44 protein-coding genes, 1 tRNA gene and 2 pseudogenes (2 of these 47 only partly in view) are annotated in these 57671 nt (G+C 64.8%); 20 read left to right on the top strand and 27 right to left on the bottom strand.

Annotated features, from left to right (window positions below):
- Positions 1-881, bottom strand: partial view of a UDP-glucose dehydrogenase family protein gene (locus ATK06_RS04585; RefSeq protein ID WP_048381046.1) — the 5' portion only. Its footprint begins 400 nt before the window's first position; the window shows 881 of its 1281 coding nt (coding positions 1-881); it begins with the start codon at positions 879-881; its stop codon lies beyond the left edge, outside the window.
- A gap of 61 nt (positions 882-942) precedes the next feature.
- A complete protein-coding gene (gene dcd / locus ATK06_RS04580; protein WP_098389397.1) occupies positions 943-1506 on the bottom strand; it encodes a dCTP deaminase in 564 nt (187 codons plus the stop codon).
- A gap of 82 nt (positions 1507-1588) precedes the next feature.
- On the opposite strand from dcd, the gene ATK06_RS04575 reads away from it, so the two are divergent.
- Both ATK06_RS04575 and ATK06_RS04570 read left to right on the top strand, forming a co-directional pair.
- A tRNA-Gly gene (locus ATK06_RS04575) sits at positions 1589-1659 on the top strand.
- A 26-nt stretch (positions 1660-1685) separates the two neighbouring features.
- Complete coding sequence (locus ATK06_RS04570) at positions 1686-2291, top strand: CadD family cadmium resistance transporter (protein WP_098388917.1); 606 nt, start codon at positions 1686-1688, stop codon at positions 2289-2291.
- Positions 2292-2353: 62 nt separating this feature from the next.
- Here the strand turns inward: ATK06_RS04570 and ATK06_RS04565 are convergent, their stop codons facing one another.
- The 4 genes from ATK06_RS04565 to ATK06_RS04545 all read right to left on the bottom strand — a co-directional run bounded on the left by ATK06_RS04565 (position 2354) and on the right by ATK06_RS04545 (position 7773).
- The gene (locus ATK06_RS04565; RefSeq protein ID WP_048381048.1) at positions 2354-4081 is read right to left on the bottom strand and encodes a choice-of-anchor I family protein; all 1728 of its coding nucleotides are present in this window, start codon (positions 4079-4081) and stop codon (positions 2354-2356) included.
- A gap of 65 nt (positions 4082-4146) precedes the next feature.
- Complete coding sequence (locus ATK06_RS04560) at positions 4147-4992, bottom strand: J domain-containing protein (protein ID WP_053072857.1); 846 nt, start codon at positions 4990-4992, stop codon at positions 4147-4149.
- 11 nt (positions 4993-5003) lie between these two features.
- Positions 5004-6668, bottom strand: a complete 1665-nt coding sequence (locus ATK06_RS04555) for a VanW family protein (RefSeq protein ID WP_231913556.1) — start codon at positions 6666-6668, stop codon at positions 5004-5006.
- A gap of 10 nt (positions 6669-6678) precedes the next feature.
- Positions 6679-7773 carry a glycoside hydrolase family 3 N-terminal domain-containing protein gene (locus tag ATK06_RS04545; RefSeq protein WP_098388916.1) on the bottom strand — a complete coding sequence of 365 codons (1095 nt, stop codon included), beginning with the start codon at positions 7771-7773 and terminating at the stop codon, positions 6679-6681.
- A 24-nt stretch (positions 7774-7797) separates the two neighbouring features.
- Between ATK06_RS04545 and ATK06_RS04540 the strand changes: the two genes are divergently transcribed.
- The 3 genes and pseudogenes from ATK06_RS04540 to ATK06_RS11430 all read left to right on the top strand — a co-directional run.
- Positions 7798-8277: a universal stress protein gene (locus tag ATK06_RS04540; RefSeq protein WP_098388915.1), complete on the top strand. Its 480-nt coding sequence runs from the start codon at positions 7798-7800 to the stop codon at positions 8275-8277.
- Positions 8278-8294: 17 nt separating this feature from the next.
- On the top strand, positions 8295-8495 hold the full coding sequence (locus ATK06_RS04535; RefSeq protein WP_048381052.1) for a DUF2613 domain-containing protein: 201 nt from the start codon (positions 8295-8297) through the stop codon (positions 8493-8495).
- Positions 8496-9932, top strand: a pseudogene (locus ATK06_RS11430) (alpha-(1->3)-arabinofuranosyltransferase domain-containing protein); the annotation flags it as partial.
- A 1342-nt stretch (positions 9933-11274) separates the two neighbouring features.
- On the opposite strand, the gene ATK06_RS04525 reads toward ATK06_RS11430, so the two are convergent.
- Entirely contained in the window at positions 11275-12315 is a 1041-nt protein-coding gene (locus ATK06_RS04525; RefSeq protein WP_197712610.1) for an acyltransferase family protein, read from the bottom strand.
- A gap of 59 nt (positions 12316-12374) precedes the next feature.
- On the opposite strand from ATK06_RS04525, the gene ATK06_RS04520 reads away from it, so the two are divergent.
- From ATK06_RS04520 to ATK06_RS04505, 3 genes are all read left to right on the top strand, one after another.
- Positions 12375-13571 carry a porin PorA family protein gene (locus ATK06_RS04520; RefSeq protein WP_098388913.1) on the top strand — a complete coding sequence of 399 codons (1197 nt, stop codon included), beginning with the start codon at positions 12375-12377 and terminating at the stop codon, positions 13569-13571.
- A complete protein-coding gene (locus ATK06_RS11210; protein ID WP_098388912.1) occupies positions 13572-14996 on the top strand; it encodes an MmpA family trehalose lipid delivery protein in 1425 nt (474 codons plus the stop codon).
- A gap of 245 nt (positions 14997-15241) precedes the next feature.
- Positions 15242-16093 carry a cytochrome b/b6 domain-containing protein gene (locus tag ATK06_RS04505; protein WP_083986146.1) on the top strand — a complete coding sequence of 284 codons (852 nt, stop codon included), beginning with the start codon at positions 15242-15244 and terminating at the stop codon, positions 16091-16093.
- On the opposite strand, the gene ATK06_RS04500 is transcribed toward ATK06_RS04505, so the two are convergent.
- Both ATK06_RS04500 and ATK06_RS04495 read right to left on the bottom strand, forming a co-directional pair.
- Entirely contained in the window at positions 16090-18066 is a 1977-nt protein-coding gene (locus tag ATK06_RS04500) for a bifunctional metallophosphatase/5'-nucleotidase (protein ID WP_098388911.1), read from the bottom strand. The genes ATK06_RS04505 and ATK06_RS04500 overlap by 4 nt on opposite strands.
- Before the next feature lie 67 nt (positions 18067-18133).
- The gene (locus tag ATK06_RS04495) at positions 18134-19207 is read right to left on the bottom strand and encodes a glycosyltransferase family 4 protein (RefSeq protein ID WP_048381257.1); all 1074 of its coding nucleotides are present in this window, start codon (positions 19205-19207) and stop codon (positions 18134-18136) included.
- A gap of 28 nt (positions 19208-19235) precedes the next feature.
- On the opposite strand from ATK06_RS04495, the gene ATK06_RS04490 reads away from it, so the two are divergent.
- Both ATK06_RS04490 and ATK06_RS04485 read left to right on the top strand, forming a co-directional pair.
- Complete coding sequence (locus ATK06_RS04490; protein ID WP_048381255.1) at positions 19236-19979, top strand: class I SAM-dependent methyltransferase; 744 nt, start codon at positions 19236-19238, stop codon at positions 19977-19979.
- Positions 19980-19984: 5 nt separating this feature from the next.
- A complete protein-coding gene (locus ATK06_RS04485; RefSeq protein WP_098388910.1) occupies positions 19985-20740 on the top strand; it encodes a YwiC-like family protein in 756 nt (251 codons plus the stop codon).
- Here the strand turns inward: ATK06_RS04485 and ATK06_RS04480 are convergent.
- On the bottom strand, positions 20723-21931 hold the full coding sequence (locus ATK06_RS04480; RefSeq protein ID WP_048381250.1) for a M20 metallopeptidase family protein: 1209 nt from the start codon (positions 21929-21931) through the stop codon (positions 20723-20725). The two genes, ATK06_RS04485 and ATK06_RS04480, sit on opposite strands and share 18 nt — an antisense overlap.
- Positions 21932-22040: 109 nt before the next feature.
- On the opposite strand from ATK06_RS04480, the gene ATK06_RS04475 reads away from it, so the two are divergent.
- Positions 22041-23057: an HNH endonuclease signature motif containing protein gene (locus tag ATK06_RS04475; RefSeq protein ID WP_098388909.1), complete on the top strand. Its 1017-nt coding sequence runs from the start codon at positions 22041-22043 to the stop codon at positions 23055-23057.
- On the opposite strand, the gene ATK06_RS04470 is transcribed toward ATK06_RS04475, so the two are convergent.
- The 3 genes from ATK06_RS04470 to ATK06_RS11055 all read right to left on the bottom strand — a co-directional run bounded on the left by ATK06_RS04470 (position 23054) and on the right by ATK06_RS11055 (position 25873).
- The gene (locus ATK06_RS04470; protein WP_098388908.1) at positions 23054-24874 is read right to left on the bottom strand and encodes a phosphoenolpyruvate carboxykinase (GTP); all 1821 of its coding nucleotides are present in this window, start codon (positions 24872-24874) and stop codon (positions 23054-23056) included. The two genes, ATK06_RS04475 and ATK06_RS04470, sit on opposite strands and share 4 nt — an antisense overlap.
- A 178-nt stretch (positions 24875-25052) precedes the next feature.
- Positions 25053-25274 (bottom strand): hypothetical protein, encoded by a 222-nt coding sequence (locus tag ATK06_RS04465; protein ID WP_048381249.1) that lies wholly within the window; start codon positions 25272-25274, stop codon positions 25053-25055.
- Positions 25275-25282: 8 nt separating this feature from the next.
- Complete coding sequence (locus ATK06_RS11055) at positions 25283-25873, bottom strand: hypothetical protein (protein ID WP_143341391.1); 591 nt, start codon at positions 25871-25873, stop codon at positions 25283-25285.
- Positions 25874-26122: 249 nt separating this feature from the next.
- Here ATK06_RS11055 and ATK06_RS11050 point away from each other — a divergent pair, with 249 nt between their 5' ends.
- The 7 genes and pseudogenes from ATK06_RS11050 (at position 26123) to ATK06_RS04430 (ending at position 33149) form a co-directional block, all read left to right on the top strand.
- Positions 26123-26386, top strand: coding sequence for a hypothetical protein (locus ATK06_RS11050; RefSeq protein WP_143341390.1), 264 nt, complete (start codon positions 26123-26125; stop codon positions 26384-26386).
- Positions 26383-27144 (top strand): tRNA (guanosine(46)-N7)-methyltransferase TrmB, encoded by a 762-nt coding sequence (gene trmB / locus ATK06_RS04455; protein WP_048381247.1) that lies wholly within the window; start codon positions 26383-26385, stop codon positions 27142-27144. The genes ATK06_RS11050 and trmB overlap by 4 nt, the downstream gene beginning before the upstream one ends.
- A gap of 65 nt (positions 27145-27209) precedes the next feature.
- Positions 27210-27905: an NYN domain-containing protein gene (locus ATK06_RS04450; RefSeq protein WP_048381246.1), complete on the top strand. Its 696-nt coding sequence runs from the start codon at positions 27210-27212 to the stop codon at positions 27903-27905.
- A gap of 55 nt (positions 27906-27960) precedes the next feature.
- Positions 27961-30084: pseudogene (locus ATK06_RS04445) on the top strand (MMPL family transporter); the annotation flags it as partial.
- Positions 30085-30302: 218 nt separating this feature from the next.
- A complete protein-coding gene (locus ATK06_RS04440; RefSeq protein ID WP_048381243.1) occupies positions 30303-31310 on the top strand; it encodes a lysylphosphatidylglycerol synthase transmembrane domain-containing protein in 1008 nt (335 codons plus the stop codon).
- Positions 31311-31315: 5 nt separating this feature from the next.
- Complete coding sequence (locus ATK06_RS04435; RefSeq protein WP_048381241.1) at positions 31316-31672, top strand: DUF3054 domain-containing protein; 357 nt, start codon at positions 31316-31318, stop codon at positions 31670-31672.
- 274 nt (positions 31673-31946) lie between these two features.
- On the top strand, positions 31947-33149 hold the full coding sequence (locus ATK06_RS04430; RefSeq protein ID WP_048381240.1) for a YkvI family membrane protein: 1203 nt from the start codon (positions 31947-31949) through the stop codon (positions 33147-33149).
- Here the strand turns inward: ATK06_RS04430 and ATK06_RS04425 are convergent.
- The 12 genes from ATK06_RS04425 to ATK06_RS04370 form a co-directional block, all read right to left on the bottom strand.
- Entirely contained in the window at positions 33146-34690 is a 1545-nt protein-coding gene (locus ATK06_RS04425) for an acyl-CoA carboxylase subunit beta (RefSeq protein WP_098388907.1), read from the bottom strand. The two genes, ATK06_RS04430 and ATK06_RS04425, sit on opposite strands and share 4 nt — an antisense overlap.
- Positions 34690-39444, bottom strand: a complete 4755-nt coding sequence (locus ATK06_RS04420) for a type I polyketide synthase (RefSeq protein ID WP_098389395.1) — start codon at positions 39442-39444, stop codon at positions 34690-34692. The genes ATK06_RS04425 and ATK06_RS04420 overlap by 1 nt, the downstream gene beginning before the upstream one ends.
- 117 nt (positions 39445-39561) lie before the next feature.
- The gene (locus tag ATK06_RS04415; RefSeq protein ID WP_048381236.1) at positions 39562-41400 is read right to left on the bottom strand and encodes a FadD32-like long-chain-fatty-acid--AMP ligase; all 1839 of its coding nucleotides are present in this window, start codon (positions 41398-41400) and stop codon (positions 39562-39564) included.
- 120 nt (positions 41401-41520) lie between these two features.
- Positions 41521-42456 (bottom strand): cutinase family protein, encoded by a 936-nt coding sequence (locus tag ATK06_RS04410; protein ID WP_098388906.1) that lies wholly within the window; start codon positions 42454-42456, stop codon positions 41521-41523.
- A gap of 3 nt (positions 42457-42459) precedes the next feature.
- Positions 42460-42933, bottom strand: coding sequence for a DUF732 domain-containing protein (locus ATK06_RS04405; RefSeq protein WP_053072876.1), 474 nt, complete (start codon positions 42931-42933; stop codon positions 42460-42462).
- Positions 42933-44891, bottom strand: coding sequence for an alpha/beta hydrolase-fold protein (locus ATK06_RS04400; protein ID WP_048381234.1), 1959 nt, complete (start codon positions 44889-44891; stop codon positions 42933-42935). Before ATK06_RS04400 ends, ATK06_RS04405 begins: the two co-directional genes overlap by 1 nt.
- Before the next feature lie 561 nt (positions 44892-45452).
- On the bottom strand, positions 45453-46478 hold the full coding sequence (locus tag ATK06_RS04395) for an alpha/beta hydrolase (RefSeq protein WP_048381232.1): 1026 nt from the start codon (positions 46476-46478) through the stop codon (positions 45453-45455).
- Positions 46479-46657: 179 nt separating this feature from the next.
- The gene (locus tag ATK06_RS04390; RefSeq protein WP_048381229.1) at positions 46658-48439 is read right to left on the bottom strand and encodes an arabinofuranosyltransferase AftB family protein; all 1782 of its coding nucleotides are present in this window, start codon (positions 48437-48439) and stop codon (positions 46658-46660) included.
- 18 nt (positions 48440-48457) lie between these two features.
- Complete coding sequence (locus ATK06_RS04385) at positions 48458-49450, bottom strand: decaprenyl-phosphate phosphoribosyltransferase (RefSeq protein ID WP_048381227.1); 993 nt, start codon at positions 49448-49450, stop codon at positions 48458-48460.
- 3 nt (positions 49451-49453) lie between these two features.
- A complete protein-coding gene (locus ATK06_RS04380; protein WP_098388905.1) occupies positions 49454-49957 on the bottom strand; it encodes a phosphatase PAP2 family protein in 504 nt (167 codons plus the stop codon).
- Positions 49958-51988 (bottom strand): glycosyltransferase, encoded by a 2031-nt coding sequence (locus ATK06_RS04375; RefSeq protein ID WP_048381222.1) that lies wholly within the window; start codon positions 51986-51988, stop codon positions 49958-49960. It abuts the gene before it with no gap.
- Positions 51989-52187: 199 nt separating this feature from the next.
- Positions 52188-52439 carry a hypothetical protein gene (locus ATK06_RS04370; protein WP_143341389.1) on the bottom strand — a complete coding sequence of 84 codons (252 nt, stop codon included), beginning with the start codon at positions 52437-52439 and terminating at the stop codon, positions 52188-52190.
- A gap of 593 nt (positions 52440-53032) precedes the next feature.
- Here ATK06_RS04370 and ATK06_RS04365 point away from each other — a divergent pair.
- Both ATK06_RS04365 and ATK06_RS04360 read left to right on the top strand, forming a co-directional pair.
- Positions 53033-53569 carry an excalibur calcium-binding domain-containing protein gene (locus tag ATK06_RS04365; RefSeq protein ID WP_098388904.1) on the top strand — a complete coding sequence of 179 codons (537 nt, stop codon included), beginning with the start codon at positions 53033-53035 and terminating at the stop codon, positions 53567-53569.
- A 285-nt stretch (positions 53570-53854) separates the two neighbouring features.
- Positions 53855-54946 carry a Fic family protein gene (locus ATK06_RS04360; protein ID WP_048381216.1) on the top strand — a complete coding sequence of 364 codons (1092 nt, stop codon included), beginning with the start codon at positions 53855-53857 and terminating at the stop codon, positions 54944-54946.
- A 503-nt stretch (positions 54947-55449) separates the two neighbouring features.
- Here the strand turns inward: ATK06_RS04360 and ulaA are convergent.
- Entirely contained in the window at positions 55450-57030 is a 1581-nt protein-coding gene (gene ulaA, locus ATK06_RS04355; RefSeq protein WP_098388903.1) for a PTS ascorbate transporter subunit IIC, read from the bottom strand.
- Positions 57031-57041: 11 nt separating this feature from the next.
- A protein-coding gene (locus tag ATK06_RS04350; RefSeq protein ID WP_048381213.1) for a PTS sugar transporter subunit IIAB crosses the window boundary here: on the bottom strand, positions 57042-57671 show its 3' portion. Its footprint extends 132 nt past the window's final position; 630 of the gene's 762 nt are visible here — the last part of the coding sequence; its start codon lies beyond the right edge, outside the window; the stop codon is at positions 57042-57044.

Genomic DNA, 57671 nt, shown 5'->3' with positions numbered 1-57671 from the left:
CGGCGCCGCTGATTCACCGCATCCACCGCATGCACCAACGACATATCCACCCCCAACTCCTCCCCGCGGTGCGCGAACGCGCGAATATCCTTCGGCAGGCAACCGCCGCCGAAACCCAGGCCCGCGCGCATGTGCTTGTTGCCGATGCGGGCGTCGAAACCCAGGGCCCGGGACACCGTGTGCACGTCCGCGCCGGCGGCCTCGCACACCTCGCCCACTAGGTTGAGCAGGGAAATCTTCGCCGCCAAGAACGTATTCGCACTGACCTTGATCAGCTCCGCGGTGGGGATGTCCGTCTCAATCCACGGCACGTCTGCCAGCGGGGCATACACCTCCCGCAGCGCCGAGCTCGGGGCACCGTCGCGGGTGCCGGTCACGATCCGATCCGGGTTTAACGTGTCCCCCACCGCGTGGCCCTCCCGGAGGAACTCCGGATTCCACACGACCTCCGCAACATCACCGACGCGCTCCTGCAACGCCGCCGCCGTACCCACCGGGACCGTCGACTTCCCCACAATCACGTGCCCCGACTCCCCCGCCGCCCTAATATGCGAAGCCAGGCCATCGACCGCCGCGAACACCGCACTCACGTCCGCCGCCGGCGAGCCCGCCTGCTGCGGGGTCCCCACACAGATGAAGTGCAGCTGCGCGCCGGCGGCGATGGCCTCCGCGGGATCGGTTTCCCAGCGCACTTGCCCCGACGCCGTGTGCTTGGCAACCAGCTGTGCAAGGTCGGGCTCGAAAAAGGGGACGCGCCCCTGCTTGAGGATTTCAATCTTTGCTGCGTCGACATCACAGGCCACAACCTCGTGACCCAATTCCGCCATGCACGCCGCGTGCGTTACACCAAGGTAACCCGCGCCAATTACCGAAATTCGCATGGCTTAAGTTATAGCCCCAACCCGTGAACGAGACGTGGCCGCTTCATTGCCTCAAAGCAAACTATTGGAAATTCAGATACGCCTTGGATGGCGTCGGACCGCGCTGCCCCTGATACTTCGATCCCAGGGCTGCGGAACCGTAGGGGACGTCGGCAGGCGAACTCATCTGGAAAATAGCCAGCTGGCCTACTTTCATGCCTGGATACAACACGATGGGCAGATTTGCCACGTTGGATAACTCCAGGGTGATGTACCCAGAAAAGCCCGGGTCAATGAAGCCTGCCGTCGAGTGCGTGAGCAAGCCCAGGCGCCCCAGCGACGACTTCCCCTCCAAGCGGCCGGCAAGGTTGTGTGGCAAGGTGAACTTCTCCAGCGTGGACGCCAGCACGAACTCGCCAGGGTGCAGGACGAAGGAATCCTCCGGATCCACCTCCACGAGCGTGGTCAAATCCTCCATCTGCTGCTTGGGGTCGATGTGCGTGTACTTGGAGTTGTTGAACACACGGAAGTACTTGTCCAGGCGAACATCTACGCTCGACGGCTGAACGAGCTGCGGGTCAAATGGTTCAATGCCCAAATCCCCAGCGTCGATGGCGGCACGAAGATCATGATCTGAAAGCAACACGCCCACCATGCTACCCGCCCTCATTTCCAGACTGCTTTACGACGGGTGTATAGTAAAACATCGCACCCTGAACAAGGTCTGCGCCGGCGTAGTTTAGTGGTAGAACATCAGCTTCCCAAGCTGAGAGTGCGAGTTCGATTCTCGTCGCCGGCTCTTTTGCTGCCCGAGAGAGGATAAACATGGACACCCTAGTATCCGCGCCGCTGGTCTTCGTATCTACCTCCATCGACTACCTCGTGGTTCTGACCATTCTGTTCGCCACACAGGGCAAAAAATATGTGCGCTCCATCTATTTAGGCCAGTATCTAGGAACCGCGGCGCTCGTCGCAATAAGCCTGGTGGCGGCCTATTTCCTAAATTTGATCCCGCAAGACTGGATTATCGGTTTGCTGGGACTGATCCCAATCGCACTGGGCGTGCGCGCAGTCTTCGTGGACGAGGATGTAGACGAAGACGACATCTCTGAGAAGCTCCGCGGTCAGGGTTCGAAGGCGCTGGCGTTTACTGGGCTTACGATTGCTCTCGGTGGAGATAATCTGGGGATCTACGTCCCCTACTTCACTGGCCAGAGTCCAGCTCAGATCGGATTAGTCCTGGTAATTTTTGCGATGGGCATCTTCCTACTGTGTCAGCTTTCACAACGCTTGGCGGCGGTGCCGGCCATCGGGGAAACCGTGGAAAAGTACGAGAAGTTTATTGTGCCCGTGGTTTTCGTGGGGCTGGGCATCTACATCCTGGCCGAAAATGGCACCTTCGCGCACCTAGTTTCACTACTGGGCAGGTAGCCGAAAAGGGGCAGCGTCCGGAAGGTTGCTCCGGATGCTGCCCTCTTGTTGTGCGCTAGGACTTAGAAGCGGAAATGCTCCAGCAGCTGTGGCATGAAGTGGTTAGCCAGACCCAAGGCGCCCAGCAAGGCCGCAAGGACACCAATGACGGCACCAGCGATTGTGCCGCCACGCGAGGAACCATCCGCGTCCTGACCGGCGAGCTGACGGACCTCAAACACGGTGGTCGTACCTGAGACTTCGTTGCCGACGATCAGCAACGCCTCCCCGTTGGGAGAATCAGCGGCGGGAACGAATGCGAAGCCCTCCGGGCCGAGGTCGCCTGCAGCTGCGGTCCCTGGGGATGCGTTGAAGTCGCGGTTATTCACGTAGGTCACGAACTCGGCGGATGCCGGGGTGGTGATGTCGTAGACGAAGACGCCACCGACGCGCTCAGCGCCGATGAACGCGTAGGTGCGCTCACCTACCTGGCCCACGGTCAACGCCTCTGGCTCTGGGCCCTTGTTGTCGGAACGGTCGTCGAACTCATTGTCGTCGTTATTCGCGTTGAAGTTCAGCTTGCCTTGCGCGTGCAGGTCGGCGGTGATGCGCTCGAAATCTGAACCGGAATCGAAGACGACGTTGCCGGCGGCGTCGTAAATGCTGAAGCTCCGGGAACCATAAGCGTGGAGATCATCGAAGCACCCGCGCTCTTCGTTCCAGCCGGAAGCGTTGGTCAGCTTCAGGTTGCCCATCTGCTCCTTGGCCGCCAGCTCTTTGAGGTCCCAGCCTGCGACTGCGTCTTCACAGACCAGATTTTCTTTGACCAGGTCCTTGAACTCCACCTCATCGGTGTAGCCGCCCCACTCGCGGGCGTCGCCCTCGTTGGCGGTGGCGAAATAGGTTGCCCCGCCGACCTCAAACGCGGCGATGGAATCCGGCATAGACAGGCCCTTCACCGGTTGGGTGCGCAACTCTACTTTCCCGTCCTTGTTCGACGGGTCCAACGGCACCTGCCGGTGGTCGGTCACATACGCCGGAACGACGTCGGTGACCTCAGCGTTCTCGATGTCAACCATCGCGATAGCGTTGTTTTCTTGCAGCGTCACGAACGCCGTTCCACCGACAGAAGAAATGTACTCCGGCTCAAAATCGCGCGACGCCAGATTATGGTGGCCCGCGGGACCGAAGACGCGGACACCAGCCGGAACGTTGCCGTCGTAGGCTCGGAAGTCGGCGGTACGTACGTCGGATTGCGCCGGCGCCGCAATCCCGCCCGGAAGCGTAATCACAGAAACCGAACCCTCCGGATCGACGGCGTACGCCTCCCCGGTGGCATCCATCTCGTCGGAGGGCTCCCCCTCATTGGCCACTAGGGCGAAGCGGCCGTCGGCAGTGATGTGCACGTTGTCCGGCAGCGACCCCACCGACACGCGCCCCAGCTCGGTCAACGTGGTGACGTCAAAGAACAACGCCTCGCCTGCCGCCGTCTTATCTCCCTGCTGCACGGCGGCGACCGCGAGGCCGTCGGCACGCACCGCCACCGAGTTGATCTCCTTGTCCCCACCAGCAGAGATAGTGCCCACCTTGCTCAGGTTCGACACGTCAGCGGCATCGAGGACATCGACCTGCCCGCTCTGCGCATTCACGGTCAGGATCCGCTGCGAGCTAGCGTGGAAGGCCACGATCTCAGCGGCAGATTTCCCAAACACGCCCGAAGCGTAGGTGCCCACCGGGGCAAGTTCGACGGCGTGGGCAGCGGGGGCAGCCAGCGCGCACGCACTGGCCAGGGCGACAACATATTTTCTCATGCCCTCACTGTGCCCCACGAAAGTAGCGGCCCGGCCACATTCAGGTGAATTCTAGGGAAGCACCCTTAAACTTCCGGCTCGACCGGCTCCTCTACTTCGATGAGTCCTTCGAACCAGACGCGGGTCACGGGCAGCAACAGCATCGCCAGCGCCACGAGCACGATCACCAGCGCGACAATCCGCACCAGCGCGATGAACAAGGAAATGTCGGGGATGCCCACCATCCACAGGATCATGAGGACACTCATCGCCACGACGCTCACCCAACTGACTGGCGACGACGCCCGCAGCGCCGTCATCGTGAGGTAAATCCCGAAGGCCGTAATCCCGAACCAGCCGACAAAACTGGTGAACACGGCCTGGAACATGAGCGCCAGGTCCACTTCGGCGAAAATGCTTCCAAGGTCGACGTACTGTGCGGATTCGACGCCCCTGCCGGACGCGCCGTAAATCGCCAGCGTCAGCGCCAAGTAGCCGGTGACGATGAAGCCCAGGAGAGCAAGCGCACTTCCCAGGTACACGGTGACGCGCGCCGGCCGGGGCGCGTTCTTCAGGAGGACGCCGACTCGCGGGCGTGGGCCCAGGTCTGGGGCGGGGCGTCGGACGCGGCGTGTCATTCCGGCCGCGTGGCTGCGGGTGGGCACGTGTTCGGAGGTGCCGGCGAGGCGGACGAGGTCGCGGATGACGATGGGGCTGCGGGTGTCGTCGGCAAGCCTGGTGTCGTAGAGCTCTTTCTTCGCGGGGTCGCTGAAGATGTTGTAGGCGGTTTGTACCTCGTGGAGCTCTGGGTCGGACAGGTCGCGGCCGGCGGCGCGCAGTTCCGCCAGGCGCGGTTGGAGTTGGGCGGCCAACTCCTCACCGCTGTGCGTCGGGTCCAGGTTCAGGTGCTCGTAGAGGTTGTAGTGCGACATACCGCGCCATTTTAACTACAACGAATGATCGGCTGCGGATCGTAGACGGTGGTCTGCGTTTCGCGGGAGATTTCCGCGCCGGCGAGGTCGCGGATGATGCGGGTATCCGAGGTGGTGAACCCGGGCGCGCCACCGGATGGGACGCAGGATCCGCCGGACACGCTGCGCGTCTGTGGGGCGGTCTGTGCCCAGCGGCCGCCGTTGATGGATTCCACGTTGACCGTCTTCACGCCCATGAGGCGGACGGTGACGGACCCGCCGCCGACGGACGTGTCGATGCGTACCGGGTACGGGGATGTGTTGCGGAAGACCAGGTCGATGGCCCCTTCGTAGACTGTGGCTTCGCGGCCTGCCGGGTAGCGGGAGATGTAGTAGGAGTGCGGGGTGTGCGCCACGTCTTCCATGCCGGCGAAGTAGGCGGCGTTGTACAAGGTGGTGGCGAACTGGGAGATGCCGCCGCCGACGGCGGTGTCGGCGCGCCCGTTCAAAATGATGCCGCCTTCGACGTAGCCTTGGGCGCGGCCGCGGGGGCCGGTGTAGCCGTTGAGGGAGAACGTGTCGCCGGGGGCGACGATCGCCCCGTTGACGGTCCGGGCGGTCAGGGCAATGTTCGTGCCGGAGGTTGCCGAGTACCCGGAGGTCGTAAATTCGCCGACGACCTGGTCGAAGGTGGCGTGTTCGGCGTCGAGGGTGGTGAAGGTGGCCGGTTCGTCGATGTAGGCGACGTCGAATTCCTTGGGGTCGTCGCCGATGATGCGGGCGGTGAGGTCGCCGAGGGTGGCGTCCCAATCAATTTTCACGCCGTCGACGTGTGGGGTAACAGTTTTCCCGCCGCCGGCGTAGGAGATGCCGGCGTTGCGTTTCGGCTGCTCGGTCGCGGCAAGTGTTTCCGCGAGGATGCCTTGGGCGTGGTCGCGGTTGACGTCGGTGCGCAGGGTGGTGCCGTCGGGGACGAAAGTGACGACTTCCCCCATGCGCTCCGTAGGGATGGTGCCGTCGACGCCGTCGCGGCCGTGGGCTACCAGCGGCGCGGAGACGGCGGCGGCAGCGGGCCCTTCGGCGGCGGCGTTGACTGCGTCTTCGCCGATGGCGGGGGCGGTGGTGGTGGCGTCGAGAAGCACTCCCTCGGGGTCGGCCCACCCTTCGACGAGCGCGGAGGTCAGGTCCATGCGGTCGACGTTCTGCCCGTCCAACGGTTCCTCGGTGCGGACCTGCCCGCCGTCGAGCCAGACGGCGCCGTCGCGGGGTTCGCGCTGCAGGTCGGCGGTGAGGCGGTCGAGCTCCGGCTCCAGGGCCTGCTTATCGACGTCCGATGCCACCGGCACCTCGTACGTGGCAAAGAATCCGCGCAACCGGGTGACCGGGTTCCACGACTGCTGGCCGGCCCCTTCGACAGTGGCCTCCCAGTTGGGGCTGATGCCCGCGGTGGCGGGAACCACGCGGGAGTCCAATTCGCCGGCGCGGACGATCACCGGTTGGGTGTTGGCGTCGCCGAGTTCGCGCTCGAGGGTGGCGGCGGCTTCGTCGCGGTCCATACCTCCGATGGCCACGCCGCCGACGGTAGCGCCGCGGGGAACAGCGCCTTGAGACGTGAGAACGTCTGCGGCATAGGCCAATCCGGCGATGCCGATCAGGCCTACGATGATCCCTGCCAGTACTTTAAACGTCTTCTGCACCCTGTACAGGCTACTCGCCGGCGTCGCGGGCAGCCACCACGCGCTCAATGGGCAGCTCCCCAGAAGTGACGGCCTGCTCGAGGAGGTCCACGGTTTCCTGGACCTGGTCGCCGGTGGACCACAGGGCGCGGTCGGCCCCCGCTTTCAGGGCGGCGAGCACGGCCTGCGGGGTGGACATCCGGTCGGTGATGGCGGCCATGCCGGAGAGGTCATCGGTGTACACCACGCCGGTGTAGGCGGGCCCGCCGTACGCGCCGGAGCGCAGGTACTCGTAGACGGCGGGGTCCACGGTGGCGGGCAGGTCCCCGGTGCTTAAGCCCGGCACGTTGAGGTGGCCCATCATCACGCCCACGTCTGGGTGTTCGGTGAGCAGTTGTGCGAACGCCGCCCCGTCGAGGCGGGCGAGCTGTTCCACAGGCGGGGTGACGGCCGGCCCCAGGTGGGTATCCCCGCTGGCGGCGCCGTGCCCCGGAAAGTGCTTCATGACGGCATCCACCCCCGCATCCTCCAACCCGGAAGCGAACGCCCCGGCGTATTGGCCCACCTTGGCGGCTTCGTTGCCGAAAGCACGGTCACCCACGATGTCCAGGCCCGCGGTGTCTACATCCGCGACGGGCGCAAAATCTACCGTGATCCCCCGGGCGCGCAGGCGCTCCCCGACGGCGCGGGCGGCGTCGCGGACTTCGTCGGCCGTCTTAGAGTCGCCGAGGGTACGCGCCGCCGGCGAACCGCCGAGCACCTCCGCGTGGCGCTGCACCCGGCCGCCCTCGAAGTCGATGGCCACATCAAACTCGCGGCCCACCGCCTCCTTCAGCGCTGCAATGTCGCGGCCAGGTTCGGTAAGCAGGGCCGGGTCAGCCCAACTAGGAATAAAAATCCCGCCCACCCCCTGTTCCAGGGCGGCGCGCGCGGAATCGAAGTCCGTGACGCCCACTATTAATAAGGACGCCAACGTCGCGCGCAGTTCGGCAGGGTCCGTGAGCTGGGAAGCGGCGGTAGTTTCGGGCGCTGGGGGCGTCGAGAAGCGGTCCGGGGACCCGCACCCTCCCACCAGCGCGGCCACCACAGTGACCTGCACCAATACCGATTTCCCTGAAACGCCCATAAACACTCATTACACTCGTTTGCGATGAATTCCACAAACACCACCCTTATCGCCTACGACGGCTCCGAGGAAGCACGCCGCGCCCTCACCTGGGCCGCCCAGCTCCTGAAAACCGACCACGTAGACATCCTCACCGTCTGGGAACCCGCCGCCCGCCAAGCCGCCCGCTCCGCCGGCATGAGCGGCATGCACCAAGGCGACTGGACCCACAGCACCGACGGCGGCGACCCCGCCTTCGAAATTGCCCGCGACGTCGCCCGCGACGGCCAAGCACTGGCCGAGGAACTGGGCCTGTCCGCGCGGGCCCACATCGTGGAAACGGCCTCGTCTGTCTGGTCCGCCATCCTCGACGCCGCCGAACAACTCCAACCCACCTGCCTAGTCACCGGCACCAAAGCCATCAGCGGCGTCTCCTCCTGGTGGCGGACCTCCACCGCCGACTCCCTGGTGAAAAACGCGGGCATCCCCATCCTCGTCGTCCCGCCCGAAGACGACGAAGACTAAATGCTAGGCTAGCTACCATGCCTTTTGTCACAGACTCACTGACCCGCCGCACCACCGGCCCCGCGCTGGCCAGCGCAATCGTCGGCGCCGGCCTCGGAGTCGTGGCTATCTTCGGAATCGCAACCTTCAGTACCTCCGACTCCGTCCCGCAGGGCCACGCCGTCCCCGCCGACCAGGCCGTCCAAGGCGGCCCCGAATACGGCTCCCGCGGCGAATAAATGCGCGCGGGGGCGCGGCACGCCGCCGCCTGGCTGCTCGCTGCGCTCATCGCGTGGACGCAACCGTGGGGGCGCGTCGCCGCCGACACAAAACACGACCTCGCCGCCGACCCGTGGGGCTTCCTGGCCGGCGCAGCGTCCGCGTACACGGACGTTTTTACCCTCGGGCAAATCCAAAATCAGGCCTACGGCTACCTGTGGCCGCAGGGCCTTTTCTTTGCGCTGACTGATTTCCTCCCCGACTGGGTAGCGCAACGCTGCTGGTGGACCCTGGTTGTAGGGGTCGGCTTCTCCGGCATGCTGGTACTGCTGGGGCGCCTGGGGTTCCGCGGCTGGGGGGCGCTGCTGCCGGCGGCGGTGTATGTGCTGAGCCCCCGTACTCTCACCACGTTGACCGCGATCTCGTCGGAGACGTGGCCGGTGATGCTGGCGCCGTGGGTCGTGGCCCCACTGATTAGGGCGCGCGGCTGGCCGGCGCTGGCGCGTTCGCTGCTGGCGGTGGCGTGTATGGGCGCGGTCAACGCCACCGCGACGATCGCCGCGTGCGTACCCGCGGCCGTGGTCTTGCTGTGGTCGAAGCGATGGCGCGGTTTCCTCGCCTGGGGTGCCGGCTGCGTAGCGGTGAGCGCCTGGTGGATCGGCCCGCTGCTGGTCATGGGCCGTTTCGCCGCCCCGTTCACGGAATTTATCGAATCCGCGACCGTGACCACCGCGTGGACGAACCCGGTCGAAGTGCTCCGCGGGGTCACGCATTGGACGCCGTTCGTGGACACCGAGCGCGCCGCCGGCCACCTGCTGGTGACGTCGCCGGTGTTCGTGGTCGCCACGATCGCCGTCGCCGCCGTCGGTCTGGTGGGTGTGCGCCGCCGCCCGATGTGGGTGGCCATGCTGGCCGTAGGGCTGATTGCGGTGTGCGCGCTCCCCATCCCGCTTCTCGACGGCCCGCTGGCCGCCTTCCGCAACGTCCACAAATTCGACCCCCTGATCCGGCTGCCCCTGGCGGTCGGCTTCGCGGCGGTGGTCCACGGGCTGCGCCCGGTCAAGTTCGCGGCCGGGGTGGCGGTCGTGGCGGTGGCGTGCGCGCCGGCGTGGACCGGCCGCCTCCTCCCGGAGGGCCACTACGCGCAGGTCCCCGCCTATTGGCAGGAGGCCGCGAACTTCATTAACGAGCACGGCCAGGAGACGCGCACGCTCATCGTCCCGCCCGCGCCTTTTGCCCGCCAGGACTGGGGGTGGACGCGCGACGAAGTCCTCCAACCCCTGCTGGACGTGCCGTGGGCCACCCGCGACGCGGTGCCGCTTATCGCGCCGGAAGCGATCCGCGGCCTCGACGGTCTTATGGCCGTCCTCGCCGAGGATTCCCTACCACCAGAGGGCCAGGCCACCGCGCTGACCGCGGCCGGGTTCGGGATCCTGGTCCTGCGCGAGGACACCCCCGATGAGCAGCGGGAACGCTTGCACGAACTGGGGGACGTGCACCGGTTTGGGGAGGTGGACGTGGTGGTCGTCGACTCGGGCGCGGGCCCGACGTGGGCGCGCGACTACCCGACCGTCGCCGGCGGCGAGGAAGCCGTCGCCCTCGTGCGCGCCATCACCGGGACCGAACACATGCGCCTGGCCGGCCCCGGCGAGCCGGCGCACATCACCACGGACACGCCGCTGCTCGTGGCGCGCAACTACGGCTCCGGCGACGCGTCCGCGCCGCTGGCCCACCCGTCGGAGGGCGCGGACGTGGCCAACCGGGTGGCCGACTACCCCAGCCACGCCGACCCCATCCCCGTCACCGAAACCGGCGGCCACGTGCGCGCCAGCAGCTCCGCGGCAGACGCCACCAGCTTCGGCGGGCCCAACCCAGGCCAGTCGCTGAATGCGCTCGCCGACGGCAACCCCGACACCGCGTGGTGGCCAACCGCCGGCGCCGGTGCGGGCGAGTGGATAGAGGTGGAGGCGGGGTCGTCGATAAGCATCACAGCCACCGACGACACCACCGTCCTCGTGGGAGATACCCCCACCCACCTGCGGGGCGGCATCCCCCGCGACGTGCCGGCGGGGCGGATCACGCTCACCGAGCGGGTCGGGATCGCCGAGGTCAGCCCGCTGCGGCGCGTCATCGAGGTCGAAGGGCCGGGCGACATCATCCTGCAGGACCTGCTGCCGCGCACCGGGCACCTGCACCGGATCGTCACCGCCCACGGCGACTACACCCTCCGCGCGCCCGGGCCCGTCACCATCGACGGCCGCGAAGTGGAACCCGGCGCGAGCCTGCGCCTGGACGGCCGCCACGAACTGCGCACCGACTCCGCCTGGGTGTGGCTGGACACCGACACGCCCGCCCCCGCCGCCGAGCCTGTCTGGGTGACGCAACGCGCCGCCGGTCCCGGGCTGCCCGGAACGCTTATCGACGCCCACGTCCGCGCCCTCCCCACCGCCGACCCGGAAGCCACCGTGGGCGCCGACTTCGCCGGCAACTCCTGGTACCGGTGGTCGCTGCTCGGCGGCGGCGCGTTGGCCCTGATTGCCGTGGCCGTGTGCGCGTGGGGAGCACGCCGGCCGGCTGCCGTGGGCGAGGGCGCGCTGCCGGGTTGGGTCGCGCCGGTGCTCGTCGCGGTGGCCGGCGCGGCGATCAGTGGTTGGGCCGGGCTCGCCGCCGTCCTGGGCACGTGGGCTGTGCTGCGCTGGACCACGCTGCGCGCCGCCCCACTAACCTGCGTGCTGCTTGGCATCGCCGCGACCTGGTTGGCGCGCGCCCCGTGGCCGGCCGACAACTACGCCGGGCACACTACGGCGCTGGCTCTACTGGGCCTTGCCGCGGTCGCGTGCGCTGTTCCACCACCTCGTAGAACAACGCCGCCACCACCAACGAGCCGGCAAGAGTCACCGCAAGGACCGGTAGGAACGACCCACTAAATTCGGGCACGCCGACCACCGGGAACGCCACCGACAACACCGCGACGTGCCAGAGGAATAAGGAATAGGACCAGTCGCCTACTTTCTGCACCGGCGCGGTAGTCAGGAGGCTCCCGCCGCGCGGCACGAGCGCGTACGGCCAGACGACCGCCACCGCGAACACCGTCCCGGCCGCGATGCGGGCGTTGAATTCCGCCGGCGTCGGGTGCTCCAAACCCACGGGCCCGAACCACTCGCGGCTAGCCACCCACGCCACCAGCGCCGCTGCGGCCCACCACGCGGCCCGCGGGCGCAGCACGGCCCGCAACCAGGACGGAACCCCACGCCGCTCCAGCTCGGCGGCAAGAATCCCAACCGCAAACCACGGCGCGTAGGACGGCGGCCAAATCTGCAGGTTCACCGACCCCGGGTCCGCCGGAATCATCCACGGCCACACAAAACCAGCCGCCCCGCCAACCAGCACCAACCACACCGGCAACCGGAGCAGCAGCGGGAACACCAGGTAAAACGCGAACTCCACACACAGGGACCACAGGTGCGTCAAACCCCCGACCAGGCCGTGCGGCACGTAAATCTGGGTTCCCGTCAGCTGGGCAAACACCTGCGCCGGGGTGGCACCAAACGCCACCGGGAACAGTGCCAGCACCAGGACCACGCACGTCAGGTAGGCGGGCGCAAGGCGGGCGAAGCGGCGTCGATAATAGCTAGACACCGAACGCCGCTTCCCCCGCCACAGCACGAAAGCCGACAGCGCGAAGAAAACGGCCACGAAAAAATCTAACCGGCCCAGCACCGGAAACCGGGCGTCCAGGCCCGTCTGGAACGCCACGTGCGTCACCAGTACCCCCACCGCGGCCACCGCGCGTACCCCCTGCAAGTGGGCATTAAACCGGGCGTTGGGAGGATTGACCATAGTTCTACTAGGATACGTGCAAGAACGCCCAGCACAAGTAAAAAAGGAGCCCCTGGTCCATGAGCACTGACTCACGCATGCCGGAATACGCCGGTGTGCAGCCGGGGCCCGTCGAGGCGCTGCGCGGCCGCTTGAGCCGCAAGTGTCGGCTCGTCCTTGTGTACCTGGCCATCAGTGCCGTGCTGTTATTGCTGGCAGGCGACGTGATCCCGCGGTGGCGGTTGCAAAATATGTCGCAACTTCCGGTCGGCATTTCCCGGCACGTGACCATGGAGCCGACGAAAACCACCGTCCTGGCGCTCAGCGCGCACGCCCTCGACGACGTCCCAACCTGGGCCAAAGACCAACCCGGCTGCGACAAGGGCTACCTTTCTCCCCTGCACTGCTGGTCCGACCCCGGGGTGTTGCACATTGCGTACGACGCCGTCACCGTCGAAGCCGAGGAATCTGACGAAGTCGACATCAACGCCCTCATCCGCGTCAAGAACGGCGATACTGCCGTCGCCGAGCTCACCGACCAGGTCCGCCTGGAAAAGAGCTCCCGGATGCCGGTCGCTGAACCCGACGCGTCCCTGATGATCTCCATCCCACGCGCCAGCAGTGGCATGCTGATGAGCAACTCCACCCGCGACGGCGTCCAATACTTCTTCCCCTCCGTGACGGAGAAGAAGTCCTACGAATACTACGACCGGCTGGCCATGACCTCTGAGCCGCTGGACTTCGTCGAAGAAACCACCACCGACTCCGGGATGACGGTCTACCGGTTCGCCCAAACCCTTGAACCGCGGCGCGTCGTCTACGAAGGCCAGCCCGACCACCGGGTGTCCAACATCAATTTCTCCACCATGGAACTGCCCGCCGCCCAGCTTTTCGACGCCCCCGAGCGCACCCGCCGCGGCCTCAAACCCGAGGACCTGGTGGAGGTCAACACCTACTACACGGCCACCCGCGAACTCCTCGTGGAACCACAGTCCGGCGAGATCGTGGACAGCCACGAAATCATGCACCTCTACCTCGCCGCCGACGACGAAGACGCCCACGGTGACGCTTTGAAGCCGCACTCCAGCCGCTCCGCCTTCTCCGCGAACCTCAACTGGGACGCCGAAACCCGCGCCACCCAGGAGGCCTACGCCCAAGACGTGATCTCCACGAAGCGCAACCTGGCTTTGCTGTCGTGGGTGTGCAAGTTCCTGCTGCTCGTGGTTGTGGCGCGGGCGGTCGTCGAGATTTTGCGTAATCGCCGCGGAAGCCTGTAAATGTCCGCGCGGGTGATCCTGCTGTGGGCGTGGGCCACCATTCTCGTCGGGCCACTCGCGCTCGTGCTGGCGGGGCCGGGGGTGCTCGCGCACAGGGACATGCTGGTCCTCGATCACCCGGGGCTGACCGGGCACGCTCTCGGGCTTCACGACGCCGCCCGCGCCACCCCCCAAGACGCCGTCCTCGCGGTGATCGGCGCGGTGGTGCCGGCGTCGTGGGTGGTGCGCCTGCTCCTGGTAGCCGGGGCGTGCGCAGCTGTGGGCGCTGCGGTCGCGTGGGCGCGCCGCGCGGCCGCCGGACCGTGGGCCACGGCCCTTGCCATGCTCGTGGCCTGCTGGTCGCCCGCCGTTCTGGAGAGGTTGGCGCAGGGCCACTGGTCGCTGGTGCTGTGCGGGTGGCTGCTCCCCGGGATCGTCTACCTGGGCGTGACCAGGCGTCATCTCGCCCAGTGGGCGCTCATGTGGCCGGCAACGCTTAGCCCGACGGGCGCCGTCTTCGCCGTGCTGGCAGGCGTAGTATCCTCCCGGGGGCGCGCCCTTCCCGTGGGCGTGGTCCTGTGCCTGCCGTGGCTGGTGCCTTCGCTGGTCTCCCCCGGCGCGCCGGTGAGCGCGGAATCGGTGCGGGCGTTCGCGCCCCGCGACGGGTGGGCATTGTTCGGCGGGTCCGGGATCTGGAACGCGGACTTAATCGCCGGGGTGCCGGTGTGGGTCGGGGTGGCGTTGGCGTGCGTCCTGCTGGCCGGGTGGCGGGGACTTCCCGCAAGCGCGGCGTTCCTGGGCGTGGTGGCCATCGGCGTTCCACTTTTCGCGGTGCTCGCGCCCGGGGCGTGGGAATGGGTCCTCACCACGATCCCCGGGGCCGGTTTGGCCCGCGACGCCCACAAATTCCTCCTCCTGGGCATCCCGGCGGCGGTCATCCTGGCCGCGCACATCCGGCCGGCACCCGTCGCCGCGATAGGGCTGGTGCTGGCGTGCGCGAATCTCGTCGGCGCGCCCGCCCAACTCGCCGCCCTGCGCCCCGCCGCGCTAGACACCCCGCACAGCGCGTGCGCGGAAGGCACCGTATTCCTGCCCGGCGCGACCACGCTTATCGACGGGCCCCTCATCAACCCCTGGTTCAAAACCACCGACGCCCTCTACCCCGGGGGCCTGCGAGTGGATGGCGTGGTCGTCGATAAGCCCACCCCGGAGTGGGCCGACGCCGACGCCGCGTGGGAAGCCCGCGACCTGGCCCGGCTGCACGAGCTCGGGGTTGGCACCGTCGTGGACCCGGCGACCGGTGAATGTTTAGCCAAACCCGGCGGAAAACCACCCACACGCTGGCCCGCCCTCCTTCTCCTGGCAGCCTGGTGGCTGGTCATACCGCTAACCGCCGGATACAGTAGAAGGGCTTTAACCGCGACCAGAGGAAGGACACAACGGTGACCGACAACCGCCCAACCCCACCGGCACCCACCCCGCCGGGAGCCGCCGTCCCGCCGCCAGCCGTTCCTCCTGCTGCCGCGCCGCCGGCTGCCGCGCCGCCGGCCGCTGTCCCGCCCGCTGCGGTCCCGCCTGCTGCGGTTCCGCCGGCCGCCGCGCCGCCCGCGGCCGCGCCCGCCCCCACTCCCGTCGCGCCAACTCCAGAACCGGCGGCGACGCCGGAGGAACCGGTCGTCGAGAAGCGGGCAGTGTGGCCGTGGATTGTCGGCGCCGTCGTGCTGCTGGCTGCCGCGGTGCTGGGTTCGCGCTGGTGGTTGGGCACCGACGCCGGCGCCGCATTCCTGGACCGCTACGACGGCGCCGCCCCCATGCCTGCCGACGCGCCGGTCGGGGTGCCGTGGTGGGCGTCGTGGGCACACGCGCTGAATATTTTCCTGATGGCCGGGATCATCCGCACGGGCATCATCGTGCGCCGCGAAACCCGTCCGGCCGGCTACTGGCGCCCCCGCGGGAAAACGCGCCCGAAACTGACCCTGACCACCTGGTTCCACATGCTTATCGACGCCCTCTGGCTCCTCAACGGCGTCATTTTCGTCATTCTCCTCATAGTGACGGGCCAGTGGGCGCGCGTGGTTCCCTCCAGTTGGGAAGTTTTCCCGAACGCCCTGTCCGCCGGCCTGCAATACGCGAGCCTCGACTGGCCCACCCACGACAGTTGGATCCACTACAACGGACTCCAGCAGCTGATGTACTTTGCGGTGATTTTCATCGCCGCCCCGCTGGCGATCGTGTCCGGCCTGCGCCTGAGCCCCCTCTGGCCGGCGAAGTGGACGTTCTTCACCAAGGACCAGGCCCGCGTGCTGCACTTCCCGGTCATGGTGTTCTTCGTCGTGTTCATCGTGGTGCACGTGGCGCTCGTCTTCTTGACCGGGGCACTGACCAACCTGAATCACATGTTTGCGGCCACGAACCAGGAAGGTTTCACCGGGCTGGTGATGTTCCTAGTCGTAGCCGTGTTCACGGGAGGCTTTGTGGCGGCCCTGCGTCCGTCGGTCTTCGCGTCCGTGGCGCGGCTAACCGGCGACGTGTCGCAGCGCTAAATCCGGATCCCGAACTGCCCCAAAATCGGGCGCACGCGGTCCGCAATCAACGGTGCAGCGGCTGCGATCAGGCCAAACACCACCGCCACCACAGAGAACACGCCCGCCGATGAGCCGACCGCGGAACCGGTGAGGAAATCGTTGGAATCCCCGCCGCTCACGTCCACAGGGAGGGTGACGTCGGTGCCGGCGTCCGTCGTGACGCGAAGAACCTGCTCGCCTGCCGCGTCCGCCGGGACCGGGAGGGTGACGGTCGCTGTGCCGGCCTCCCCGTAGCCTGCCGGGCCGAAATCGGGGGTGATGTCGGCGGTTGCGGTCGCGCCGGCGAGCTCCACGGTGACCTGCTGGGCCGTCTCGCCCTGCGTGTACATCAACGAATTCAGCTCGACGGTCACCTCCTCGCCAGCCCGGACGGCCTCCGGCAGGTGAATACCCACGTTGGACTGGCCGCCGCGGGGCGCGAGGTCCGGCGTACCCGCCAGGTACTCGTTGAAGGCGGTCACGTCGATGAAGCCTGTCGACGGCAGCGGGGTGCCCTTCGTGAAAGCTTTAAAGTTATCCCCGCCGCCGAGCAGGAAGGTGGAGCCCGCCACAACGTACTCCTTGGCCGGGTCGAGCGGTTGGCCGTCGACGGTCACCGAGGTGATGCGGCTACCCTGCGGGGCTTTCGGGTCGTAGGTGTAGGACACGTTGTTGGAAACTCCCAGGGAGAGGACGGGGCGGTCGGCGGCCGGGTCCTTCCACTGCTGTTCCAGTGCCTCCTTGAAGGCGGCGCCGCTTAGCCGGGTGTAGGTGATGTCGTTACCGAACGGTTGGACGGAGAACGCGTCCTTGTACGTGATCTCCCCGGCGGGCAGGTCGTCGCGCACGCCGCCCGCGTTCATGACGCCGATGTCCGCGGTGACGGTGGTGTTCTTAGTGATCCCCGCTTTCGCGACCTCCGCGAGCAGGTTGTTGAGCGTGGATTCCACCCCGCGGTTGGAGCCCGAGTCGCCGCCTTCGTTCTTCCCGCGGTAGAACGCCGCCGGGGACTGGGCGACGACCTTGGAACCTTCGACGTCAGCGGCGGCTTGGGCTTCCTGCACGAGGGCCGCGATCTCCGGGTAGGGGGTGAGGCAGTCGGCGATCTGGTCCACTCCCAGGACTTCTGCCTTTTCGACGGTCACCGTGTCGGTGGCGCGGTCGTAGGCGAGGTCAACGTTGGCCAGGTTTTTACTGTACGAGCCGGCCTGCACAACCAGCGGCTGGGTGCCCGTCGGCGGGACCTCCAGGTGCGAGTGGCCGGCGAAGACCACGTCGACGTTCGGGGAGAACGTCTTGGTCTCCATGGCGCCTTCGTGGATGAGCGCCACGATGACGTCGGCGGCCCCGGAGGCGGTGAGTTCGTCGGCAAGCTGGTTGGTCACGGTGACGGCATCGCGGAAGGAGACGTCGTCGATCAGGCCGGGGGAGACCAGGTTTTTGGTGTCGTCGGTGACGGTGCCAATGAACGCGACCTTGACGCCGTCCATCTCCTTGATCCAGTACGGGGGCATGTCCAGGCCGTCGACGTTGGCGCCGAGGGTCGGGAAGTTGGACTCCGGCATGATACGGTCGCGCAGGTCGGCGGTGCCCTTGTCGAATTCGTGGTTGCCCACCGCCGTCGCCTCCAGTCCCATGGCGTTGAGGATGTCGATCGTTGGCGCGTCATCCAGGATCGCGGACACGAACGGCGTTCCGCCCACGTTGTCGCCCGAGGACACGAACGCGGAAGCCTTGCCGGCGGTGGCGCGGTCGACGGCACACTTTAGGCGTTCGGCGCCCGGTTCGGTGATGTTGCCGTTCTTATCCGTGACCAGTTCGATGTGGCCGTGGAAATCGGTGATGTTGGAAATAGTGAAACGGGCCGGCCCCTGGGCGGCAGCGACCTGCGTTCCAAGTGCTGCCGCGGCGCATGCGGTGGCGACGGCGACGGCGCGACGAAGAGTAGACACAAAATCCTCCTAGAAAAGTAGTACGTCTTATGTGTCTATCCGGTTTGCGGGCCGTCCGCAGGGTTCGTTACCAAGAATTCACGTGCACGTCACGCAGTAGTTCCTCCCAAGCGCGGCCGGTTTCCTTCCACGACATGCCGGCCGCCTTCTGCTTGGCCGCCGCGCCGAGGCGTTTCCTGCGGGTGGGGTCGTCAAGAAGCTTCACGACGGCGTCGGTAAGCGAACCTACGTCCACGAGCACTCCGGTGACCCCGTCGTCGATTGAGTCTTGCAACCCGCCTGAGCTGCGGTAACCCACGGTGGGGACGCCGTGCTGCGCGGCTTCGGTGACCGCCAGCCCCCAGCCTTCCTTGCGTGACGGCATGAGGTGGAGTTCGGCGCGGTCGAGCAACGCGTGCTTGAACGATTCAGAAACGTGGCCGTGGAAAACCACCCGATCACTCAGCGGGGCCGCGTATTCGCGCAGATCATCGGCCCACCAGCCGGAACCAATCACATCGAGGACCACGTCGTCCGGCAGGTGTGCCAGCACGTCGATCGCGTGCTCGATCTGCTTGTGCGGCACCAGACGCGACAACGTAACCAGGTGGCGGCGGCCATCACTGGGCAGGCGCGGGAAGTTAGGCAGCGGATCCACCCCATTGCCGATCACCGTCACGTCGCGGACCGCGGGCAGCTCGGCGCGGCTAGCCTGCGAGACCGTCACCCACCGCGCCCGCCGGTACACGCGCGGGACCACCTGCGACTCCAGAAACCACCCGACCCGCCCCAGCAGCGGACCCGCCACCGGCCACTGCTCCTTGTGACAATGGTGCGTGAGCACCACAACCGGCGCCCGCGTGGCCAGGCGCGCAAAAAACGGGATCCCATTATGCGTATCGACGACCACGTCCGCCCCCCGCAGCCGGCCCACCGCCAACGACACCAGCGCCCGCAGATACACCGTGTACTTGCCGCCCGCGCGCTGGAAAGTGACGCCGCCGCGCTGCAGCTGGCGTTTCGCGTCGGTGAACGCCGCGGACCGGAAGATCACCTCGTGGCCCTGCCGTGCCAGGTACTCCCCGACGCGCTCCAGGTAGCGTTCCGAGCCGCCGCCTTGCGGGTGTGCGGTGTCGCGCCAGCACAACAGAATAATTTTCATCTTTGCCCATCCTAGTAGCCTGGTGGGCATGGCCAAACTTCCCCGCACCGCCCGCTTTGCCACGCTGCGCCGCGCGTTCGGGCTGCTCAGCGACTTCCGTTTCGAGCAGTCGGACCCGGACCGTTTTTACGGGCACCTCGCCGCCGACACCGCCGAGTTAGTGGCCGCGCTCTGCGACGACTGCGCCGTCCCCCTCGGCCGGGTCCTCGACGTTGGCGGCGGGCCCGGGTACTTCGCCGCCGAGTTCGCCGCGCGCGGGGCGGAGTACGTGTCGGTGGAGCCGGACGTTGGGGAGATGGCCGCCGCCGGGATCACGGGCCATGCTTCGGTGCGCGGTTCGGGGCTGGAGCTGCCGTTCCGGGACGAGGCGTTTGATGTGACGTATTCGTCGAATGTGGCGGAGCACGTCGCGAAGCCGTGGGCGATGGGCGAGGAAATGCTGCGCGTGACCCGCCCCGGGGGCCTGGTCGTCCTGAGTTACACGGTGTGGCTCGGCCCGTTCGGCGGCCACGAGACCGGCCTGTGGCACTACCTCGGCGGCGAGTACGCCCGCGACCGGTACACCCGCAAGCACGGGCACCACCCAAAAAACGTGTTCGGCACTTCGCTTTTCGACGTCTCCGCCGCCGCCGGCCTCCGCTGGGCTTCCAACTACGACGTGGTGGCTGCGTTTCCGCGCTACCACCCGTCGTGGGCGTGGCCGGTGGTACGGGTGCCGGGTGTGCGGGAATTCCTGACGAGTAACCTAGTCCTCGTCGTCAAACGAAAGTAGGAGTTATGAAGGGCTGGGTTCCGAACCAACACGGGGCGTGGGCGATGCTCGTCACCCCCGCAATCCTGGGCACGGTGGTCGTGGTCGCGCAAGGAGCCGTGGGGTGGCCGTGGCTGGCAATCATGGCGTCGTGGTTCTTCGGCTACTTCACGTTCTTCGCCTTCGGACTGGTCGCCCGCGCCCGCACGGCGGCGCGCCGCCGCGACTACCTGCCGCCGGTGCTCGTGTACGGGGCCGTCGCGTTCGTCGCGATCATCGCCGCCCTGGCCCTGCAACCCGAGTTGATCTGGTGGGCGTGCGGGTTCGGGCCACTCGTGGCCATCGCCGTGTGGGAAACACTGCGTGGCCGAGCCCGCTCCACGCTCTCCGGCGTCGCGACGACCATCGCCTCCGCCCTCCTCCTACCCGTCCTCATGCAGGTCGCCGGCCTCCCCCTCGGCCGCGAAGCCTTCCAGGCCACCTTCCTACTCGCGGCCTACTTCACGGGCATCGTCCCCTACGTGAAGTCCATGATCCGCGAACGTCGCAACGACGCCTACTGGCGTGGCTCCATCGCCTACCACGCAGTGGCGGCAGTGATGTGTGCGGTGCTGGCGACGTCGATAAGCGGCACGATTGCGATGGTATGGGCACTGTGGCGCGCCTGGTACTACCCCAAGCAGCAGCGCGCCGGCGAGAAAATCACGCCCCGGCAGGTGGGCATGCGCGACGTGCCCCTGCTGCTGCTGTGCTCGGTGGCCGTGCTACTGATTGTGCTTTAGACGCTCAAACGCCACCGCTGCCAACGCCGCGGCCTGGTCGCCCAGGACGGAATCGTCGAACTTCGCGTACGGGGAATGGTTCCACTCGCGCTCCGACTCCGGGATGTGCTCGTAGCCGGCGCCATAGAACATGAACGTGCCCGGAATCTCCTTGAGCACGTAGCCGAAATCCTCCGAGCCCATGTACGGGACGTCCAGCGGGCGCAGGCACTCCTCGCCGAACATCTCGCCGAAGAGGCGGGCAGCGAACTGATTCTCCGCCGGGTCCGTCGCCGCCGCCGGGTACAAGCGGTCAAAGTCCACGGTCACCGTGGCTCCGTGGGCAGCAGCAACACCCTCGGCGATGCGGCGCATGCGCTCCTCGACGAGGTCCACGTCCTCGTTGTGCAGGACCCGCACCGAGGCCCCCATAACCACCTCGCGCGGGATGGCGTTGTAGGCGCCGTCGCCGGAACGCAGGTTCGTCACCGAAATGACCACCGGACGCAGCGCCGACAAGCCACGCGTGATCCCGGTCTGGAAGGCCAGGATGATCTCCGCGGCGATGGTCACCGGGTCCAGGGCGGCCGACGGGTTCGACGCGTGCCCGCCCACGCCGTGGACGGTGATCGTGACGTTGTTCGTCGCCGACGTCACCGGCCCGTCAATGTAGTGGAAGGTGCCCTTGTCCTGCGGGCCCACGTGCAGGGCGTATGCGGCAATCGGGCGGGAACCCGACGCCTCCAGCACACCCTCCTGGATCATCGGCTCCGCGCCGCCGGGGCCCTCCTCGCCAGGCTGGAACATGAAGATGACGTCGCCGGCGAGCTCGTCGCGGTGCGCGCACAGCAGACGCGCCGCCCCGACCAGTCCGGCTGTGTGCATGTCGTGGCCGCACCCGTGCATGAGGCCGTCGATCTCGGAGGCGAAAGGTTCGTCCGTCTCCTCCTGGACGGCCAGCGCATCCATGTCCCCGCGCAGCAGGACGGATGCGCCGGTGGACTTTCCGCCACGCAGCACGGCGGTCACGGACGTGATTTTCTCGCCGACCGTAATCTCTAGCGGCAGCCCCTCGAGCGCGTCGAGCACTTTTTGCTGCGTCCGGGGCAGGTTATTACCGAGTTCAGGGTTGCGGTGCAGGTCGCGGCGGAATTCTTGCAGTTCAGGCAGGAGTTCGGCGGCGTCCTGGCGAAAAATTTCGGGGGTCGTCATAGGCACCAACTCTAGCAAGCCTGTGGATAACTACCCTGTTCGTACCATTATCCACAGGTTTTCGCCGCCCCGCCGACGCGCGCTGGCAAAAGTGGTTAGCGTCAACGGTATGGATATTTTTACACCCCTCACACAGCCCTTAGCCCTCTTCGAAGCCGCCGCCAACAAGGATTATTTGAAAGCGCTCGGCCTGCCGACCACCTGGATCACCACCCTGACCAAAGGCCACGAAGTCTTCTTCAAACGCACCCGCTTTAGCCGCTACCAACAACGCTGCCTCGCCTCCGCGCGCAAAAACGGGCACACGCTAGCAACCCTGGCGATCATCGCCGGCGCAAACTTCAAGAAAGAACTCCACGCGTGGCAAGTCCGCGAGGAACTCTGCCGCATGGAACCGGACGCCACGAAGATGTACGCGCACATCCGCACCCGCCGCGAGGCCCTCGAACCGCCGCCAGCACGCACCCCGGAGGTCACCACAAAGCACTACTCCGACGGCATGGCCTCCATGACTATCACCGGCGACAACGCCACAATCCATGACTTGCGGGCGCATATCCATGATTACGATGACGTCGAGAAGCTTTTCGACGGCAACCTCTCCCGCCAACCCACCACCACCACAGCCGTCCTGACCCTGGATGAACTGGACCAAATCATCGACGGCGACGGCGAAGAAATCACCATCCGCCTGACCAACGGCGCCACCATCACCGGCGCCGACTACGTCAACCGCGTGCTCGCCGACCGCGGCTACCTCATGCTCGCCCACCCCGAACAAGGGCCCGTCAACCTGTACCGACTCTCCCGGTTCGCCAGCGACAAACAACGGGAAATGGCCGCCGCCGAAAACCCCACCTGCGCCTGGCCAGACTGCAACAAAGGCGCCGACTTTTGCCAAGTCCACCACATCACAGCATGGAAAGACGGCGGCGACACCAACATGAAAAACCTGGTCAAACTATGCGAATACCACAACAGCATTAACGACGACGCCCGCCTCGGCAACGGCCGCGGCTACATCGAACGCACCGCCGACGGAACCGTGTGGATCTCCCCTTACGCGTACGCAAACGCAGGAAACCCCCGCACGGAGCGGGGGTCAGTAAACGCCAACGCTAGCTAGCTTGCTGCGGCGATGCGCTTCTTCAGTTCCTCGAACTGGCTCCACACTTCCTGCGGAACACGTGGGCCCAAGAAGGTCAGCCATGCGGAATTGTCGTCGACCTCGTTCGACCAGTCGGACGCCGGCGCAGACAGAGCCTCGCGCACGTCCTCGATCGGGGTGTCCAGACCGTCCAGGTCTAGGTCCTCGGCGCGGGCCGTCTGACCGACGATGGTCTCCTCTGCGCCAACCTTGCCCTCGATGCGGTCCACGATCCACTTCAGGATGCGGGAGTTCTCGCCGAAGCCAGGCCACAGGAAGCGGCCGTCGTCGCCGCGGCGGAACCAGTTGACCAGGTAAATCTTCGGCAGCTTGTTGCCGCCCTTCTCACCCATGTCGATCCAGTTCTGCAGGTACTCGCCGGCGTTGTAGCCGATGAACGGCAGCATCGCCATCGGGTCGTGGCGCAGCGCGCCGACCGTGCCCTCGGCGGCGGCCGTCTGGCCGGAAGCCAAGAGGGCGCCGATCATGGTGCCGTGTTCCCAGCTGTTCGCCTCGGTGACCAGCGGGACGGTGTCCGGGCGACGTCCGCCGAAGAGGATGGCGTCGATCTTCACGCCGCGTGGGTCGTCGAACTCTGGGGCTGCGGTTGGGCACTGGGAGATTGCGACGCAGTAGCGGGAGTTCGGGTGGGCGGCCTTCTCGTCAGAGTCCGGGGTCCAGTCGCGGCCCTTCCAGTCGATGAGGTGGTCGGGGGCTTCACCCATGCCTTCCCACCAGACGTCGCCGTCGTCGGTGAGCGCAACGTTGGTGAACAGGGTGTTGCCTGGCTCCATGGTCTTCATGGCGATCGGGTTGGACTTGTAGTCGGTGCCCGGCGCGACGCCGAAGAAGCCGTTTTCGGGGTTGACGGCGTAGAGGCCATCTTCGCGGAGGGTCAGCCAGGCGATGTCGTCGCCGACGACTTCCGCGGACCAGCCGTCGATGGTCGGGGTGATCATCGCGAGGTTGGTCTTGCCGCAGGCGGATGGGAAGGCGCCGGTCACGTGGTAGACCTTGCCCTCTGGGGAGGTGAGCTTCAGGATGAGCATGTGCTCAGCCATCCAGCCTTCCTCGCGGCCCATGACGGAGGCGATGCGCAGCGCGTAGCACTTCTTCGCCAGGATGGCGTTGCCGCCGTAGCCGGAGCCGAAGGACCAGATTTCCTTGGTTTCCGGGAACTGGGTGATGTACTTGGTGTCGTTGCATGGCCATGGGACGTCTTCTTCGCCTGGTTCCAGTGGTGCGCCGACGGAGTGGAGGCAGTGGACGTAATCGCCGTTTGGCCCGATCTTGTCGAGGGCCTCGGCGCCCATGCGGGTCATGATGCGCATCGACAGCACTACGTAAGCGGAGTCGGTGAGCTGGATGCCCAGCTTGGGGTCAGGGTCGCTGATTGGGCCCATGCAGAATGGGACGACGTACATGGTGCGTCCACGCATGGAGCCGCGGAAGTGCTCCAGCATTTCTTCCTTCATCGCCGCAGGTGGGGCCCAGTTGTTGGTGGGGCCTGCGTCTTCTTCTTTTTCGGAGCAGATGAAGGTGCGGGATTCGACGCGGGCGACGTCGGATGGGTTGGAACGGGCGAGGAAGCTGTTCGGGCGCTTTTCCTCGTTGAGTTTGATGAGCGTTCCGGCCTCGACGAGTTCGGAGGTCAGGCGCTCCCATTCTTCGTCGGAACCGTCAGCAAATACGACCCGCTCTGGTTGGAAGAGTTCTACGGATTCTGCGATCCAGGAAAGCATTTCCTGGTTCTGAGTAGGAGCTTCGCCTACGAGTCCTTTAATGCCAGAGGTCATGTACATCTCCTGTTGTCGAGGGTGCAGCAAAAGGCTTCTTCACACTCGAGATTATCTATTTGTTAAACAAAGTGTGAAAACTACCCACGTGTCGGCGGTCACAGGAGATGGGGAAAATGCAGGTTGCGGATAAACAGCCACGCACCCGGCTGTGGTCTATGTGTCCGAAATCGGGCCCCTACTGCCCCAATTCGGGGGTGATCCAGGTGGTGGGTGTGCGGAACTCGGTGGTGTTGCCATCGGCGTCGATGTGAACGGCATGGTCAGCGATACCGTCGCCGTCCAAGTCGGAGAACAGGGTCAGGCCATCGGAGGTGGTCAGGGCCAAGGAGTCGGAGGCGTCGTGCTCCAGGTCGCCGGAAAAATCTGCGAATTCGGTGAAGTGGTCGAGGAAGTCCATGATTGTCCTTATATATAGGTGGCGGCTTTGGTGGCGTTGTGGCGCAGCCATTCGACGGCGGGCCCCGGCTGCAGGAGGGCGGTGTCGCGCAGGTGAGCGTGGAGTTCGGCGCGGGCGGCCCGGTAGACCATCCACCACCGCGCCCCACCGACGAGCGTTCCGACGGCGGGCGCCCACCACGTGCCGATGACGGCACACGCCAACAGACCCAGGGCGAGCGCGACGCCACTCTGGACGGGGGCGTGGCACACGACGGCACCCCACCCGGGCGCGGGGACGGCGGCCGCAGACCAGGTGGTCAGCGTGCGGGCTGCGTGGCGCCACGCCCGGGCGGGCACAGCGGGTGCTCGCGGGGCTTCGCGGGCCAGGTAGTCGGGTAGCCAGGTTGGGAGGCGCTCGACGGGGCAGAAGGTGACGTCGGAAGGCCCGGGCGCGGTGGAGACCAGGGGTCGGGGCAGGTCCGCGAGTTCCGCGCCGTCCCAGCCGCCCGGCGGGGCGACGGCGATGACGCAGTCGGGGTCGGGAACATCGGCGACGACCACTACCCCGCGCAGCGACTCCGCCACCTCGGCGACGGGCGCGTCGGGCGGGCCGGTCACCACGACGGTGCGCGTCGGCCCGACCGGCCTCGGGGCGGTGAACGCCGCCAGTCCGCGCGCGGCCGGGAACCGGTAGGCCAGGGCCTCGCACTGGGCGGCCAGCATGGCTTCGCGGGCCTGGTCCACGGCGGGGCGCAGCGAGTCGATAAGGTCGGGCGTGATCGCGGCCGCGGAGTCCACGACGTGTAGCACCGGCCCGGGGACCGGCGCGCGTAACCGGGCGGCGGCCGCCGCGGGCAAACGCCCGGCGTGGATGATAAAGCACAGGTCAATGCCGGTTCCCGTGCCCAGGACCGGCCAGGTGACGTGCACCGGGGCGGCCGCGCATGGGGCGGGGCCGTCCAGGGTGCAGGCTCCTACGCGGAGCGGGCCGCGCAGGTCGGAACGCGCGGCGGCCAGCGCGCGCGTGACGTCGGTGTTTGTGGTGTGCTGGGCGAGCCAGTCGTCGATAAGCACTCTTTCCCCCTCGAGTTGTCTCCACCTAGGGTAGCAGGGAACAATAAGCAGCGATGAGTACTGACAACACCCGCGGAGTGGGCGAACTTCCCCACGGCCGCCCCCTGCAATCCGAATTCAACGACGGGCTCGACTACCCGCGCCTCGGCTCCATGTCCTTCCGCCGCGGCACCCTGACCCCTAACCAGGAGGAAATGTGGGAGACGTGGTGGCCACAGTGGGGCCGCCTGGTCGAAGATCAGCTTATCGACGTCCCCGCCTGGTTCGGCCGCGACGCCGAAAAGACGATCGTCGAAATTGGTTCCGGCACCGGCACCTCCACCGCCGCCATGGCACCGCTCGAGGCGGACACCAACGTGATCGCGGTCGAGATTTACAAGCCGGGCCTGGCCAAACTCATGGGAGCCTTGCTGCGCCAGGGTTCCGATAACGTGCGCATGGTCCGCGGCGACGGCATCGAGGTGCTCAACCGCATGATCGCGCCCGAGTCGCTGGACGGCGTGCGCATCTTCTTCCCCGACCCGTGGCCGAAGGCCCGCCACCACAAGCGACGCATCATCCAATCCGGGCCCCTCAACCTTATTGCCAGCCGCCTGAAGAAGGGTGGCGTCCTGCACGTGGCCACCGACCACGCCGACTACGCCGAGTGGATTTCAGAGCTCGTGAACGTGGAACCTGCCCTGGAATTCCGCGGCTCGGTGGCGGACTGGCCGGACTGCCCGATTCTGACGGACCGGCAGGTCATCACCAAGTTCGAAGGCCGCGGCCTGGACCTGGATCACACCATTACAGAATTCCTGTGGGAGAAGAAATAATCGCCGTGTACAAAGTATGCTCGTAGGGAAGTCTCTATTTCCTATTTAATACAAGGCCTTTAACTATGAGCGATATTCACGCAACGATGCACAACTACTCCGCCGAGGCCGGCCACCCGCATACGCCGCGCCTCGGGGAGGAGCATGCAGCGAAGAACCTCCTGCTCGTGTGGGACGCCCCAAACCTAGACATGGGCCTGGGGGCGATCCTGGGCGGGCGCCCGAACGCCACATTTCGTCCCCGCTTCGACGCGGTGGGCCGCTGGCTGGTAGGCCGTGCCGCTGCGCGCGCCGACCAGGTGGGCACGCCGGTAGAGCCGGAGGCCACGGTCTTTACCAACGTCACCCCGGGCGGGGCGGAATCGATCCGCTCGTGGGTGGAGGCGCTGCGTAACGTGGGTTTCGCGGTGTTCGCAAAGCCGAAGCTCAGCGAAGATTCGGACGTGGACCCGGACATGGTGGCCCACATCCGCCGCCGCTTCGAAGAAGGCGGGCTGACCGGAGTGGTCGTCGCAAGCGCCGACGGCCAGAATTTCCACTCCACGATCCAGACCCTGGCCAGCCAGGATATCCCGGTGACGGTGCTCGGCTTCCACGAGCATGCCGCCTGGGCAGTCGCAGATCCCACCATCGAATTCGTGGACCTGGAGGACATCCCCGGCGTCTTCCGCGAGCCGCTGCCGCGCATCAACCTGGACAACCTGCCCGACGAGGGTGCCTGGCTGCAACCGTTCCGCCCGCTGTCAGCACTGCTGGACTAATTTTTTGCTTCTCGACGCCCCTCCGTAAGGGCGTCGTAAAGCATGAAGGAGAACCATGTTTGAAAAATGGGGGCACTTTTCCTACCGTCACCGACGGATTATTCCCATCGTGGTGGTCGCGATCATCGTGGCCCTCTACGGCATATGGGGCACCCAGCTGGGCAATCGGCTCAGCCAGGAAGGGTGGGAAGACCCCGGTGCCGACTCCACGATCGGCGCGCAGATCGAACTGGAGACGTTCGGGCGCGACAACAGTGGCGACGTCGTGGTGGTCTACGAATCCACCTCCGGCCCACTGAGCGACCCGGCGCGCTTCACCGCGATCGCCGACGAACTATCCGCCCTCAAGGCCGAGCACCCGGCCGAGATCGCCCACGTGACCAGCTACTTTGATACACGCAACGCGAAGCTGCTCACACAGGACGGGACGCGCGCTTTCGCCGCGATCGGCCTGGCCGGCGACGGGGAACAGACCTTGCGCGACTTCCGCGCCATCGAAGATTCCCTGCACTCCCAAGACCTGCCCGAAGGCGTGACCGCGCACGTTGCGGGCGCGACCGCCGTTGCCGACGCCCTCGACGAGGGCATGGCCCGCGACATCCAGCGCGCCGAACTGGTGGCGTTACCGCTGGTGGCGGTCCTGTTACTGTTCGTCTTCGGGTCCGTCGTGGCGGCGGCGATGCCCTTGATCGTGGGCATCCTGTCGATCCTGGGTTCCCTGGGAATCCTGTCACTGTTGGCCGGGGTGGCGCAGGTCAACGTGTTCGCCCAGTCCGTGGTCACGCTGCTGGGCCTGGGCCTGGCCATCGACTACGGCCTGTTCATGGTGTCGCGCTTCCGTGAAGAGATGGATAAGGGCGAGGCCGTCCCCCAAGCGGTGGCCACCACGACCGCGACCGCCGGCAAGACGGTGGTGTTCTCTGCGGCGATGGTCGCCGTCGCCCTGTCCGGCCTCATGATCTTCCCGCAGGCCTTCCTGAAGTCGGTGGCCTACGGGGCAATCGCCGCCGTCGGCCTGGCTGCGCTGCTGTCGGTGACGGTGCTGCCCGCGATCTTCGGCATGATCGGCCCGCGCATCGACACGTGGTCCGTCCGCCGCACCGCGCGCACCGCCCGCCGCCTGGAGGACACGATCTGGTACCGCGTCCCCGCCTGGGCGATGCGGCACGCGAAGGTGGTCACCGCGGGTGTGGCGCTGGTGCTCATCGGCCTGACCCTGCCGCTGGTCGGCATCAAATTCGGCGGCATCAACGAAACCTACCTGCCGCCGGACAATGAGACGCGCCAAGCACAGTCGCTTTTCGACGACTCCTTCCCCGAATTCCGCACCGAACCAATCAAGCTGGTAGTCACAGGCGCCACAAACCAACAGCTGGTGGACGTGTACCAGCAAGCCAACCAGGTGGAAGGCCTGACGGGACGGTTCTCCCCGTCGCAGGCCACAAAGGACGGCACCACCGTCCTGTCCGCCGGCATCGAAGACCGCTCGCTCAACGAGTCCGTGATCGACCAACTGCGCCAGATCACCCCGCCGGAGGGCGTGAACGTCTACATCGCGGGCACCCCGGCGATGGAAGTCGAATCCATCGAAGCACTCCTCGGGACGCTGCCGTGGATGGCGCTCTACATCGTGGTCGCCACGTTCATCCTCATGGCCTTAGTCTTCGGCTCGCTGATTCTGCCGGCGAAGGCCGTGATCATGTCGATCCTGGGGTTGGGTGCAACGCTGGGAATCCTGACGCTCCTGTTCGTCGACGGCGTGGGCGCCGGCCTGTTCAACTTCACCGCCGGCCCGCTCATGAGCCCAGTCCTCGTGCTCATCATCGCGATCGTCTACGGGCTGTCCACCGACTACGAGGTCTTCCTGGTCTCCCGCATGGTGGAAGCCCGCGATCGGGGTGCCTCCACCGACGACGCCATCAAGGACGGCACCGCCCACACCGGCAGCATCATCACCGCCGCGGCGCTGATCATGATCGTGGTCGCCGGGGCGTTCGGGTTCTCGGACATCGTCATGATGAAGTACATCGCCTTCGGCATGATCGCCGCGCTCTTCCTCGACGCCACCGTCATCCGCATGCTGCTGGTCCCCGCCGTCATGCACCTGCTGCGCGAAGACAACTGGTGGGCACCACGCTGGGTGAAGAAGGCCTACGCTGTACTCGGCCACCACGAACCCGAGCCTGCCTCCGCCCCCGCCGAGGCCGAGGCCGAAACGTACGTCGTCTACGACCACGCGGCCATTCCCGCCGAGCAGGCCACCGTCATCGACGAAGACGAAGCCGTCCGCGGCGGACGCACCACCGAGGAGGACCAGGACCTCATCCCGTTCAGCCAGCTCATGGCCGAACTCGAGTACCGGGAGCGCGGCCAACTGCCGCCGGCTGAAAGGGACTAATGCTGGATTCGGTCCGGAGGTTCGTCGCAAAGCCGTGGGTGCGGTGGGCAGCAATCGCTGTGCTCATCGCGTTCCTCGTGGGGGTCGTGGCCACCAACGGCGACTATCTTCGCGACGGCCTCCGCCACGTCGCCGACGCCAACCCGTGGTACATCCTCGGCGCGTGCGCCGTCGCCGTTATCACCATGTTCTGCCAAGCAGAAGTGATGGTGGTGCTGCTGCGCGCCACTGGCGTCGACGTCCCCCGGGCGCGGGCCAACCTGTTGGGCTGGGAAGCGAACGCCTGGTCCGCTTCCCTGCCCGGCGGGCCGGCGGTCTCGGCGGCGATGATTTTCCGGGAGCAGCTGAAGTGGGGGGCGTCGTCGGTAGTCGCCTCCTGGTACCTCGTGGTCTCCGGCGTGCTGGCCGGGGCGGGTATGGCGCTCCTGGCCCTGCCGGCGGTGTTCTTCTACGGGGCGAAAATCCAGCCTGCTACCATCGCGTTCTCCCTGCTCGGCCTGGTTGCTACCCTGTGGCTGGTGTCGTGGCTGGCCCACAATCCGCAGCGCGTGGAGGCCGCTGCCCTGGCGGTCGTGCGCTGGTGGAACCGCGTCACCAAGGCGGACCCGGACCGGTGGGTCGATTCCGTGCACTCCCTGACCTCCCAGTTGTCGGCGGTGGACGTGCCGCTGCGCCGCGTGGGGTTGGCGCTGGGCTGGTCGGTGGCGAACTGGATTACCGAGATGGCCTGCCTGTGGCTGTGCATCCGCGCCGTCGGCGGCGAACCTGCCATCGCCGGTGTGGCGTTGGCGTTCCTGGGCGCGAAACTGGTCGGGCAGGTGCAGGTCACCCCCGGCGGGTTGGGGCCTGTCGACGTCGCCTTAACCTCCATGCTCGTCCCCCTTGCGGAACTTCCCATGAATGAAGTCCTCGCCGCCGTGATCATTTTCCGGCTCATCAGCTTCGTCGGCGTGACAGCCGTCGGGTGGCTGCTCTTCCTGATCGGGCAGGTGAAGCGGGTAGAGTAAGGCGCATGAAACTACTCCCTCTTGCCTACGACGCCGTCGCCATCGCCCTCTTCGCCTTCCTGGCGCGCGTGGCGCACCGCTCCGACGACATGCCCTTGACCGTCCCCGCCTGGTGGTCCACCTACTGGCCATTCTTGCTCGGCGTGGGGTTGGCCTACATCGTGCTCATCGCCGTGGACTGGAACGCCCTGAAGCTCAAGCCTGCTGGCGTGGCCGTGTGGCTGATTACCGTGGGCACGGGCCTGGCGATCTGGGGGATCCGCCACAGTGCTGTTCCGCACTGGTCGTTCATCCTGGTTGCTTCGGTCATGTCGGCGTTGCTGCTTTTCGCGTGGCGCCTGCTGTTGCGCAAGAAGGCATAAAAAATCCCGCCCGGAGGCGGGTTTTAGGTGTCGGCTTAGAGGGCCGAGGACAATCCGTTCGCGACAAGGTTCACGAGCATGAAGACCCAGTTGACGATTTCGGTTCCTAGGTCAAGTGCGATGCTGAGCATGCGTTCCCTCCTGTAGTCGATTGTTGAACTCTAGCCACTGTATCGGACTACCCGGCCCCAACGTTACCTAGGTAGCACTAAACATGTGGTTGCTCTCACACTTCCGCTGGTCTATGATGAACAAAATTCTTTGGAGGTGTGAAATGATTCGACAGGTTATTAGTATCGGGATGGCGTTTGTGGGCATCATTATCGGTGCCGGGTTCGCGTCTGGCCAGGAGACGATGCAGTACTTCGTGGCGTTCGGTTCGTGGGGGCTGTCCGGGGCGGTGGTGTCGTCGATAGTGATGATCATCGCCGGCGTGTCCCTCATGCAGCTGGGCAGCTACTACCAGGCGCGTGAGCACCTCTCCGTGCTGAGTTCGATTTCGGGGCGCACCGTCTCCCTGATCCTGGACATTTCCACCACGATCACCCTGTTCGCCGTCGGTTTCATCATGTTTGCCGGCGCGGGTGCGAACCTGAACCAGCAGTTCGGGCTGTCCACGTGGATTGGTGGCGGGCTGATGTTGGTGCTCGTGCTCGTCGCTGGGCTTCTCGACGTCGACCGCGTCACCTACGTTATCGGCGCAATGACACCGTTTATTTTCATATTCATCGTCATCGCCTGCGGCTACGCGATCATCACCGCCAGCGCGGACATCGCCTCGCTGAACGTGGCGTCCCATGAGGTCAACACCACCCTGCCGAACTGGTGGATCTCCGCGCTGAACTACACCGGCTTCAACGTGATCGTGGCGGCGTCGATGGCGATCGTCATCGGCGGCACGTTCCTGGATTCGAAGGTTGCCGGGTGGGGTGGCCTGCTCGGCGGCCTCATCTACCTGATTCTGCTCCTGCTGCTGGCCGTCGGCCTCTTCTTCGAAGTCGAGCTGGTCAACGGGGACGACATGCCCGCCCTAACACTGATCAACGAGATCAACCCGGTCCTCGGGTGGCTCATGGCGGTGGCAATCTACGGCATGATCTTCAACACCGCGATCTCCATGTTCTACGCCCTGGGCAAGCGGCTGACCAAGCGTTCCCCCAAGCGCTTCTACCCCACGTTCGCCGCCGCGTGTGTGATCGGGTTCGTGTTGAGTTTCATCGGATTCCAGAAACTTATCGGGTTCGTGTACCCGCTGCTGGGCTACCTGGGCCTCTTCCTGATCCTGGTGGTGACGGTCGCGTGGCTGCGTGGGCGTTCGAAGATGACCGTCGAGCAGCGCATCCGCGTCCAGGCCCTCGACCTGATGCGCCGCAAGCAGGACCCCAGCCTGCGGTTCTCCGCGGCGCAGCAGCGTGAGCTGGAACGGCTTATAGCCGCGTCGACTGTGTCAGAGGAGACCCTCCGACGCGAGCTTTAAAGCGGGGCGATCGTGTGCTTCTTCGGCAGGTCGCGTTCCTGCTTGTCCGCGAGTTGCCGGAGGGCACGGCGCAGCGCTAGGCGCGTGTCGCGTGGTTGAATCATCGCGTCGATGAAGCCGCGTTCGGCGGCGACGTAAGGGCTGGTCATGTTCTGGTCGTAGAAGTCCATGAACATTTTCTTCATCGCCGGGCGCTGGTCCTCGGGGGCGGCGGCGATCTGTTTGCCCTGGATCATCACGACGGCCGCCGCGGAGCCCATGACCGCGATCTGGGCGGTCGGCCACGCCAGGTTGATGTCGCCGGTCAGGTTCTTGGAGCCCATGACCGCGTACGCGCCGCCGTAGGCTTTGCGCACGATGAGCGTGACCTTCGGGACCGTGGCCTCGACCAGGGCGAACGCGAGTTTCGCGCCGCGGTGGATCAGGCCCTGGCGTTCCTGTTCCACGCCGGGCAGGTAGCCGGGGGTGTCCACGACGAAGACCAGGGGGATGTTGTAGGCGTCGCAGGTGCGGATGAAGCGGGCGCCCTTGTCGGCGGCGTCGGCGTCGATGCAGCCGGCGTACACCATGGGCTGGTTGGCTACGAAGCCGACGGTGCGGCCGTCGATACGCCCGAAGGCGCAGATCAGGTTGGCGCCGTAGTTTTCTTGTACTTCGAGGAGTTCGGGGTCGTCGCCGAGTTGGGCGAGCAGGTCGAGCATGTCGTAGCCGGCGTTGGAGTCGTCGGGCATGAAGCTGTCCAGCGCGGCGTCGTCGGCGACCTCCTCGTCGGTGGGCGCGGGTGCCACGGGCGCGGGGTCGAAGCAGGTGGTCGGCAGGTGGCCGAGCAGTTCGCGGGTGTATTCGAAGGCCTCGTCTTCACTGGCGACGACCGCCGAAATGTTGCCGGCCAATTCCTGCTGGCGCGCGCCGCCCAGTTCGGCGGACGTGATGTCCTCACCCGTGACTTCTTTGATCACGGCGGGGCCGGTGACGTACATTTCCGTCTGGTCCTCCACCGCGATCACGAAGTCGGTGGTCACGGGCGCGTATACGGCGCCGCCGGCGCACTTGCCCAGCATGATCGAGATCTGTGGGGTCCGCCCGGACAGGGGCAGCTGGCGGCGGGCGATCTCGGAGTATATGGCCAGCGAGGTCACCGCGTCCTGGATGCGGGCGCCGCCGGAATCCTGGATGCCGATGACCGGGCAGCCCACCTTAATTGCCATGTCCATGACTTCGACGACCTTGCGGCCGAAGGTCACGCCGACGGATCCGCCGTAGACGGTCTTGTCGTGCGCGTACACGGCGACGGGCCGCCCGTCGACGCGCCCGTACCCGGTCACGACGCCGTCGGAGTAGATGGCGTCGGGGTCGCCGGGCGTTTTGCCGAGCGCCCCGATTTCGACGAAGGAGCCTTCGTCGAGAAGCGCGGCAATCCGCTGGCGAGGTGTGGTATGGCCGGCCGCGTCGCGTTTAGCGCGTGAGCGTTCGGAGCCCGGATCTTGTGCTTTCTCTAGGCGGGCCTGCAGGTCTTGTAGTTTTTCGGCGGTGGTTGCCATTACTTTCCTTCAATCTGCTCGATGCGGCGTTGCAGCACTGCACCCACCGTACCGATTTCTGGCTCGTCGACGATCGCCAGGTGGTCGCCGTGCAACTGCACAATCTCCAGGTCGCGGACGATGACACCCCAGCCGCCGTCCAGGTTGACGTGCGCGTAGGCGGGCTCGAGTTCGATGGCGCCGTCGTGCATGCGCTCGGCGCGGAACAGAATCACCGGCACGTCGACGTCGGCCCAGCGGGCGAAGTCGAGCTTGTCCAGGATGCGGTTGTCCACGAAGCTGGCGCGCTGGTGTTCCAGGACGCCGGCGGCGAGGCCGTGTTCGGAGGCGTCGGTGGTGGCCAGGAATTCGGCGAGCATGCCCAGCAGGGCTTCTTCGCCGGCGGTCTCGAGTAGTTCGAACGGGACGGGGAAGTCCAGGCCGTAGGTCTTCTTGGCGAACGCTGCGTAGCGTTCCCACCGCTTCTTCGTCTCCTCGGGGGTGTCCGGGGCGGGGTTGGCGGGCTGGACGGTGTCCAGCAGTGCGATGGCGGCCACGTCGACGTCGGAGCCTTGCAACTGGTGTGCGACTTCGTAGGCTAGGGCACCGCCGAAGGACCAGCCGCCAAGGATGACGGGGTGGTCGCCGGCGATCTCGCGGACGTCGTCGAGGTACGCGGCGGCGCGTTCCTCTAGGGAGCCTTCGCGGCGTTCGATGCCGTAGACGGGGACGTCGTCGGGCAGGCGGCGCATGAGTGGCTGGTAGACCACGGACGAGCCGCCGGCCGGGTGGAACATGATCACGGCCGGGCGCTGCGATCCTTCGGGGCGGGGGCGCAGGACGCGGACGTTGCCGTCGACTTCGTCTTCGAGGCCTTCGCGTACCAGGTCGGCGAGCTCGGCCAGCGTTTCGGCGGAGGCGACGTCAGCGGCGGTAATCTCGGCGCCGGAGCGCTCACTCAACCGCTTTGCGACGTCCTCCCGGACCTCCTCCTCAACGTGAGGAAGCGGCGTGGTCACGCCGGCTAGCGCGGCGCCGGTGATGCCGGCCCACGTGCCGAAGACCATGCGTTCGGAGGCGTCGCGCGGGGCTACGCCCACGCCGCCGGTGACGGTGGATTCGGTCTTCTCCGGTGCGGCCGGCGCGGCCGCGGCAACGGGTTCCCGGCCGGCGACGAGGTCCTCGACCATGGTGATGACGTCGGCGACGGAGGCGTCGCGTAGTGCCTGCACCTGCAGCGGCGGGATTTGGAAGTCGTTTTCGATGCGGTTCTTGATCCGCATGCCCATCAGGGAGTCCAGGCCCAGGTCGATGAGCGGGAGTTCCAGCGGCAGGTCGTCGACTGCGTAGCCCATCGATTCGGAGACGATGGCGCGCAGGCGGTCTTCGACAGATTCGCCGGATTCGGGGTCCCAATGCCGGGCTTCGACGTCAAGGCCGGCGGTTTCGGCCTCGGCCGCGGTCAGGGGTGCCGAAGGCGCCACCTCCTGTACGCCCGGGGTCGCTACGGCACCGCCGCCCAGGGTGGAGGCGAAGCCTTCGGCGATCAGTTTTGCCGGTTCGAGGGCGTGGACGGCTACGCTCAAGCCGCCGAGGTTGCGGGTGACCAGCGTGGTCAGGGTGCCTTCGGCAGGCAGGACGCCGCGTTCTTCGGCGGCGGCGAGGGTGGCGTCGGCGTCAACGGCGCGTACCGCTGCTTCCACGACTGCCAGCCCGGACGGTGCTTCTTCGGCCTTCATGGAGAAGGCGATGGTGCCGTCGGGAAGCGTGACGCGCACGCCCGGCATGCCGGTGGCGGCCCCGGAGTTGGGGCGGGCGGCAGTCCAGTAGTGGCGGCGGTCCCACGGGGTGTGCGGCAGGTCGGTGTGTGCGCCGGCGCCGTGGATGAATCCCAGGTCGATGGGCTGGCCTTGGGCATACAGCTGGCCGAGTAAGGTGCGCAGCGAGTCGGCGGCGGGTTCCTTGCGCTTGAGGGTGTACAGGAGTTGGGCGTCGGACTTGCCGACGGCAAACGCGGTGGGCATCATGCCCATCAGCGCGATGGTGTGCGGGGAGACCTCGACGAACGTCATGTAGCCGTTGGCGAAGCACGCTTCGATGGCGTCCACGAAGTACACCTGCTGACGGGTACACCGCAGGAAGTAGTCGGCGTCGTGGACGGTTTCGCCGGCCTCGTAGACGCGGCCCCGATCCACGGAGCTAAACAGCGGGGTGTGCAGCGGGCGGGCCTCGATACCTGCGATTTCGCCGGCGAGTTCGCCCATGATCGGGTCGAGCATGGAGGTGTGGCCGGCGCCCTTGACGTTGAGGAGGCGGGCGAACTTGCCGGCTTCCTCGAGGTCGGCGACGAGCTTCTCGACGGGACCGCGTGGCCCACCGACCGTGAGCATCGCAGCGGACGTGTACACGGCGGGCTCGATGCCTTCGTATTCCGGCACGGCCGCGATCTCTGCCTCGAAGTCGGCGCATTCCACCACGGCCATCGCGCCCTGCTGGTCTTCGGACAGGGATTGTTCACCTTCGCCCATGAGGCGGGCGCGGTGGCAGGCCACGAGCATCGCATCCTGCGCGCTCAAACCGCCGGCGGCGTAGGCGGCGGCGATTTCGCCCATGGACATGGCGGTCACGGCTGCGGGTGTGGCGCCGGCGGCCGCGAGGACGTCGGTTAGCGCAATCTGGATCGCGGTGATGGTGACCTGCGCGGTTTCGGTGTTGTAGGTCTGGGAGTCGTCCTCGATGAGTTCGATCATGGACCAGCCGGATTCGAAGTCCACGATCTCGTCGAGTTCGCGCATCCGGGCGGCGAACAGCGGCGAGTCCGCCATCAGGTCCTTGGCCATCTTTCGGTGCTGAGAGCCGAAGCCGGAGTACACGAAGACCGGGCCCTGAGCTGCGGGCGAATCGGCGGCGAAGATGCCCACGGATTTCACGCCGTCGGCGACTTGGCGCATGCGCTTGAGCGCGTCTTCGTGGGTGGCTGCCTGCACGACCGCGCGCGAGCGCCCGTGGTTGCGCCCGGCCAGCGTGCGCTCTAGGGCGATGAGGTCGGTGTCGGGGTGGGCTTCGAGGTAGTCGGCCACCATGGCAGCTGCTTTACGACGCCGCGACGGCAGCAAACCACTGACCGCGAGTGTGGCGGTCTCCCCTGGCAGCTGCGCTGGTTGCTCGTTGACGGGGATGTCGTAGTCTTCGGCCACGTATTCGGCTACGACCACGTGCGCGTTCGTGCCGCCGAAACCGAAACCGGAGACGCCAGCGACCTTGCGGCCGGAGTATTCGGGCCACTCGCGTGGGTCCTCGACGATTTCCAAGTGTTCGGCGTCGAAGTCTATGTAGCGGTTGGGGCCCGCGTAGTTGATGGAGGGCGGGATGGTGGCGTGGCGCATCGCCAACGCAACCTTGATCAGGCCGGCGGCGCCGGCGGCTGATTCGGAGTGCCCAAAGTTTGATTTCGCGGATCCCAGCAGGGTTGGCTTCGCGTTCTCCCGGCCGCGGCCCAGGACGGCGCCGAGGGCGGTGGCCTCGATGGGGTCGCCCAGGATGGTGCCGGTGCCGTGGGCTTCGATGTAATCCACGTCCAGCGGGTCAACGCCGGCGTCCAGGTATGCGCGCTGCAGGACGTCCACCTGCGCGTCGGGGTTCGGGGCGGTCAGGCCGTTGGAGTGGCCGTCGGAGTTCACGGCCGAACCCTTGATGACGGCGACGATGTTATCGCCGGCGGCGCGGGCATCCGACACGCGTTTGAGCACCAGGAGGCCGGCGCCGTCGGAGCGGACGAAGCCGTCGGCGTCATCGGAAAACGCGTGGATGGCACCGGTCGGGGAAAACACGCCGAGCTCCCCGAAGGCGGTGGACACGAAGGGGCTGGCCAGGATGTTGACGCCGCCGGCCAGGGCGACGTCGGCGTCGCCGTCGCGAAGCGCGCGCACCGCCTGGTGGACCGCCACCAGCGAGGAGGAGCACGCGGTATCCACGTTCACGGACGGGCCGCGGAAGTCGAAGACGTAGGACACACGGTTCGGGATCACGGCCGACGACGTACCGGTCAGCGCGTACGGGTGGGCCTCGGCGGGGTCGCCGGAGATGAGCATGCCGTAGTCATTGTTCGAGGAACCGATGAACACGCCCACGGACTCGCCGCGCAGTTCATTGGCCGGAACACCGGCATCCTCGAGAGCTTCCCACGCCAACTCCAGCACCAGGCGCTGCTGCGGGTCCATATTCGTGGCCTCAACCGGGGACAAGCCGAAGAATTCGGCATCGAAGGAGGCGATGTCGTGCAGGTAGCCGCCGGTCAAGTTCTGGTTAGCCATCTTGGCGGACATGACCTCGTCGGACGCGTACTCCGACCAGCGGCCAATCGGCGGCTCGCCCACCTCGGTGCGGCCGGTGACCAGAAGATCCCACATCTCATCCAAGTCCCCGGCACCGGGGAAACGAGTGGACATGCCGACGATGGCGATGTCGTGGTCCGCGATGTTGTCTGTGCCTGAGGTCCGCAGGCGGTCAGGCAGACGTCGAGAAGCGAGAGTGCGCTCCGGCTCCCCTTCAATCAGTCGGGTAGCCAGCGCCTTGATCGTGGGGTACTCGTAGGCGATGGTGGCGTCCAGGTGCACGCCCAGCAGGTTCTCCAACTCGCCGGACAGGATCACGACGTCCCGGGACGACAGCCCGAAGGATTCCATTGGCTTATCGTCCGTGACCTCGGCCTCGGGAAGACCCGTGACGTCAATAATCCACGCGCGGATCCATTCCCGCAGCTCCGGCACAGACATCTTTCCCGACTCGGCCACCGTCGACCACTCTCCTTATATATAAAGCACAGTTCAGCCCACCAGTCTAAGCCAGCGCGGGGGCTGTGCTCAAAGACGGTGGGCTGATTTCTTCAATGGTTACTGTTCCAAGTAATTCTTACGAGCTACCCGGCGCGCAATCTTCGCCGAGGAAGAACGCGCAATCTCACCAGCACCCAGAATCCGGATGTCCGCCGGTGCTACACCGTGTGCAGCATTAACGGCACCGCGAATTGTCTCAATGGCTGTATCGTCGCCGGCGGGGTCGGCGTTATCAGCGCGCTCGGCCAAGATGATGAGCTTCTCGACGTCATCACCTTCCACCGAGAAAGCCGCAATCGCGACAGGGTTCACGTGGTCCGTGGCCTGGCCCACCGTGACCTCAATGTCTTGCGGGTAGTGGTTACGGCCGGCAATAACGATCAGGTCCTTGAGGCGGCCGGTGATGTAGGTGTGGCCGTCGACGATGGTGCCCAAGTCGCCTGTGGCCATCCACCCCTCGTCCGGGGCGGTGCCCGCGTGGGAGCCCTCCGGCAGGCGGGAGGCCAGGGTGTTGGCGAAGGTCGCGGCGGTTTCCTCCGGGCGGTTCAGGTAGCCGGCGGCCATGTTCTGGCCGTGCGCCCACAGCTCACCGATGGTGCCGTCTTCGACCTCGGCGCGGGTCTCTGGGTCCACGACGACCAGCGTCTGGTTCGGGACAACCTGGCCGTTGGACACGAAGACCACGCCATTGTCCGCGCCATCCTCGACGACGACGGCGCGCCCCTCAGCCAGGGCCGCGCGGTCGAAGGAACGGAAGAATGGGCGCTCCGCAGTCTGCGGGGTGGTCACCAGCAGCGACGCCTCCGCCAAGCCGTACGACGGGCGCACGACCTCACGCTTCAGCCCGTGGGCGCCGAAGATCTCCAGGAAGTTTTCCAACGCCGGGCGGGTGACCGGCTCTGAGCCGACGATGACACCGTCCACGTTCGAGAAGTCCTGGCCCTCCTCCGGCTTGCCGTAGCGGGCCGCCAACTCGAGGGCAAAGTTCGGGATGACGGCGTAGGTGGCCACGTCCTCGTCGCCGCGGCGGGCGATCAGGTTGGTCCACCGCGACGGGCGCTGGATGAAGTCGCGCGGGGTAAACAGTTCATGCTCCACGCCGAGCAGCGTGACGAACGCCGCCAGGATAATGCCCATGTCGTGGTGCAGTGGCAGCCAGGACACCAGGCGCAGCGGCATCTTCAGGCGGGCGCCCTGGAAGATCTGCAGGACGTTGGTCAGGATGGAACGGTTGGTCAGCGCCACGCCCGCCGGGGTGCGGGTGGAACCGGAGGTGTATTGCAGGAACGCGGTCGAATCCACCGGCTGGGTCTGCGCGGTGGCGGCCAGCTGCTGGCCGGCCAGGGTCATCGCCGGGTTCACCCACGACGCCGCCAAAGAATCTGGCAGCGAATCCACGGAGAGTACGCGCGGACGCTCGCGGCCCGGCAGATCCGCGAAGTAGGCGCGCACCGACGCCGCCGACGCGGAGTTCGTGAGCACGACCTTCGGCTCCGAATCGTTGAACACGGCCTTGAGGTGGTCCGCATGGCCAGGCTCGTTCGGGTCATACAACGGAACCGGGACAACGCCGGCGTACAGGGCGCCCAGGAAAGCGAAGAGGTACTCCGGCGAGTTGCCGGCTAGGATCGCGGCGCGGTCACCAATCGTGGCGACCTGCTGCAGGCGCGCTGCCACAGCCTTGATGCGCGTGTTCACTTCGGTGCGGGTGAAATCGCGCGGGGTGCCCTCCCCTTCGGAGAAGTCCCAGAAGCGCAAGACGTGGCGCTGCCCGCCACCCTGGGCGAAGTCGGCCTGGTAGAGCAACTCGGCCAGGCCAGCCAGCGTGAGCTGTGGGGCGAGTTGGATTTCACCTTTTTCGTTGTAGAACTGCTTCAGCGCTGCTGCAATATCCATAAAAACTCCTGGTTCTTCGCCGGGGTTCCGGCTCGTAGCGTTAACTGCTGGGTCTATCGGCCCATAAGTGTAGCGTGTTACTGCACAAAACTAGGTGTCCAAAACTAACGCGGGGGTGCGCTAGCGCGCCACCGCGCCGTCGATAAGCCCAGAAGCCCAGTCGACGACCCACTGATTAGCCGTCGTGCCTGCGATGACGTTGGGGTTCGTGGCGTATTGGGCGTGGATGCCGTTGGCGTCGATCATGGAGCGCACGCGTTCGATGGCGCTGCTCACGTTTTCTGGGGCGTCGCAGATGGTGTCGTCGGCGGCGCAGATCTGGAACGTGGCGGCGTCGAGGCTGCCGAAGCCGCCGTCGCGGACGCCGCGCATCGTGGCGCCGGGCACGATTGGCTGGATGAGGGCGTTCAGCGGGTGCAGGGTGATCTCCGCACCGATGCCGGTCAGCTCCACGTGCCCTTCAGGCAGCTGGCCTTCGGTGGGCAGGCGGCGGCCGTCGGCAATAAGCGCCGTGCCCAGGATGGCATCAGCGGGCACCACGCCGCGGCCGTTGCCGATGTCGCTGGTGATGTCGCCGAGCAGGACCGCGCCCTGGGAGAAACCGGTCAAGATGAATTTGGTGGCCGGGCACTGGCCGTGGACGTACGCCAGTTCAGCGTTGGTTTTCTCCACGCCTTCCTGGCGGGAGTCGTCGTAGCTCATCTGCCCGAGCCCGCCGTCGATGTTTTTGAATTCGGCGGTGTACGGCAGCGTCCATACCGTGACGTTCTGGCCGGCGTACCGCTCCTGCAGGGGCTGGGTGATAGACAGCATGAAGGAGTATGGGTTCGCCTGCGGGTTGAGGGGGTCGTCGTCCGCGGAGGACTCCCACGTGCCCGGCGCCGCAATGACTTGCACTGCGGGGCACCAGTCGGGCTGCTCCGGGGGTTCTGCGATACCAGAATCGTCGGAGCTGCTCCCGGTGTCGGGGGTGTCGTCGCTGAGCCAGCGGGAAACGCCCACGCCGATGGCGATGACAACGATGACCACGGCCAGAATCGTCAGGAATTTACGCATGCGCTAACAGTACGCTTTCTTCGCTTGCTCGGTGATGAGTTGCGCCGCATCCGCCGCTGTGAGTTCGGTGCGATTTTGCTCAATGAGCTGGCCGGCAATCGCGTTAGTTACGACCCCTCCGCCATTTTCACCGCACACGTCGATGGCAGCCCCAATCAGCGGGCCCTCGACGCCGTCGACCTTCACACCCTTGTCCTTCAGGCCGTCCAGGTAGGCCTGCTCCTGCTCGGAGTACGGGGACGCGGGGGCCTCGGAGATTTCCCGGCCCGGCATGTCCCGGCCCACGGACTGGGTGGGGCGTGCCGCTTCGCTGCGCTGCGTCGCGGTTGCTGTCCCCGTCGCCCCAGAGCTGGGGCGGGTCAGCGGGGTCACCGTCGCGGTGGGGTCCGTGTTATCCACGGTCGCTTCCCCACCACAGGCGGTCAGCAGTGCGGCACAGGCAAGGACACTCAGCTTTGCGACGCCCTTCCGGCCCACTACTTCTTCTCCTCAATCACGCGGCCGTTGACCTGCTTGATGGTCCCATTCTGGAACTCCACAACAAGCCCACCAGCCGGAATATTGGCCTGGTCCTCGGTGGGGAAACCGAACTCGCCCTGCTCGTAACCGCGCTTGCCCCAGGCGTCGAAGATGTCTCCGTACAGGATGAACTTCGCGCCGGTGCGTGGCGACCAGTAAATGTTGCCGTTTTCGAACTGCTGGAATGCGCCGCCGTTGATCATGATCTCGTTGGAGGTCGGGAAACCAAGAGCGGAATTTGCGGTGCCCAGGTCCTTGTACTTGTCGGCGATAGCGCCGCGAACCCAGGCGGTCTTGCCGTCAGCTGCGCGGGTGACCAGGCCGTGCTGGAATTCCTGCACCAGGCCACCGTTGATGCCGCGGGCTTCCGCGACTGGGTAGCCCAGGTCGCCCTGCTCGTAGCCGTTAGTACCCCACGCTTCGACCATGTCCTTCGGGATGGCGAAGGCGCCGGTCTGGTGGGTCCAGTAGATGGAACCGTGCTGGAAGTGCACGAACTTACCGCCACCGTCTGGAGTGGTCAGCTCGTTGGTGACCGGGAAGCCCAGCCAGGAGGTGGGGCCGCCGAGTTCCGCGTACTTGGCGTTGATGCGACCGATCAGGGTCTTCGTGCCAGTCTCTGGGGACCAGTATGCGGTGCCCGCGGTGAAGTCCTGCGCCTTACCTGCGCCGGAGTCGTATTCGTTGGTGGTGCAGGTGCCGATCACGCCGCTGCGGGTTGCTTCGGCGATTGCGCCGATCGGCTGGCAGTCTGCTCCGCGATCTTCCTTGGACAGACCGAGGGAGTCCGCGATCTTCGGCCATGCGTTGGCCATTTCGAACTGCCAGTATTCCCAGGAGTGGACACCGGATGGGCGGAATACGGCCTCGACTGCAACGCCTGCCTCGCGGGCGCGGTTGACGAAGGTCTGCGACGTCATACGCGAGATCGCCTCCAAGCCGACACCAGCCATGTTGGCCGGCCCCTTGGCGATGGACTCTGGGTTGCCAAAGTCATCCTTGCCCGATCCCGAGGACACGTACACGAACATGTTCTTCAGCTTGTCGACATGCTGCTTCGGGTCATGTGCGTCCCAGTCCGGGTGGTCCGGGGCACCCCACATCGCCGACGCATTGTATCCGCCGCCGTCCTGCAGCGCGGCGCTGATCGCAGCCGGCATGCCCATGGAGGTGGTGTCCAGGTACCCGGAGAAGGAACCGACGAAGTCGAAGTACTCCGGGTGACGGTGCGCCAGGTTCACTGCAGCGGTGCCACCCATAGAAATACCGACGACGGCACGCTTTCCGTTGGAACGGTAACCGTTGTGCAGAATCGGGATCAGCTCATTAATAAGGAAGCTTTCCCACTTGTAATTCTTGCCATTGTCCGGACGCTGCCAGTCCGAGTAGAAGGAAGACTCGCCGCCGACCGGCAGAATAACGTTGACGTTCTTGTCAGCGTAGAACTGCTCGATGTTGGTTTCGATGGTCCACCCGTTTTCGTCGTCACGCGCGCGCAGCCCGTCGAGAGCCCACACCTCCGGGAAGGTGCGGCTGGGGTCGCGGTGCCAGTCGCGGGCCAACAGGATCTGGACCTGCATGAGCTGCTCCGGCATAGCGGCAGAGCGGATAAACAGCGCGACGCGACGGTTAGTCAGCCACTCCACACGCTCCACATCCACGCCGGCAGGCAGGCCGCCGATTTCCGGGTGCTCGACGCGCATCGGATTCTTCGGGGCAGGTTCACCCGGCTTGATGGAATCGGACAAGCCCGAAGAACCAAGGCTGCTCAAAGAGCTTAAGCCCGGGACCTCGGTCTGCGCGCTTGCTGGCGCGGCCAGGGAGGCACCCAACGCGAAGGTCGTGGGCAGGGTTGCTGCAATAAGGAGGGAACGTCGCCGAACGCTGCGGTTGGTCCGGGATGCGGTATCGCGCATGGAGGAATCCTTTACCAGGTTAAGGCGTGCGAGGCCGGCACAAGCCCGCGAGTTCGGTATCACCGGCCCTAGGAGTTCCCCGCTCCTAGGACACCCGACCTCGTGAAGGCTGTCGTGTGCATGGCTGCGTCACGCAGATGTATGTTTCACCGCCCAAGCTTAAGCTCTACTTGAGACTTTTGGAAGTGACACGCGGGACGGGTGTAATAATTGGAGATAATTGTGACTCGTGTGAATTAGGGGCCGGGGCCGAATTCGCACCCGAAAACCCGGGTGTCTGCGTGATTGTCGCTTAGCCTCCATTCTGCACAGGGTTCGAAAAATTCACCTGCAGGTTGGCCCCGCACTACCGCGCAGAATGGAGGCTAAGCGACATCCCGGGATATTCCCAGAAGGCAAGAGCTTGGCAACGATACGAAAAAGACATTCTGTGGCCGGCTGAGAAAATCCACCTGGCAATTTAATGTCATTTAACCCGCAGAATGTCTTTTTCCTATCACGCGCTGCAATCGGCAAACGAAAAAAGCCACCCCGAAGGGTGGCTTCTGTACGAGGCTGGGATTACCAGGCGTTCATCACGTCAAGGATGCGGCCCTTGGTGATGTCCAGCTGGTAACCGAACTGGTTCCAGTTGTGGACGCCGGTACCTGGGAAGTTGGTCTCCACGCCGATACCAGCACCGCGGGCCTTGGCAGCCCACAGCTTGGTGGAGATGTTCGACAGGAGCTCCAGCAGTGCGCCAGGAATGATGTACTTCGCAGGAATGCCCGCGTCTTCACGAGCCGGGAGGCCCGATGCGGCGGAGACGTAGACGTCAGCCCCGCGCAGACCTTCCATGTTCAGGAAAGGATCGTTTTCGAAACGACGGGGGTTGATGATCGATCCATACATGGCGTTGACGTTGAAGCCGCCGGCGTCGAGAAGCGCAAGACGCAGTGCGGTCTGCATACCTGGCAGCGTCATGGTGAGGTAGCCCGAGTAGGACAGGACCTGGCGGAATTGGTCGCGGTGCTGCGCAGCCAAATTCATTGCGGCGGTGCCACCCATGGACAGGCCGGCGATCGAGTTATTGTTGCGCGCAACGCCGAAGTGCTGCTCCAGGTAGGCGGGCAGCTCCTTGGTCAGGAAGGTTTCCCACTTGTAGGTCACCGGGTTCTGCAGGTTGTACGTCGCTGGGGAGTCCCAGTCAGCGTAGAAGGATGCTGCGCCACCGACTGGCATGACCAGGGTGATGTTGTGATCCTTGAACTTTTCCGCTGCGTTCACATCAACGAGCCATGCGCTGGAGTGGTTCGTGGCGCGCAGACCGTCGAGCAGGTAGAGGCCCGCGTTACCGCCGCGCTGTGCGGGCTGGATCTGCACGGTGATGTTGGCGCCGGTGGCCTCCGACCAGACGTCGCAACGCTGGACCCAGAAACCAACCTGGTCCCACTCGCAGTGGCCGGTCGCGTCCGGGCGCAGCCAGTCACGCGGGCCCGCCGATGCGACACCGCCGCCGGCGACCATGAGGACACCCGCGGTTGCCACTGCGGTAATGGCCGCGACAACCTTGCGGCTCATGGTGCGCACACCATTGAGGAAAGACATAATTCTCCTTTGGCTATGCTCCTGAGCCGCCTGCAATGGTACGGCTTATTTCGAGCACAAAACTCTGCGGATAATACTCGCGTCAGTGTACCGCATATCTGCTCAGGTTAAAACTAAAAAGTTACCTTCCCGAGACCTTCTCGTAACCTCGCCGCGTGCCGGCCGGCTGGTGAGGAGCCCTATCGCAGGTAGTCGTAGGGGTCTTCAGAAATTTCGAGGGTCCGGCCACCAGTGAGCGAGAACTTGATGTTTCGCACAAAGCGGTCCCATGTCAACGGTTCGCGGATGGAGTTCAACAATTCCTGAATCTCCGGATCCTGCAAAGCCACCCGCGCTGCGGCCACGTCCTGCGCATCAACAAAGTCCGGCAGGTGCTGCATATCGACGGGCGAATCCGCCAACTGGTATTCCGTCGGCAGCCACTTATCGTGCCCGATGCGCGCGCCCTCAATCCGGGGTTGGCGGGCCGCCAGCGGGGTAGCCAAACCCACGGTGTCCAGCACGCGCGCCTCCAGCGGGGAGTTCATGGCGATCATGCCCAGGTTGAGCATGTATACGGTCAGGGGGGCGTCGTTGCCGGGCTCGCGCGGAATCGTGATCCACGAGTACGTGTACTCATCCTCACCGAAGCGGACCTGCATGACTTGGCCATCATTGTTCGCCATGCCACGGGCCATGGTTTCGGGGAAGTCCTGCATGGAGGGGGTGCTTAAGTAGTCGTCGGCATTCTTCGGCGGGTCGCCTTCCTCGCGGCCTGTGGACATGGTCCAGAAACCACGCTCGTCGACAACAGCCAGGTGCGCCGGCTTCAGGTCATCTTCCCATTGCGATCCGCGGGCCGCCACGATCGAACCCCACACCACGGCGAAGACCACGGCCACAACCCCTACCCAGCGCACGCCGTCACTGTAAACCGGGATCACCATGACGGGCAGGAGCAGGGAAAATACTGGCAGCAGGAGCATGCGGCCGTGCATGAAGTCCCCGCCGACGCGCATGATATACAGGATGTGTAACAGTGCGCACACCACGAGGATGGTGGTCACGCCGGCGCGGGTGCGCAGCCAGGGCCGGTCGGTGAGTTCAAGCGTGGTGGGCACGGAGCGGGCGTGGAGGAACAGCCACACCCCCACCGCGATAGCTACTGCCCCGATCAGCCAGCCGGCGTACGGGGTGAGCAGGTCCATGACGTAGTCCCAGCCGGCACCCCACGCGGTCTCCCCGGCAGACTTTGCGACGGCCGTATGTGGCGTCAGCAGCCCGTAGTAACCCATCCGGAAAATTTGGTACCCCGCCGGGACGGGCAGCGCGGCGAGCGCGATCAGCCCGATCCGGCCTGGTGTGCGGAAGTACACGACGATGAGCGCCAGGCCCACAATGCCGCCGTACAGCGCGAACTCCGGCCGGATAAGCCACGAGAGTCCGCCCCAGAACGCCAGGACGTAGATCCACGCGGAGTGTTGGCCGCGCACCCACTGCCCCAACAATGCCCACAGGACGGCCAGGTAGAAGATGGCTAGCCCCCATTCCAGACCGGAGGTGGCGAAGTCGCGAGCCGGCGGAAGCGCCAGGTAAATCAGTGCTCCGAAGGGTGCCACCCACCCGCCGTACCAGCGGGACGTTGCCCAGGCGCCAATCATGAGGGCAAGAACCGTGAACCCGAGTGCCAGCCACAGGGCCACCGACTCCAGGCGCACTCCTGTTAGTTCCGCGCCGACCCAAATCAGGTACTGCCACAGGGTTGAGGTGTTGGCCTCTACCCTCTCGTAGGCGTTGAATGTGGGGCCGTTGCCGGCCATGAGGTTGCGTACGGTGCGCAGGACGATGAGGCCGTCGTCGCTCATCCACCGGTTCACCCACCCGCCGATAGCGGCGAATGCCCCCACGAGCAGCACGCTGATCCAGGTGGTCAGCGTGTGCTGGGGGGTGCGCCGGCGGGGTGCGGGAACCGAAACTGTCATACGTGCGAAACGATGTGTTTACAGGGCCGGGATGACGTACACGGCCATGGCCATGCAGGCCACCCAGGCCAATGCGAGGATCTGGAGGACGCGGTCGGAGTACGCCAGCTCGTCGGGCGCGCCGCCTTCACCGCGGTCGACGTCGAGGGCGTAGCGCAGGATGGCCACGGTAAACGGAACCATGGACAGCTGGTACCAGACGGCCTGGCCGTCAATGTGCGCGGTGTTGCTCATCTCGAAGCCCCACAGTGCGTACGTCAGGACAACGGCCGTGCCGGCCAAAGTCCACACGAAACGCAGGTACGTGTCCGTATACCCCTGGAGGCTCTTGCGGATTTTCGCACCCGTCGCCTGCGCGAGGAGCAGCTCCGAATACCGCTTACCAGCAGCCATGAATAGGGACCCGAACGCCATGACCAGCAGGAACCACTGGGACAGCGTGATGCCCGCGGCCACACCACCGGCCATCGCGCGCAGCATAAACCCGGAGGACACGAGCGCAATATCAATCACCGGCAGGTGCTTCCAGCCGAAGCAGTAGCCCAACTGCAAAGCAATGTAGACGGCCACGACGATCGCCAGGCCCGAACCGGAACTGGCCAGGAAGGACAGCCCAATTGCCAAGACGATGAGGATAACGGCCATCGCGTACGCCAGGCCCACCGGCAGGACACCGGCGGCAATCGGGCGGAAACGCTTCGTGGGGTGTGCGCGGTCGGCTTCGACGTCGCGGGCATCGTTGATCAGGTAGATCGAGGATGCTGCAAAGCAGAAGGTAATGAAGGCGATGGCGACGTCGAGAAGCGTCCTAGAATCCGTGAGAGCTTCAGTACCCGCGGCTGCAGGGGCGGCCACGACCAAAACATTCTTGACCCACTGCTTCGGGCGCATCGCCTTGACCATGCCGTCGAAGAGGTTCTTCGGAGGCTTGCGGTCCTTTGGCGTATCCACGCCCCGGGTGTGGGGTTCGGATTCGAAAACGCTCTGCTCGGGTCCATGCTGCTGGGACATCGTTTAGGCCTTTCCGTTCAACTTCTCCACACCAAGTGCCGTTGCGGCACCCAGGGCGGCCCCCGCGATGGTGTCCGTGGGGTAATGCACTCCGAGAACCATACGGGAAAGCATCATCACTGGCACACCAGCCAACGGGGCCGGGTTCTTCACCACGTAGGTCAGCGCCACTAATGCGGCCGTGGTACTGGTCGCGTGGGAGGAAGGAAACGACAGCTTAGAGGGGGTTCCCACACCAATTTCGATGCGCGGATCGTGCGGGCGGGGGCGTCGGACAATGCGCTTAATCACAACGGACGCGGCGTGTGAAATGAACGCCGAGACCGCAACGTTGATCCAACCGCGGCGGCGCTGCTTATCCGCCACCGCGCCAACCGCGCCAAGGCCCATCCAGCCCAGGGCGTGCTCGCCGAAGAAGGACATGGCCCGTGCCGCCGGCAATACGCCCGGCAGCTTTCCGACGCTTCCCTGCAGCGCAAGGAGCGTTTTTACTTCAAGGTTGGCCATCTACTTCCCTTCCTGGGCTTGGTTCGCGCCCTGATGCTGGGCGTCGAAGATCCTGGCCCACGACTCACGCGAGGTCAGCTCCGGCATCGCGGCGCGGTAGCGGCCCTTCATTTCTTCGAAGCGTTCCTTAAGTTCCTTGTGCACCGCACGGGTTTCCTGCAGGAGTTCCTTCGCGAGTTCGCGGTCGCGCTTGCGGAACGCTACACCAGTGCCGTCGGCGGTGGTGACGGTAGCGCCGTCGAGACGCGACAGGCTGAACCAGCGGGCCTCGCGCAATGCCAGGTTGGCCTGCGGGACTTCGTGGTGGCGTTCGTCGGCGGGCTTGAGGGAATGCTGCACGCCCTTGATCAGCCAGCGCAGTTTACGCAGCTTCGCGGTTGGGCCACGCAGGTCCTTCTTTGGCACGCCCGGCGCGCCCGATGGCTGCGGGAGCACGGTTGCACTCGGCAGGATTTGGGCATCCGGGTATTCCTTGCGGATCGCTTGGATGCGCGGTAGGGAGCTTTCGAGGATGTCGAAGAGCTGCTCGGGGCCGGCCAAGAAGTCCTTGATCGCTTCAATCTGGATGCGCAGGGTCGAGTATTCCATGCACATGAGGTGCTTGAACGTGGACTTTTGCAGCGTCTTGATGATGCCGTCCGCGCTTCCGTGGTGGTACATGGCCGCCACGATGAGGCGGTTGCGGAGATGGAAGTAGGCTTGCCAGTCGATGGCGTCATCCTTGTCCGCCCAGCTCATGTGCCAGATCGCGACGCCGGGCCAGGTGGCCGTCGGGAAGCCGGCCTCGCCCGCGCGCAGGGAGTATTCGGTGTCATCCCACTTGATGAACAGTGGAAGGGGCTGGCCGATTTGCTGTGCGACGACCGTCGGGAACATGCACATCCACCAACCGTTGTAATCCACGTCCACGCGTCGGTGAATGTTGCGGGAGTTTGCCGGGACGTCACGGCCAGAATCGCCCAGGTAGTGGATCCAGGCACCGTCCGGGTCTTTGCCCAGATCGTTCATGGGGTGTTCGGCGAAGTTGTGATCGTAACCGGAGTGTTCTGCCGGCGCCCACATGAAAGTGTGGCGGTCCACGACCTCGCCCATGGTGCGCAGTTCCGCGCGGTCCAGCAGGTTAAGCATTTGGCCGCCGACGATAATCGGGGACTTCGCGTAGCGCGCCACCTGGACTGCGCGCAGGACGGAGTCCGGTTCGATGGCGATGTCGTCATCCATGTACAGGATGTATGGGGTTTCCGGGGTATTCTCCCCCACGGCCTCGAACATGATGCGCGAGTAACCGCCCGACCCGCCCAGGTTGCCCTGGCGGTATTCGAAGAAACGGTCCCCGAAGTGCTCGGTGATTTCTTTGTAGCCGGGCTCGTCGGCAGGGTGCTTGGTGCCCTGGTCGGGCATGAGCATCGCCTTGATGATGCCGTCGACTTCCTCATCGGATGCCAAGGCTTGCAGCGCAGCGACGGCGTCAGCTGGGCGGTTAAACGTAGGGATACCTACCGTGACCGCCTTCTCAAAAGGACCGACCTGGGTGCCGTCCGGCATGGTCTGCGGGCCAGGCTCCTGAGCTGCGAACCAGCCGCCCTCGCTGACGGTTGCTTCGGTCTCTGCCGTGACATCAAACCAGTACCAGCCACCATCTTCGAATGGCTTCAGCGGCAGGACGAACTCCACATCCCCGTCCTGCACAAAGGCATTGTCTACTCCGATGCGGCCGCCGTCGGTGCGGGAACGGTAGACGTCGATACGCGCCTGACCAGCAACGTGAAGCTTGAGCACGACCTCCTCCAACTGCGACCAACGCTTCCAGTAGGAGGCGGGGAACGCGTTGAAGTAGGTTTCGAAGCTGACCTCCGCGCCGGCGGGCAGGGTGACGCTGAAACGATCCGGAATATCCAGGCGCTCGTGCGCTGCGGATGTGGACTCCATCAAGTAGAGCATGCGTACGTCGGCAGGCTCACCGCGCTTGGGCAGCAACAGGCGTTGCAGCTGCTCCACCGCCTGAGACTGCTTCTTGTCTTCAGTGCTCACAGGTTGTGCACTCACGGATAATCCTCCACCCTGATAGGCATTTCACGCGCAGACTCAGCTGCGCACATACTTGGACTACAAGCGTAATACCTACCCCCGACACGTTCGAACACCGGCGCGCTGGCCGGCCGCGAAAGACAGGAAGCTCACAAGGTTTCAGGCTGCTTGACGACGCCCCTCCGGCCCCATCTCCGACGTTCTAAAACCCAGCGCTCTCCGCTATCGAGGCCACCAAGAACAGCAGCGGGAACATCAGGACGGCGCACGCGGGCGCCAGCCAGGCCACCGCTTTGGTGCGGGCACGGAACGCGCACACAGTGGCAGCTGCGAAAAGGGCGGTGTATGCGCACCAGAATATGAACGTTGCTGCCGGATTCGTGCTCAAGAACAGGGATGCCACCGCGACCACGAGACCCAGCCCGAATAATGTCACTGCCGTTCTTTGCATCATGGTTTTAAGTTTAAGCGTGTGGGCGTAGCGGGCTGGCGGGCGTTTTTGGCTGGCGCGCGTTTTTGGTGCACATCCTTGACTGACATCTTGTATATGCCTAGATACCGCTGGGGCCGGGTTTTCCGCGACCTGGCGTATCAGGTTTACCAGTCAAGAACGTCACTCAAGGATGTAGCTGGGCCTTCGGAACAGGCGCCGGTGCCCTCGACGCATGCGGAAAATCTGCATAATTATCAGCCAGACTTAATATCCCAGGTCACCTGCAACGCCACGGATACGCGCGACCTGGGATATTAAGGCTAGCTCGTAAGCCTAGCGTTCACCTGTGGTTTCACCGCCGACAAAAGATGACATGCCGATTCGGTGTACATATCCAAACGCAACCCGGAATCAGGCCTCTTATCGGGACTGCGCCGACCGCTTCAACAAGGAGCGCCGGGCTGGTTGAGTGCAGTCTCTTCAGTGACAGCTGCCACGAAGCATTTCCAGAATTTTTACCCAGTCTGCCCTTCTGCCCCCGTACAGCTCTGAATGTTGGTAAATATCAAGCACAAAGCATTCCCTCTCTGTGTTTTTTCAGTTATTATCCAGAAATGTTCAAGAAACTGTTTGTTGCTTCGGTTGCGACCACGCTCATCGCTACCGCAAGTCCTGCACTAGCGCAGGACACGATCCCAGTGGCCGAATCACCGAATCCAATCACCACGTTGGAAGGTCCCCTAAAGAAAGACCAGCCCCGCGGAGCGCTTAGCGACGGCGAAATCGCTGGAATCGTTTTAGGAGTAATCGGAGCCGTCACCCTGATCGGCGGCGGCGCTGTATGGGCTATCCAACAAGGGTTTATCCCTAACCCATTACCAGGCATTCTGCCTTCTCCTGCGCCTGCACCTGCGCCACTTCCAGCACCTGCACCGGAACCAGTAGCTCCTGCGCCAGCCCCAATCGCCGAACCTGCACCCGCCCCAGCACCACGTCCAGCAGCTGCACCACGCCCTGCAACGAAGATGTACCCGAACTGCCGTGCAGTCTGGCGTGACTTGGGTCGCCCGATTCGCCGTTCCGACGCCGGCTACGACACCCATCTGGACCGTGATGGTGACGGCATAGGTTGCGAACGACGTCCCCGTTAACTTCTAGCACATCACATATTTAAGGCTCTACCGGACGAATCATGTTCGGTAGAGCCTTCAACGCATGCGGCAAATCTGCATAATTAACAGCCAGACTTAATATCCCAGGTCGCGGGCCTCTGGGTGGGTTCGCGCGACCTGGGATATTAAGGCTAGCTCGTAAGGCTAGCGTTCAGGACAAGTTCGCCATCGCCTTCACCTGCGGTTTCACCGGCGACAAAACCTGATATGTCGATTTTTCGCGAAAAAATCGACACGTTAGCGAGATATGTTTATTCTGTGTAAATGTCTGCTCACGAAGCGTTCAACCCGAACATCCCCTACAACCAGTTGCCACCTCTTCCTCCGGCTGCGATTGTGGAAACGGTTCCCGTACTCAAAGCCGTGATTGAAGCTCGTGCAGCGCTGGCCTCGCTCAATACAGCATGCGACCTGATTCCAAATCCAGACATCATCACTTCCACGATTCCATTGCGCGAAGCGCAGGCTTCTTCAGAAATTGAGAACATCGTGACTACCAACGATGAACTATTCAAAGCGGAATGGGAAGTAGACCGCTCTCCCTCACCCGCGACTAAAGAAGCACTGCGCTACAAAGAAGCTTTATATAACGGGGTTCAAGCTCTGCACGAACGGCCTGTCTCTGAGAAGACGGCGCTATTTGTTTGCAGCATCTTGGACGGCCAACCGGCACGGATTCGTTCTACCCCGGGAACCTTTATTGGCGACCCCCGTACAAAAACGCGTTTCTACACTCCGCCCGAAGGTAAGGAGATTATCGAGGCACACCTTTCAGCCTGGGAGAAATTTATTTACTCCAACCACGAGTTGGATCCCCTGGTGCTCATGGCAATAACGCATTACCAATTCGAGGCGATTCACCCTTTCTATGACGGCAATGGGCGTACAGGTCGAATCCTGAATATCTTGTTGCTTATCCAGCATGAAGTTCTGCGATTGCCCGTCCTTTATTTATCCGGCTATATCGTCGACAACAAGTCTGAGTACTACAAACGCTTGCGCGAGGTGACAAGTCAAGATGCCTGGGAAGAGTGGATTTTGTTTATGGTCAGGGCCGTCCAAGAGGCAGCGGAATCTGCAACGGATCTGATCAACGAACTACGCCTTTTACAAGAACAGACAGGTGAGAAAATCCGCGCCCTAGGAATTTCAGCCGGAGCCTATCTGGCACATCTGCTTTTCATTAAACCTTATGTTCGCATCGCCGACATAGAAGAAGCTGGCTTGGCTAAGCGCCAAACAGCGTCAACTTGGCTAGCTCAGCTGGCTGAAGCCGGAATACTCCAGGAACACAAGATTGGCAGGGGAAAAATATTCGCAAATATCGATGCTCTCAAGGCGCTCACAACCAGGTAGTTTGTTCTGATATGTCGATTTTTCACGAAAAAATCGACACGTTAGAGGGATATGTCGATTCGGTGTACATGTCCGAACGCGACCCAGAATCAGGCCTCTCAGCGGGACTGCGCCAAGCGCTTTCAAGAGGAGCGTCTCCCTTTAACCGCTAGAACGCCCCACGGGCACGTCCATCACAACCTTCAACGTATGCGGCAAATCTGCATAATTATCAGCCAGGCTTAATATCCCAGGCCGCGGACAACGCCACGGATACGCACGACCTGGGATATTAAGGCTAGCTCGTAAGGTTAGCGTTCACGACAAGTTCACCGCCCCTTTCACCTGCGGTTTCACTACCAACAAAACCTGATATGTCGATTTTTCGCGAAAAAAATCGACACGTTAGCGGGATATGTCGATTCGGTATACATATCCGAACGCAATCTAGGATCAGCCAGCACGGAGCACGCAAGAACCCCGCGAGACTTGCAGGTCCAGCGGGGTTTCAGCCAACTACATAGTTAGTCTTCGAGTGGTGGTGGCGGTACCGGTGCGCCTTTAGGTGGCGCGATCTTTGGGTAGGTGCGGGTCTCAGCCGCGACCGGAGCGTCGTCAGCCGAAGCAGCCGAAGCGGCCGAAGCAGCCAGACCAGCAGCACCAGCCGAACCGGAACCGGCAGCAGCCGGGTCCACACCGTCGACGTATTTCTTTTGTACGAACAGGCCCAGTCCGAATACAACTGCTCCGACCAGCAGGATTAGCCCCAGTCCAACGGCCCCGCCGGCGCGTGCGCCAAGGCCGATGAGGATGCCGAACCAGCCGAAGTCCGCGTCACCGAAGGTGGTGTTTTCCGATCCGAATGCCCCGAGAACCTGCAGTAAGAATGCGGGAAGGAACGTAATGAGCAGGCCGTTTGCGAAGGCACCGAAGATGGCGCCGCGTCGTCCGCCGGTGGCGTTGCCGTAGACGCCTGCTGCGCCGCCGGTGAAGAAGTGTGGCACGAGGCCGGGCAGGATGAGTGCGATGCCGAATGCGGGGTTGAGCCATAGTGCGAGGACTGCTAGGCCGACGAGTCCGCCCACGAATGAGCTGATGAACCCGATGAGCACGGCATTTTGTGCGAAGGGGAAGACGATGGGCGCGTCGAGGGCTGGGATTGCGCCGGGGACTACTTTGGCGGCGATGCCTTGGAAGGCTGGGACCAGTTCGCCCAAGATGGTGCGCACGCCGAAGAGGATGACGGCCACGGCTACGCCGAATTGGAGGCCTTGCGTGACGGCTTGCATGAAGTAGTTGCCGGCGTTTGCTGCGCCGCCGTCGAAGGCGTTGAAGGCTTCGTCGCCTGCGCGCAGGTAGTAGGCGAGGGCGAGGACTACGTACATGATGACCATGGACAGTGCGGTGGAGACCATGGAGTCACGGAGGAAGCGGAGGCCTTCGGGGAGTTTGAGTTCTTCGGTGGAGGGGGATTTCTTTTCACCTTTGCTGCCGACGAGCTTGCCGACGGCACCTGCGGCCACGTAACCGGCGGTGCCGAAGTGGCCGATAGCGATGGAATCGTTGCCCGTGATTTTCCGGGTCCAGGGGTGTGCGATGGCGGGTAGTGAAACCATGAGGACGCCGAGTAGGAGCGCGCCGGCGAGGACCACGATCCAGGAGTTGAATCCTGCGGTTGCCAGGATGATGGTCAGCATGGTTGCCATGAAGAGTACGTGGTGTCCGGTGAGGAATACGTAGCTCAGTGGGGTGAATCGGGCAAGGATGAGGGAGACGGCGAAGCCGAGGATCATCAGCCAGGCGACTTGTCCGCCGTATTGTTGTTGGGCGATGCCGGCGATGGCTTCGTTGGTGGGGATCACGCCTTGGGCGCCGGTGGCGCCTTGGATCATGATGCCGAGCGGCTCTAGTGAGGCGGTGACTAGTGTGGCGCCAGCGCCGATGAGGAGGAAGCCGAGTGTTGCTTTGAGTGCGCCGCCGATAACTTGGCCGCCGGATTTGCGCATTGCGGCCAGCCCGACGGCGGTGATGATGCCGATGAGAAACGCAGGTACCGCCAGGAATTCGTTGACGATGAACTGCGCAATGTTAATGAGTACGTCCATTGTTATTGCCTCTAGATGTCGTAGGAGTCGCGGAGTACGGCGTCCACTTCCTTGACGGAGGTGAAGTCGTCGATAATGCGCAGCGGTACGCCCAAGTCACCGAGGGTGCGGGCGATTTCGCCGGAGGTGAGGATGAGGTCTGCTTCTTTGGCTTTGCCTTTTGCGGAGATGGTGTCGGTGGCTTCGACGGTGATGTATTTGGCCCAGCCCCACCGCCCGAGGACGTCTTCGACGGTGTTCTTCAGGAAGAGGCTGGTGCCCAGGCCGTTGCCGCAGACGGTGAGGATCTTGTTGCGGGTGTCACTGGATTGCTTCTCGACGTCCTCCCGGCCCGATACTCCCTCTAAAACCGCACGCAGTTCCCCGGGAGTGGTGGCAGCATCAAGTTCGGCGCGCTTCTTACCCAACAGCTTTGCGATTTCCGCCATCGCCTGCTGATGGCCCGTAGTATCTGTGGCGGCGAGCGCCACGACCAGGGACACGGGATCGTTCTTGTGCCCGAACTCGACGGGTTCGGTGAGCTTGAGCCATGCGGCCGTCGTTGCGTGAACCGCTTCCGAGGGCCGGGCGTGTGCGAACGCGAAACCCGGCGCTACCACGATGTACGGGCCTTTTTCGTGAACGCTATCAATCATGGATTG

Source organism: Corynebacterium renale (assembly GCF_002563965.1).
Taxonomy (GTDB): domain Bacteria; phylum Actinomycetota; class Actinomycetes; order Mycobacteriales; family Mycobacteriaceae; genus Corynebacterium; species Corynebacterium renale.
The sequence above is the reverse complement of the archived record's forward strand: the minus strand, read 5'-3'. Positions and strand labels throughout refer to the sequence as shown.

Bases quoted from the DNA above. Each gene is read 5' to 3' on its own strand.
- ATK06_RS04545 (WP_098388916.1), bottom strand. From the start codon at position 7,773: ATGGGCGTTTCAGGGAAATCGGTATTGGTGCAGGTCACTGTGGTGGCC.
- ATK06_RS04395 (WP_048381232.1), bottom strand. From the start codon at position 46,478: ATGTCTTTCCTCAATGGTGTGCGCACCATGAGCCGCAAGGTTGTCGCG.
- ATK06_RS04565 (WP_048381048.1), bottom strand. From the start codon at position 4,081: ATGAGAAAATATGTTGTCGCCCTGGCCAGTGCGTGCGCGCTGGCTGCC.
- ATK06_RS04420 (WP_098389395.1), bottom strand. From the start codon at position 39,444: ATGTCTGTGCCGGAGCTGCGGGAATGGATCCGCGCGTGGATTATTGAC.
- ATK06_RS04385 (WP_048381227.1), bottom strand. From the start codon at position 49,450: ATGTCCCAGCAGCATGGACCCGAGCAGAGCGTTTTCGAATCCGAACCC.
- ATK06_RS04410 (WP_098388906.1), bottom strand. From the start codon at position 42,456: ATGCGTAAATTCCTGACGATTCTGGCCGTGGTCATCGTTGTCATCGCC.
- ATK06_RS04520 (WP_098388913.1), top strand. From the start codon at position 12,375: ATGAGCACTGACTCACGCATGCCGGAATACGCCGGTGTGCAGCCGGGG.
- ATK06_RS04470 (WP_098388908.1), bottom strand. From the start codon at position 24,874: ATGACCTCTGGCATTAAAGGACTCGTAGGCGAAGCTCCTACTCAGAAC.
- ATK06_RS04440 (WP_048381243.1), top strand. From the start codon at position 30,303: ATGCTGGATTCGGTCCGGAGGTTCGTCGCAAAGCCGTGGGTGCGGTGG.
- ATK06_RS04415 (WP_048381236.1), bottom strand. From the start codon at position 41,400: ATGGATATTGCAGCAGCGCTGAAGCAGTTCTACAACGAAAAAGGTGAA.
- ATK06_RS04465 (WP_048381249.1), bottom strand. From the start codon at position 25,274: ATGGACTTCCTCGACCACTTCACCGAATTCGCAGATTTTTCCGGCGAC.
- ATK06_RS04425 (WP_098388907.1), bottom strand. From the start codon at position 34,690: ATGGCAACCACCGCCGAAAAACTACAAGACCTGCAGGCCCGCCTAGAG.
- ulaA (WP_098388903.1), bottom strand. From the start codon at position 57,030: ATGGACGTACTCATTAACATTGCGCAGTTCATCGTCAACGAATTCCTG.
- ATK06_RS04390 (WP_048381229.1), bottom strand. From the start codon at position 48,439: ATGACAGTTTCGGTTCCCGCACCCCGCCGGCGCACCCCCCAGCACACG.
- trmB (WP_048381247.1), top strand. From the start codon at position 26,383: ATGAGTACTGACAACACCCGCGGAGTGGGCGAACTTCCCCACGGCCGC.
- ATK06_RS04525 (WP_197712610.1), bottom strand. From the start codon at position 12,315: ATGGTCAATCCTCCCAACGCCCGGTTTAATGCCCACTTGCAGGGGGTA.
- ATK06_RS04535 (WP_048381052.1), top strand. From the start codon at position 8,295: ATGCCTTTTGTCACAGACTCACTGACCCGCCGCACCACCGGCCCCGCG.
- ATK06_RS04365 (WP_098388904.1), top strand. From the start codon at position 53,033: ATGTTCAAGAAACTGTTTGTTGCTTCGGTTGCGACCACGCTCATCGCT.
- ATK06_RS04490 (WP_048381255.1), top strand. From the start codon at position 19,236: ATGGCCAAACTTCCCCGCACCGCCCGCTTTGCCACGCTGCGCCGCGCG.
- ATK06_RS04495 (WP_048381257.1), bottom strand. From the start codon at position 19,207: ATGAAAATTATTCTGTTGTGCTGGCGCGACACCGCACACCCGCAAGGC.
- ATK06_RS04570 (WP_098388917.1), top strand. From the start codon at position 1,686: ATGGACACCCTAGTATCCGCGCCGCTGGTCTTCGTATCTACCTCCATC.
- ATK06_RS04430 (WP_048381240.1), top strand. From the start codon at position 31,947: ATGATTCGACAGGTTATTAGTATCGGGATGGCGTTTGTGGGCATCATT.
- ATK06_RS04450 (WP_048381246.1), top strand. From the start codon at position 27,210: ATGAGCGATATTCACGCAACGATGCACAACTACTCCGCCGAGGCCGGC.
- ATK06_RS04540 (WP_098388915.1), top strand. From the start codon at position 7,798: ATGAATTCCACAAACACCACCCTTATCGCCTACGACGGCTCCGAGGAA.
- ATK06_RS04485 (WP_098388910.1), top strand. From the start codon at position 19,985: ATGAAGGGCTGGGTTCCGAACCAACACGGGGCGTGGGCGATGCTCGTC.
- ATK06_RS04360 (WP_048381216.1), top strand. From the start codon at position 53,855: ATGTCTGCTCACGAAGCGTTCAACCCGAACATCCCCTACAACCAGTTG.
- ATK06_RS04560 (WP_053072857.1), bottom strand. From the start codon at position 4,992: ATGTCGCACTACAACCTCTACGAGCACCTGAACCTGGACCCGACGCAC.
- ATK06_RS04435 (WP_048381241.1), top strand. From the start codon at position 31,316: ATGAAACTACTCCCTCTTGCCTACGACGCCGTCGCCATCGCCCTCTTC.
- ATK06_RS04370 (WP_143341389.1), bottom strand. From the start codon at position 52,439: ATGATGCAAAGAACGGCAGTGACATTATTCGGGCTGGGTCTCGTGGTC.
- ATK06_RS11210 (WP_098388912.1), top strand. From the start codon at position 13,572: ATGTCCGCGCGGGTGATCCTGCTGTGGGCGTGGGCCACCATTCTCGTC.
- ATK06_RS04380 (WP_098388905.1), bottom strand. From the start codon at position 49,957: ATGGCCAACCTTGAAGTAAAAACGCTCCTTGCGCTGCAGGGAAGCGTC.
- ATK06_RS04475 (WP_098388909.1), top strand. From the start codon at position 22,041: ATGGATATTTTTACACCCCTCACACAGCCCTTAGCCCTCTTCGAAGCC.
- ATK06_RS04400 (WP_048381234.1), bottom strand. From the start codon at position 44,891: ATGCGCGATACCGCATCCCGGACCAACCGCAGCGTTCGGCGACGTTCC.
- ATK06_RS04480 (WP_048381250.1), bottom strand. From the start codon at position 21,931: ATGACGACCCCCGAAATTTTTCGCCAGGACGCCGCCGAACTCCTGCCT.